The organism is Hymenobacter rigui (genome assembly GCF_003944715.1).
Lineage (GTDB): Bacteria > Bacteroidota > Bacteroidia > Cytophagales > Hymenobacteraceae > Hymenobacter > Hymenobacter rigui.
In genome coordinates this window covers 1-56,839 of sequence record NZ_RWIT01000019.1, presented here as the reverse complement: position 1 = coordinate 56,839, position 56,839 = coordinate 1, and the positions used below count along the sequence as shown (strand labels likewise).

The window sequence follows — 56,839 nt, the reverse complement described above, 5'->3', positions numbered from 1 at the left end:
GGACCTGGACATTGACATCTTTGCCCAGAGCATGAAGGAAGCCCTGACCGGGGAGCCCAGCCGCCTGACGCCCGAGCAGATGCAAAGCGCCATGCAGCAGCTGCAGGAGCAGCTGGGCGGCGGTGATGACCAGGACGACAACCAAGACCCTAACGCCATGAACAACAACAAAGCCGAAGGCGAAGCCTTCCTGCAAGAAAATGCCCAGAAGCCGGGCGTAACCACCCTGCCCAGCGGCCTGCAGTACGAGGTCCTGACGGAAGGCAACGGCCCCAAGCCCGGCCCGTCTTCTTCAGTTACCACCCATTACCACGGCACGCTCATCAACGGCAACGTGTTTGATTCGTCGTACCAGCGCGGCCAGCCCGCTACCTTCGGTGTAAACCAGGTAATTGCGGGCTGGACTGAGGCCCTGCAACTGATGCCCGAAGGCTCGAAATGGCGCCTGTACATTCCCTCCGACCTGGCCTACGGTAAGCGTGGTGCCGGCCGTGACATTGGCCCCGACTCAGCGCTGATTTTCGACGTAGAGCTGCTGAAAGTAAACCGCTAGTACGTTCTGGAGTTCGGAAACCGGGGTGAGCAGGCCAGGCGATAAAAAGCCGTACTTACTCCCCGTTATTTCTCAGCTCTTTTTCTCCTGATATGAAAGCCCCGCTGCCTCCCGTGCGCCTCGTGCCCCTCAATTGGGTCCGAACCACAACCGGCAGCGGGGCTTTTTCGGCTATGGACCACTCTATTCCTCCCGCACCCGATAACAACGCCTCGCCCCTTGACTCCACCGGCGGTTTGCCGGCGGGCCAGTTCCCCGAGCCAGTGTTTCAGCCCCTGCCTCCTGCCCCGCCTGAACAGTTTCAGACCCAGCGCAGCGAGGATGGCCGGGTAGCCCTGACCAATGACGGCCTGGAGCTGCAAGGCGAGCTGTTTGGTTGGCGGGAGCTGGAGGCAGTGGATGTGCGGCCGGTGCGCTGGCTGCTGGGGGTATTGCTGGGGGCATTTGTGCTGTGTGCGTTTTTGCTGGGCTACCTGCAGTTCTGGCTGAGTACGGTTCCGGCCGCGCTGGGCATTGGCCTGGGTATTGCGCTGCTGGCCTGGGGCGCCCGGGGCACCAACCGCTGGCGCCTGCATCGGCCGGGCCAAGAGCCGCGCCACTTTGCCTTTTCAGGCCCGGCCCGCAGCTGGGAGCAGTTGGCGCAGGAGGCTAACTACCGTATCCGGAAGCGCCACGACGAAGCGGCCGCCACGGCGGCCTACTGGCTGGCCTTGGCCGACTGGCAGGCGCAAACCCGCCATCCTGACTATCTGCATCCTTAATTGCTGAAGTGACCCTGCACTTTTCCAGCGGGACTGCGTAAGCGCGGCTAGCGTTGCCATTTCAGCGCAACTGCTACCTTTGGCCCCGCTTGTTAAAAACCGGCTATTCTCTCACTAGTACTCCTCACATGGACGCCAAACACCAGCACACCGCCATATCGTCGGCCGGCTTGCTCATTGCCCTCGGCATCATCTACGGCGACATTGGCACTTCGCCGCTGTACGTAATGAAGGCCATTGTTCCGGAGCAGATTAACCCGATGCTTGTGCTTGGGGGTATCTCCTGCGTGTTCTGGACGCTCACCCTGCAGACAACCATCAAGTATGTCATGCTTACCCTCAACGCCGATAACAACGGCGAGGGTGGCATTTTTTCGCTGTATGCCCTGGTGCGGCGGCGCGGGGCCTGGCTGTCGGCCATTGCCATCATCGGCGGCTCGGCCCTGCTGGCCGATGGGGTGATTACCCCGCCCATTTCGGTATCCTCGGCCATTGAAGGGCTGGAAGCGGTGTACCCAAATATTCCCACGGTGCCCATTGTCATCGGCATTATTGCGGGGCTATTTTTGCTTCAAAGCTTTGGAACACAGATTGTAGGCAAGGCCTTTGGCCCGATTATGTTCGTGTGGTTTTCCATGCTGGCGGTGCTGGGCGTACACGGCATAATGCAACACCCGGGCATTCTGCAGGCGCTCAACCCCTACCACGCCTACGACCTGCTGGTGAACTACCCCGGCGGTTTCTGGCTCCTGGGTGCCGTGTTCCTGTGCACTACCGGGGCCGAAGCCCTGTACTCCGATCTGGGCCATTGCGGCAAAGGCAACATTCGCATTAGCTGGGTGTTCGTGAAATCCTGCCTGGTGCTGAACTATCTGGGCCAGGGCGGCTGGCTGCTGTCCCATCAGGGCGAGATGCTCAACAAGCGTAACCCCTTCTATGAGCTGATGCCGGAATGGTTTCTGCTCATCGGCATTGGTATTGCCACCATTGCGGCCATCATTGCCTCCCAGGCCCTTATTACCGGCTCCTTCACGCTGGTGGCCGAAGCCATTCGCCTGAACATGTGGCCCAAAGTGCGGCTCAACTACCCCACCGATGTGAAGGGACAGCTGTACGTACCCAGCATGAACCGGCTGTTGCTGCTGGGCTGCATTGCCGTGGTGCTGTATTTTCAGAAATCGGAGAATATGGAGGCAGCCTATGGCCTGGCCATTACGCTCACCATGCTCATGACCACCATTCTGCTGATTATGTGGCTGCGCTCCAAGCGGGTACCGATGGTAGCCATTGTGCTCTTTGCGCTGGTGTATGGGGCCATTGAAGGCTCCTTCCTGATAGCCAACCTCATCAAATTCCCCCACGGTGGCTGGGTATCCCTGGCCATTGGCGTTACGCTGATGGGCGTGATGTACGTGTGGCTGCGGGCCTTCTACATCAAGCGCCGCCTCACGGAGTTTGTCAAGATTGACCCGTATATCGATGCGCTGAAAGAACTCAGCAACGACGAGTCAGTGTCGAAATACGCTACGCACCTGGTGTTTATGTCGTCGGCCGAGCGCCAGTCGGAAATCGAGTCGAAGATTATCTACTCCATTTTCCAGAAGCGCCCCAAGCGTGCCGATATCTACTGGTTTGTGCACGTGGATACCACCGATGAGCCGTACACCATGGAGTACAAAGTGACGGAACTGGCACAGGACGACGTGTTTCGCATCACGTTCCGGCTGGGTTTCCGGGTGGAGCAGCGCATCAACCTGTACTTCCGCAAAGTGGTGGAAGACCTCGTGCGCAACAAGGAAGTGGACATCACTTCCCGCTACGAGTCTCTGAGCAAGCAGCACGTCACCGGCGACTTCCGCTTCGTGGTACTGGAGAAATTCCTCTCAGTAGAAAACGAATTTCCGATGGTGGAGAAGCTGGTGATGCAGGCCTATTTCTACATCAAGCAGTTCATTGCTTCCGAAGACAAGTATTTTGGCCTCGATACCAGCTCCGTGAAAGTGGAGAAAGTGCCGCTGGTAATTACCCCCGTTCGTGACGTTGCCCTGAAGCGCGTCAAGTAAACTTCCGCGCCCAATATTTCGCAGTTGAAAGCGTCCCGCTACTCAGGTAGCGGGACGCTTTTTTGTTGCTTCTGGTTCAGCTTTCGAATTATACAGCGTAACTATTCGGCAAGCCGAACATAATTCTACACGTTGTACTTATCCAATATTCAGCTTTCTTTATTCACTGTTCTTTTCCCAACCAAAATCCACTACTCTATGCGTATTCTACCCTTCGCGCCCGCCGCGTTGCTGGCCCTGGCATTGGTCGCCTGCCAGCACGATGCCGCTGACCCGGCACCCACTTCCCAGCCGGACCCCACTACGGCCCTAACCCAGCAACAACTGGATGAGCAGATTTTCAATACGCTGCGCCAGAAAGGCCAGTTTGACTGGAACTCCACCTCCGCCCACACCGTCTGGAGCGCTTTGCAACAGTCCGACCATGTATTATCAGTGGGGTACCGCCCGGCCACGGTGCGCGCCTCGGCCCCGCTGCCCGATGATGCCCGCCTAAGCCCCGAGTGGCAGCAGGCCCGCCAGCAGGTTCTGGCCCTGATTCTGACCGAGGAGCAGAAAGCGCACCCCGACTTGACCGTCGAAAAGCTACAGGTGTTTGAGCAGAATGCCCTGCCGGTGCTAACGGTAACGGTGCGAGAGTTGAGTACCATCAAAGCCCTGCGCGAGTCCGGGCTGGTACGCTATGCTGAGCCTATCGGCTACGAGCCCAACCACCAGTCGGCCAGCAAAGCGGCTTCCATTCTAAGCAGCAGCGGCTGCGGCAGCAACACCGCCACGGCCGGCATCGTGGCCGGCTCCGACTACACGGTGCTCAGCAACGGCAGCAAGTCCTCCTGGAACCAGGCCGATGTGTACCACGGCATCCGAACGGCCTGGAACCAGAGCACCGGGCGCGGCTCCAAAGTGCTGATAATTGACACGGGAGCCTCTGATGGGCAGGACAACCTGGGCTCGGCGTTCAACCAGGGACTGAGCACCGGCCGCACCATTGAGCGACTCGTGACCCTGCCGCGCAATACCATCTTCGGTATCCCGTATGGCGACTACGAAACGCCCAACGACGGTTGCGGCCACGGTACCGGCATGGCCGGCGCCTGCGCCGCTCCGCGCGGCACCGATGGTGCCTCTGTCGGCATTGCTTACAATGCCAACCTGATTACCGTGCGCGCCGCCGAAGATGTATTTCTGGATGCCAGCCGGGAAGTACAGGGCGTAACGGATGCTTACCTGCTGGCCGGCAACCGCTCCGATGTGCGCATCATCAGCATGAGCATGGGCCGCCTCACCTCCTCCTCGCAGATGACCGATGCCATCCGTTACGCCTATGGCAAGGGTAAGCTGATTTTCTGCGCCGCCGGCACGTCCTTTGACTGGTCGGCGGGCTGGGTGGGCGTTATCTATCCGGCTTCGCTGGCCGAGGCCGTAGCCGTTACGGGCGTGAAAGACAACCTCACCACCCGCTGTGACGAATGCCACGTGGGCTCCGACGTGGAATTCACGGTGGTGATGCAGCGCAGCAGCAACAACCTGCGCCCCCTCACCCTGGCTATGTCCGGCGACGCCCCCAGCACTATTGGCGGCTCCTCGGTGGCCACGGCCAGCATGGCCGGCATGGCCGCCGTCGTGTGGTCGAAATACCCCACCGAAACCCGGGCCCAAATCATGAGCCGCCTGGTAGCCGCCAGTTCCAACCGCAGCAGCCGGGACCCTAATTTCGGCTGGGGCCGCGTGAACCTTGCCTCCGCCGTGGGAGCATTGACGAATTAGGCAATTCAGCCGTAGCAGCCATTATTATCCTATAATATTTACTTTTTACAATATCATATAAATTATATATGTTTATGCCGCTAGCCCGCGGTAGCTGAAAAGCGGATATATCAGAGTAAGCACTATTATTTGCGTTTAATACATGAAAGCTGTTTTCACCACACTTTCCGTTGCGGCACTCCTAATGTGCACAACTATGAATTCTGCCAGTGCACAAACTCTATCTACCTCCTCAGAAAACGACTCTATCTGGGGTTTCATAACGGAAACTTTCACCGACATTAAACAATCCGTTGAAGATGCTTTCCGGCTTGATGTGACTCATCATTACGGAGATTGTGTTAATGGAACGCGTGATTGGTGGGACACATATAATGTAGCCGGGTTTGATACCGGTGTCTTAGTTGGCGGCTCTGTATCAATGGGTCATCCGTGCTAATAAACTCTTATCGGTTGAGTAGCACATATGTGCTACTCAACCGATATTTCGGGTCTCTACCTCCTTTATCTTGCCTAAGCTTATACACCCCCTGATATCGTTGCTGTGCGTGGCGCCCAGTCTGCTTCCATGGCAAGCCCGCCCTCCGCTGGTTATAGTTGATAAGCATACCCGGCGGCCGTTGGCGGCTGTATCGGTTCGGGTGGATGAGGCCACGCTTACCACCGATGCCGATGGCAAAGTAACACTTCCCATTACCTACGTATCCGCTACGGCTACGCACGTTGGCTATACACCCTTTTCCTGGTCGGCGGCACAAACGCCCTTTCTGGATACGCTGGCCTTGCAGCCGCAGGAAATTGCCCTGCCTACCGTGCAGATTCGTGCCGTTCAGACGGTTAATTTAACCTCCATCAACCGCAAAACCACCGCTGCCAACCCGTTTTATCCCGGTACCGAAGTTGCCATCAAATTTACCTTACCCGATTCCACAAAAACCTATCGGGTGCGAACGGTGACAATACCTGTCAAGGAGCCGTTTAAGGAAGGTCGGATTCGCTTAAATATTTGCCTGCGGGGAAATTCACCCACGCTGCTCGGCACCCGACTACTACCGGATACGGTTTTCAGTAGCCCGCTTGACCCGGCTGCCGGCAGGCAACCGGTCGTGCGGTTTGATTTGTCGCCCTTTGCCCTGATGTTGCCCAAATCAGAGTTTTTCCTGGTGCTGGACTGCCTGTCAGGTGATGCCGCCAGCCGCGTGATCAGACAACGGCTGGAGTCGAAAAAAGGCCCCAACAAAAAAGGCGTTTCGAAGGGGGTGATGTACTTGGAAGTGGAGGATAAGGAGCAGAACGGTAGCCGGGCCATTTCGGTCTACGATTATCCGCAGCTTCTCACCACACCAACCGAAGGAATATCGGCCACCTGGCGACGCTTTTCACCCACGTTGCCATTCCAGCAACTATCCCCGAGCGTGTCCAGAGGCAACAGAATACGCGCTTACAACATTGCTGCGGCGCTGGAAGTGGAAGTCTGGTAAAGCCCAGGGTCCTTGTCCAGCACCGACCGAGGTACTGCCGCACACCTGCCATAAGCCTATAGAAAGGTACCACCTAAAAATCAGCATGGCCGTTCAACAAGCCCGCTGTGGGTGTTGAACGGCCATGCTGGCTTACTGCAACTCAGTTTTTACTTTCCCTGCACCGGCAGCCACTTGGCCAGCACCGTCTGCTGTTCAGCGGTGGGGTTGGTCTGGCGCTCAATGCGGTAGCGGCGCATCACGGAAGCCTGCAGCGGGAAGCTGATTTCCTTGATCTGCCCGTCCCGGTTCACCAGGAATTTTACTTCTGAACCCACGGCGCGGCCGGCCAGCAGCTTGTTGGGGTCGTCGGTTACGCGGGTGCCATCCATGCTCAGGATTTCGTCGCCCACGCTCAGGCCACCCTGCCAGGCGCTGCCGTCGCGCAGTACGCTGCTCACGGTTTGGCGGCCGCCGGCGGGGCTGATGCTGGCCCCCAATGCTACGTCGGCAGCAGCGGGGCCGGTGGTGTTCAACTTCAGGCCGGCGTAGCCCAGGGCCTGCTCGTAGGGCAGGGTTTCGGTACCGTACACGTAGCGACGGAAGAAATCATCGAAGCGGCGGCCAGCCACTTTGGCCACGGCGTCCTGGTATTCCTGGTCGGTGAAGCCCCGGCCCTGTTTCACGTAATACTGGTCGTAGAGGTAGCGCATCACGTCATCGAGACGCTTCTGGCCCTTTGTTTCGTTGATAACCATCAGGTCCAGCACGGCCCCGATTACCTCGCCCTTGTCGTAGTAGCTGATGCCGGTGTTGTTGGAGTTTTCGTTGGGACGGTAATACTTGATCCAGGCATCAAAGCTCGACTCGGCGGCTGACTGCTGCTTGTTGCCGGGCGTGTTTTCTACCCGCGTGATGCCATTGCTCAGGTCGCCCAGGTATTCATCGGGGCTCACAAAGCCGGCCCGCTGGGTAATCAGGTTTGAAAAATACTCGGTGCCGCCTTCACTCACCCACAGCATGTGCGTGTAGTTTTCCTGGTCGTAATCAAACGGCCCCAGCGCCACCGGACGGATGCGCTTCACGTTCCAGAGGTGGAAATACTCGTGGGCTACCAGCCCCAGAAAGCCTTTCCAGCCAGCCTCCGAGGAATACGCGTTGCGCGACACCGACAGCGTAGTGGAGAACAGGTGCTCCAGGCCGCCGGTACCCCGGTCAATGTTGTGCACGATGAACACGTAGCGGTCCAGCGGGTTCTGGCCGACTACTTTGTGGGCTTCCTCGCACACGCGCTGCATGTCGCGGGTGAGGCGCTGCTCGTCCACTTTGGGGTCGCCGAACATGGCTACGGTGTGGGGCGTGCCGTTGGCCGTGAAGGTGTAGAGCTTCTGATTGCCGATTTCAATAGGCGAGTCGGCCAGCTCGTCGTAGCTGGCGGAGCGGAACGTGAAAGTGCCGCCAGCCGGCTTCAGACTGGTACTCACCTGGCTCCAACCCTGGGCCGGCTTCACCTCCAGCATGCTGGGCAGCATTTTGCCATCGGCGGGGTACATAAATACGCTGGTGCCATTCACATACCCGTGGGCGGCATCAATAAAGCTGGTGCGCACGCTCAGCTCGAAAGCATACACGCGGTAGTGCACCCGGAAGTTTTTGGCTTTGGGGTGGTATATCCGCCAAGTGTTCTTGGTAATCTTCTCGGTGCGCAGTTTCTCCGAGCCGGCCATGGACTCAAAGCCCTCCACGTTCTTGGAAAATTCCCGTACCAGGTACGAGCCGGGGGCCCACACGGGCATTTTCACGTCGGTGTAGGCTTTATTGAAGCCATCCAGCTGCATATCCACCTCAAAATAGTGGGTTTGCGGGGCGGGCATGGAGAGCGTGTAGCGGAGCGCAGGAGCGGCGGTGGCAGCGAAGCTGGTGGTGCTCAGCAGGCCGCCCAGCGCCATCACCGCCAGGTTGCGGGCAGAAATCAGGGGCATTTGCGGGAAGGATGAGAGGATAAACAGGTAACCGGCAGCAGCTGCCAGGCGGCCAAAGAACGGGGAAAACCGCGGAAGGCTGCAACCCTGGCCGCAAAATTGCCAATCGGCCTTCTGGCTTATACCACTCCTCGCTCAATCAGGCTATGCCGTATCAACTTACCATACCCCGCGTCTCAACCCAACCCACGCCTGCCCTGGTCCGTTACGGAAGCAGCTCAACTTTAGCTTCTTTTACTATGCGTATCGTCTGGCTGGTATTTCTGGGATTGGTAGCCGGGTTGCTGGGCTGGGCGCTGTGGCCCCGCCAGCATTCGGCCGCGCCCGATGGGCCAACTCTTGTACCGACCCGGCAGACGGCTTACGTTATCAGCAACGCCACCCCACCCCGCGCCGACAGCATTGTGGCCTTTGCCATGCGTCAGCTGGGCACCAACTACTGCTACGCCGGCAGCACTCCGGAAACGGGCTTCGACTGTTCGGGCTTTGTGAACTACGTGTTTGCCCGCTACAAAGTACCCGTTCCGCACTCCACGGCCCTGCTCATTGATGTCGGCCGACCAGTGCCCCGCACCCAGGCTCGCCCCGGCGACATTGTGGTGTTCACCGGCACGGCCCAAACGGCCACTACGCCCGGCCACGCCGGTATCGTGCTCAGCCAGCCCGGCGAGCCACTGCGGTTTATCCACTCCTCATCCGCCCGAAAAGAATCAGGCGTCAAAATCAGCCAAGTGGAAGGCACCGATTACGAACGGCGCTTTATGCAGGTGCGGCGGGTATTATGAGTGAGAGCTGAGTTATGAGTTTGATCATTCTGTAATTCATAATTCAACTCTCATAACTCAGCTCTTACAATTCAATAAACGCAACGATGCCCGGCTGCCTATGCAGACCTACAAAGTGAGGCTGCTGGGCGACCGGGCATCTAATCCTTCAAATCTTACCAAGCGGTTGGCCTGGGGTACAGGCCCGCCATCTACGTATCAGGTAAGACCTTGCCAGAATGCGGGAATTGCTAAAATAGAAGCGAGTTCCGCGCGAAAGCTCTTGTTACGCGCGTCCGGCGGTGAGGCGGACTACATTCGACAGGCTTGGCAGGATTTGTTTGGGACTACTAGACATTTTGTACCTCCTTTCTTTAGATCCGACATAACCCGGGCCGCGCTTCCCAGCACCTTAGGGTTGCTTGGCGGGGGCTGTAGCACTCGCTACGGTTAGTAAAGTTAAAAGCCCTTGGGATGGTTCAAAATAAAAAGGCCTTTTTTTATAGCATTTACTGCATTCCTCCGCCATCTAACTGAGATTCAATCCATTTAATTCTGATTATTCCCAGCAACAACAACCATATTAAGCCTGGCCCCAAAGTTGCCTTCCCATACTTAAAGGAAAGCTCAGCGGCAAATGGCTATACTTCCCGACTTTTCTTCTATCTTTTTCCCGAAATACCCACATTCACTTCATCACCACCATGAAAAAAATTCTGTTCCTCTGTCTGGGTCTGTTCCTGGGCCTGATTGGGGCTGCCTCGGCTCAGTCTCTCTCCCCGCTGGGCGTGTGGACGAATTCGGAGAAGAAAGCCACGTTTGAAATTTACAAGTGCGGCAATAAGCTGTGCGGCAAAATTGTGACGCTGACTGTCCCGAACGATCCGAAAACCGGTAAACCCAAAACTGACTCCATGAACCCCGACCCCAAGCTGCGTAGCCGGCCTCGCCTGGGCTTGGTATTCATGCAGGGTTTCGAGTATGACAGCGACAATAAGTGGGACGACGGTAAGATTTACGACCCCGAAAGCGGCAAAACTTACTCCTGCTACATGAAAATGGAGAATGCCAACACGATGGAGGTGAAAGGCTACATCGGTTTCTCGCTCATAGGTAAGGCACAGACCTGGACTCGGGTTAAATAGACCTGCACAGGTACGGGCATACAAAAAGGGCTTCCGCATTGGAAGCCCTTTTTGTATGCCCGTACCTGCCCTTATCAGCCTCTTTTGCCAGACTGGCCCATTGTTTGAAAGGTATTCCGAACGGCCTTACCGACGCAGAGGAATTAAACCATTTGCCAAGGCCAGTGTTACTTCTGAAATCACCCGTACTACTTTGCTTAACCTGTTCAAACGGCTTTTTACCGGCACCACCGCCCCTCCGGCCGACTGGCAGCCCTTGCAGCGCAAACCAGCACAGGAGCGGGTGCGGCAGCAGTGGCTTGCCCAACAGGTATATCTGAACTGGATGGCCCCGTTTTTCAAGGCCTATCACTATGAAAAGGCTGGACTACCTGGTTCCCAGTTTCGGGTGCAGCTGGCCCGACAGGAGCATCCACGGGGGGCTGTATTTCTGTATGACCCCACCATCGGCCCGGGCAACTTTCAGCATCTGTTCGACTTCGTGCGTGACCGGGTACTGGCTCTGGGCTACCACATTGGGGCTGCTGACCAGCGCACCGTACAGCACGAAAGCTACCGGGAAACTACTCAGAAGTATTTTTTAAAGCCACAGCCCAACGACTGCACCAGTTCGGGCCGTTGTAACCAACGCTTTGGCAACGTAACCGTGGATTTGGTGAGCATCAATGGGCAACCGGGCTTTCTGCGGCTGGTCAGCAACCCGTTTACTGATGCTATTTTCACACCAGCCGCTACCTTCGATGAGCTGGTGGATGCCATTTTCAATATGTCTGGACCCACCCCGGATACGGCCAAGCTTATCCGGCAATTTGCGAAGCTTTAGCCGGGCCGAGTGATCATCACAAAACAAGAGCCGGCAGCTGTTGCAGCTGCCGGCTCTTGTTTTTCAAGCTATTAAAACCCTATACTTACTCAGCGGAGCGTACAAACCGGGCCTGCGCCAGTACACCATCCTTCCCAAGCAGGCGCACATGATATAGCCCGGGTGCCAGTGCCGCCGTGTGTAACACAGGCGAGGCTGCCGAAAGCACTTCACGCAGCACAACGCGGCCGGTGGCATCAGTTACTTCGGCCTGCGCGTGGGAGCCGCTGAAACCGTCGAGGTGCAACTGGTCGCGGCAGGGATTGGGATAAACGGTGAGAGCCGCACTACCGGCGGGCAGGCGCACAGCCGTTACCAGCGCATTGTCGCGGGTAATGGTACCGCTGCCGTTAAGCAGCCACTGGTCGGGGTCGACGGAGATGCCGCTGATAGTGCGCGACTCCGCTACGGCTGCCGAAACCACCGGCTGGTACTGGGGCAGGCGGATGGTGCGGGTAGTGCCATCGGTGAACGTGAGGCGGTAATCGACTTCGGTATAGAAGAAGGGCGTTACCGTGGGCATGGAGACAGTTTCGGTATTTTGAATGTACACCCGGCCATTCGCCTGGTTCCAGCGCACGGTGAACGTAGGGTAGCCTTCACCCCGGAACCACTGATCAAAGAAGTATTGCAGGGAGCGGCCGGCTTCCGCCTCAAAAATGCGCTGCATATCACGGGTGCGGGCCGTGCGGCCGCCATAGGTGCTCTGGTAAGTGCGCAGCGCCCGGAAGAACTTCACATCATCATTGAGCAGATAGCGCAACATATGCACTACTGCTGCGCCTTTCTTGTAGGTGAGGCGGTAATCAAAAATGCGGCTGGTGCGGCTGGTATCCGGTACAAACACGCTGCCTTGCGGCTGGCTCATGGCCAGGTTATGCGCCGAGTTCATCCAGGAAAGCGCCGCCGCCGGTGTGCTGAACCGGTTCAGTGACAGGTACTCACCGTAAGAGGCGAAGCTTTCATTCAGCCAGATATCCTCCCAGGCCCCGCAGGTAACGTTGTCGCCAAACCACTGGTGGAACAGTTCATGGGCCGTAAGCGTGAAGGTAAAGCCATCCTGCGTGGTCATGGTCTGGTGTTCCATGCCACCGCCAATGGGTGCCATGCTGTGGCCGTATTTCTCGTTGGCAAACGGATACAGCCCCACCAGCTCTGAGTAGTTTTCGATAAAGCCGGGGGTACGGTCAATTTCAGTGCGATAATTATTCAGAGCCAGCTGATTATACACGTAGTTGACGATTGGAATCTGCGGACCACCGGCAGGACGGGCATAGTTCACGTACTCCACATAGGGCCCTACGGCTACTGAAATCAGGTAGTAGTCAATCGGGTTGCGCGACTTCCACTCGTAGCGCACCCGGTTATTGGGTAGCGCGGTAGTATTGCGCAATACCCCGTTGGAGCCCACTTTATTGGTAGCCGCTGTGGAGACCCACACGTCGGAGGAATCGGCCTTGTCGGTAAGCACCTGCTTACAGGGCCACCACTCGTAGGCATTATAGGGCTCCGACAGGCTCCAGGTGGTGCTCACGCCATACGTTGGATCGACGCGGGTATCGAGGGCATTGCCGATGGCGGCCGAATTACCGTTGGGCGCAATGCCCCGGTAATAAATCAGGGCGCTGAACAATGTATTGGCCGCCACCGGCTGGCGCAGGCCCACGGTTACATCTCCTAAGCCCTTACGCTGCAGCCCCAGGGCACGCTGGCCATTTACTACCACGGAATCGATGGTATAGGTGGAATACAGCTCAAAAGCCAGCGAGTCGAGCACCTGAGCGCCGGTGCGCGCCTGGATAGTCGCGGACCCGCTAACGCCCCGGGAGTTATTGGTCAGGTTCAGGTCCAGCTTGTAGTATTTGACGTCGTAGCGAGCCATCTTCTGGCGGTGGCTCAGGCTGGCATAAGCCGGGCGGGCGGCGGAGGCCGCGTGGGTGCGGGCGCAGGCCTCAGCGGCCGTGCCGTCCACATCGGCCGGCCGAGGTTGGTAGGCGGGTATCTGCGCGGCCAGTGAGCCACTCAGCAGTAAGCCGGCAGCCAGTGTTGCGTAAAAACGGATGATCATACAGGAGAAGCTATGAAGTATAGGATGGCTGCGTAAGGTACGCTGCAAACTACAGAAAGAATGGACCAAGCGTCGGCATTGACTTAACTCGTTGTATCTTTCCTTACACCTGCTTTACCTGCCATTTATCGGATGCACTCCTCTACCCTTATCCACCGGCTTCTTCGGGGCATATTGCTGCCGCTACTCTTGTGCCTGTGGCTGCTGCCGCAGGCCCGGGCCACGCACATTGTGGGCGGCGAGCTGGACCTGCAGTACGTGAGTGGGGACATGTACCGCCTGACGCTGAATCTGTACTTCGATGCCGTAAATGGCCAGCCGGGCGCCCTCGACCCCTCGATGGTAGCCAGCATTTTCGAGAAAGGCAGCAACCGCCGCATGGTCAATCTTACGCTGCCCCAGCTAAGCAACACGCTGGTGAGCTATACCAGCCCGGCCTGCTCCACTCCCGACCTGGTGACGCGCCGCATTGTGTACAGCAGCAACATCACGCTTACGGCGCAGCAGTACGCCAATGCCGCCGGCTACTACGTTGCCGTAGAGCGGTGCTGCCGCAACAATGGCATCAGCAACATTGTGAATCCTGGCGGGGCCGCCCAGACGTTTTATCTGGAGTTTCCGCCCGTCACGCGCAACGGGCAGGCTCTGCGCAATTCCACGCCGCGCATCTTTCCGCCCCTCAGCGACTATGCCTGCCGGGGGGAGCTGTTTTATTACAACTTCGGGGGGCAGGATGTAGACGGCGACTCTCTGGTGTATGACCTGGTAACGCCCCTCAATGGCCATTCTACCGCTACGTTTCCAAACCCTGGCTTTGCGGATCCAGCTCCTTATCAACCCATCAACTGGCTGCCGGGCCTCAGCACCATCAACCAGATTCCGGGGGCTCCCACCCTTTCCATTGGCCGCCTCACGGGCCGGCTGGAGGTGCGGCCCACCCAGTTGGGGCTGTTTGTGTTCGGCATCCGATGCACCGAGTATCGCAAGGGGGTTCGGCTGGGCGAGGCACGGCGCGACTTTCAGCTGAAGGTGATTAACTGCCCCACCAATGCCCGGCCTAAGGTGCTGATGCAGCTGCCGGGTTCTACCCAGGCCTACCAGGTCGGGCGCGATACGCTGCGCCTCACGCCCGGCAACAACCGCTGCGTAACGCTCCGCTTCACCGACCCCGACCCCACCTCGGCACTTACCCTGTCGCTGAGCCCGGTGAATTTCAATGCCACCCTGCCCACGCTGAGTGTACTGCAGGGCACCGTGCACGCGCCCGGCCTGCCCGATACTGTAACCTCCCGGCTCTGTTTCCCCAACTGCTTCAATACCAAAGGCAAAGTATATCTGCTGGATGTAATTGTAGCTGACAACGGCTGTAGCCTGCCCAAGCGCGACACCGTGCGGGTAGCTTTTACCTCCGTTCCCGACCCCAACTCAGCCCCGCGGCTACGCTCCACGGCCGTGCTGCCCATCCGGGCCAAAGTAGGCGACCTGATAACTTTTGATTTAGTGGCCACGGACCCCGAAAATGATCCGCTGACGCTGGAAATGACTGGCAAAGGCTTCACGCCCGGCAACCTGGGCGCGACTCTCACGCTGGGGGCCGCCGGCAACCAGCTCAACGGCCGCTTCAGCTGGCGCGTCGACTGCCGGGCGGTGGATAAGCCGTTGTATGAGTTTGAGTTTACGGCGGCGGCCTCGCCCTGCAACGACCGGCAGGCCACCAGCCTGGTAATTCCCGTGCAGATTGAGTACGCCAATAAGCCGCCGTTGCTGACCACGTCCTTCGCTCCACCCATTGCCGCCGACTCCATCACCATTGTGCGGCGGCCGGTTGGGGGCGTGTTTGAAGCCACCCTGACTGGTACCGATGCCGATAATGACGCCCTGGCCCTGACGGCCGCCGGAAACGGCTTTGAGATGTCAGCAGTGGGCATGACGTTTACGCCCCGCAATGGCGCAGGCAGCGCGTCCGCCACATTCCGCTGGGTGGGCGACTGTGAGGCAGTGCGCCGCAACGGGCTTGAAGTGACGTTCACGCTGCAGGAAACCACCTGTCGGCCACAGCCCCGCACGCGTACCGTGCGGTTTGAGGTGGAAGCTCCATCGGAGCAGCCCTTCCTGCCGCCCAACATCATCACCCCGTATCAGGTGGATGGCAAAAACGACTACTTCACCCTTGATAACGCGCAGGCCAATTTGCCGCTTGATTTCTGCGATTCTCGTTTTGCCGATATTCAGATTTTCTCACGCTGGGGCAACCGGGTGTTTACTACCAACAACCGGGCTTTCCGCTGGGATGGTGGGGGGCTGCCCGCCGGTGTATATTTCTACCTGATTGAATTCACCGACGGCAAGAAGTACAAAGGCACCGTGACTATTGCCAACTGAGGTATCCCGATATAGCAGTGAAAAAGAAAGCGTCCTGCCCTGGCACAATGCCGGAACAGGACGCTTTCTTTTTCACTGCTGCTTACTTGCAGAGGGTGCTTAATACAGAAACAGAAACGCCGCAAACAGCGCCAGCCACACCCCGTCAATAAAATGCCAGTACAGCGTAATCATGCGCAGCTGCAGGCGGCGGTACGGGTTGCGGATGAATACTAGGCTTCGCACCGCGTCGCGGGAGGCATGGTGGGTGCGGAGCAGCAGCACCAGCAGAAACAGCATACCACCCAGCACGTGCACCACGTGCACACCCGAAATCAGGTACACGAAGGTACCGCTGGCTTTTCCCGTAAAGTTGAATCCCTGTTGCTTAAGCTCCTGCCATCCTAGGGCCTGCAGTCCCGCAAAGATGCTGCTGAGCAGAAAAGTAGCTCCCAGGCACCGAGCCAGGGCGCGCAGGTTATCCTGCGCATACAGGCGCTGCGCCTGGGCAATGACGTAGCTGCTGATAAGGAGTACAATGGTACTCAGCGAGAAATAGCGCGGCAACGGATAGATACCAGTAGAGGCACCGTTGTGAAAACGGGTATAGGCGTACGCGGCTACCAGCACTACAAACAGCACTGTTATGCCCGCCAGCCCCACGTACAGCATCATCAACAGCAACGGCACGCCTTCCATGCGTTTCAGGGTCGAAGCCGGGCGGTTGGCGCCAACCTTATTGCTGCTTTCAGAATCAGAGTTCATACGGGCAAAAACAAACGTGCGTGCGAAGTAGCAAACCAATTGCAAACCCTTTAGTTCCGGCCACGGCAGCCGTGTTCCGCGAAAGAGCTTCCAACCAAGATACGCAGAAACTCCTGCGTCCGACGTACGACTTTCAGGCGTTACGCACGTCAGACACAGGAGCTTAGTAACCGTTGCGCAAGCCCGAAAAACCGATCAGGACTTACTGAAAAACGAGCCTATTTTACCCAGCACGGCATTGAGGGTAATTTTTGGGGAACGGCCCGTACCGAAAGTAACATACGTTTTACCCGCCACCCGCAGGTCCAGCACCAGGCCCAGCTGTCGGGCCAGGTCATTGAGCTGCTGCAGCGGGTCGGTGCCCGGGGTTTTGGGCCTGGGTGGCGCGTTGGGGTCTTTAGGAGGCCCGCTGGTAAGCTTATCCAGCACCCGCTGGCTGGGCACGTTCACAATCAGGTAGCCGCCGGAACCCGCCACCTGGATATCGTCACCATCGAAACTGATAACCAGCCGCGCTTCGATATCCAGACCACTAGCCAAGGGACGAAGGCGTTGCGGGCGGCAGCATATTGCTGGGCGGGTTCTCGCCGCGGGTACGGATGCGCAACGAGCCGTTCAGCCGCCAAGTGGTGGGCGTGGCAGGGTTCTGCGGATTCGGTACCTGCAGCTCCATCTGCTCGAAATTGAGGGCTAGCTCTACCCTGCCTGAAAGCTTGGAGAGCAGCGAGGCAGCGGTATCAGCCCAGGAAGTTGGTTGGTCCGGCATAGAATGAGTTGGGGGATGTGAGAGAAAAGCAGCTGCTAAATAAGCGCAATTGCTGCGGATGTATGGGCCTGCCGAGAGCAGGCGGACTGCAAATGCTCAGGCATATCCAAACGAGGCCGGCCGGAGCAGGTTACGCGCACCGGTTGGCAAGACCTTTGCCTCTTACCCGGAACCAGCCCGGGTTTCCGTCCTAAATCCAAAATATCCGGCTTGCGTATGCAGGCCCAACGGCTGGATTTCCACCCATTTTACTGCCCTATGCCCCGATTCCTCATTTCCCTGACCGCCTTGCTGTTAGCTGTACCTGCTGCCCAGGCGCAGACTCCTGTCACTTCCGCTGACTGCACCCACCCGTTTGGACTACTCGATAAAATGGAGCGTGTATACCAGCTTCAGGATGCGAACGGCAAAGCCGTGGGCACGATTCGGCAACGAGTAGTAAGCCTGGGAACCGAGCAGAACAAAAAAAAGACGGTAACCACCACTACGGCTCTGGTGAAAAGCGGCACCTACGACACCAAAAACCACTTGCTGAACCAGCAGGATCTTACGTTCCGCTGCCGCCAGGATACCAGCTTTACCGATGGCATGGCTGAATTGAACCCGGAAAGCTTACGCTCCTTCCGCGACCGGCGCTTTGCCTACACCCCGACACCGCTGGCCTGGCCCAATCAGCCCGGCGTAGGCACGGAAATACCTAGCGGCGGCGTTTCCGTGCAGGTCAGCAGTACCGCCGTAGACATTGCCAGAGTGTATACAACCGTGCAAAAGCGCCGTGTTACGGGCATGGAAACCATTACCACTCCGGCGGGTACTTTCCAGTGCTACCGGGTAGAGGCTGAGCGGGAAAGCGCCACCGTGGCCCGCGCCGATATGGTCATGCGTACCACTATGAAAGTGGTAGATTACTACTCGCCCGGAACGGGGATAGTGAAAACTGAAATTTATGACAAGAAGGGCAAGCTGGACCAGGTCCGGGTGCTTTCCGCCATTCATCAGGCATCTGAATCGGCTGCTCAACCGAAGTTTAAGGAGAAGTACAAGGTCAAAAAATCGTAAGTTCAGGACCATAAATCCTTTGTTCTCCTGATTTCTTCCTCCGCCATGCGTATCCTGCCCATTCTGCCGGCCGCTCTGCTTCTACTGGCTTCCTGCCAGCCTCAGTCCAAAATCGAAACTGCCGCCGCGCCGCCTGCTGCTACCGAAGCTCCAGCCCTGACCGTGACCGGCAAAACCTACGGCGCGGCTATTACCGCCGAAGGAGCTCAGCCGCTTTCGGCTTTGAATACGGTACTGGGCAGCCAGGATTCGGCGCAGGTAAAGCTGGTGGGCAAGGCCGACGCCGTGTGCCAAGCCAAGGGCTGCTGGCTGACGATGAAAACCCCCGAAGGCCAGGAAATGCGCGTCCGGTTCAAGGATTACGCCTTTTTCGTGCCTAAGGACATCAGCGGTAAAACCGTGGTCATCAATGGATGGGCCCACCGCGAAACGGTGCCGGTGTCCGATTTGCAGCACTACGCCAAGGATGCCGGCAAATCAGATAAAGAGGTAGCTGCCATTACCCAGCCTCAGCAGCAGCTCAACTTCGAGGCCGACGGGGTGCTGGTAGCGGAGTAGATTTTTTCATTTCTGACAAAGCCCTGGCCCTCTCCGGCCGGGGCTTTCTTTTTTCCACGCAGTAGCTTGCAATAGCCATTCAATGCGCAACCACTGCGTGAAACCGGCCTCAAAAATCCGCTACTTTGTAGCTTGCAGCCCTAATCCGCCGCCCCGCATCATGACTGATATTCAGCAACAGATAACCGCCCTTACCGAGCGCCTGCACCACCTCAACTACCAATACTACCAGCGCGACATCAGCGAGGTATCCGACCAGGAGTTTGACGAGCTGCTGGCGCAACTGGCCCGGCTGGAGCAGCAGTACCCGGACCTGGCCCACCCCAACTCCCCCACCCAGCGCGTGGGCGGCACCATCACCAAGCAGTTTCCCACGGCCGAGCACCGCTACCCCATGCTCAGCCTGGGCAACACCTACTCCGAAGCCGATTTGCGCGAGTTCGACGAGCGGGTGCGCCGGGGCCTAGAGGGGGCCGATGTGGCCTACGTGTGCGAGCTGAAGTTCGACGGCGTGGCCATGAGCCTGGCCTACCAGCAAGGCCAGCTCACGCAAGGCGTTACGCGCGGCGACAGTACCCGCGGCGACGTGGTGACCAGCAACGTGCGCACCATCCGGAACCTGCCGCTGCACCTGCGCCCCGAGGGTGCCCCCCAGCCCCCCGAGTTTGAGGTGCGCGGCGAGATTTTCATGCCCCTGCCCGTGTTTGCCGAGCTGAACCAGGAGCGCGAAGCCAACGGTGAGGCCCTGCTGGCCAACCCGCGCAACGCCGCCTCGGGTGCGCTCAAGCTGCAGGACTCGGCCCAGGTGGCCGCCCGCAAGCTGCGCTTCTACGCCTACTCCTTTCTGATGCCCGGCCGCAACCAGTTCCCCACCCACAGCGCCTCGCTGGAAGCTTTGCGCGCCTGGGGCCTGCCGGTGTCGGATACCTGGCGGCGGTGCGGCACCATCGAGGAAGTGCTGGATTTCGTGCATCAGTGGGACAAGCAGCGGTTTGAGCTGCCGGTGGCTACGGATGGCATCGTAATTAAGGTAGATGACTTCCGCCAGCAGGAGCTGCTGGGCTTCACGGCCAAGAGTCCCCGCTGGGCCATTGCCTACAAGTACCCCGCCGAGGCCGGCCGTACCCGTTTGCAGGCCATTCAGTACCAGGTAGGCCGCACCGGGGCCGTTACGCCGGTGGCCCTGCTCGACCCGGTGCCCCTGGCCGGCACCGTGGTGAAGCGCGCCTCGGTGCACAATGCCAACCAGATTGCCGCCCTCGATTTGCGCCTCGGCGACATGGTGTTCGTGGAAAAAGGCGGCGAGATTATCCCGAAGATTACCGGGGTTGACGTGGCCGCCCGCCCCGCCGACAGCCAACCCATTGTGTACCCCACCGAGTGCCCGGCCTGCGGCACCCCGCTGATCCGGCCCGAGGGCGAGGCCCACTTCCGCTGCCCCAACGACCGGGGTTGCCCGCCCCAGCGCAAAGCCAAGCTGGAGCACTTCGTGTCGCGCAAAGCCCTGAACATCGACGGGCTGGGCGCCGAAACCGTGGGCCGCTTCTTCGACCTGAGCCTGGTGACGGACGCCGCCTCGCTCTACGACCTGCCCGCCAAAGCCGCCGAGCTGGCCCAGCTGGACCGCATGGGCGAAAAATCGGTGCAGCGGCTCATGGCCGGGCTCGAAGCCAGCAAGCAGGTGCCTTTTGACCGGGTGCTGTTCGGGCTGGGCATCCGGTACGTGGGCGAAACCGTGGCCGAGAAGCTCGTGAACCACTACCGCACCGTGGAGGCCCTAGCCGCCGCCACGGCCACTGAGCTGGCCGCCGTGCCCGAAGTGGGCGGCGTCATTGCCGAGTCGGCGGCGGCGTGGTTTCAGGAGCCCGAGAACCAGCAGCTGATCGAGCGTCTGCGGGCAGCCGGGTTGCAACTGGCCCTCACCGGCGAGGCTCCCCAGCCCCAAAGCGACCGGCTGGCCGGCCTGACGTTTGTGCTATCAGGCGTATTTGAGCAGCATAGCCGCGAGGAGCTGCAGCACCTGATTGAGCAGCACGGCGGCAAAATCACGGGCAGCATCAGCAAGAAGCTCAGCTACCTGGTGGCCGGCGACAAAATGGGCCCCGCCAAGCGCGAAAAAGCCACTTCGCTCAACGTGCCCATCATCGGCGAAACCGACCTGCTGGCCATGCTCCCCACCGCCACCGACGAAGCCGAAACTCCGGAGGAAGCCGCCGCTGCGCCAGCGGAGGGCACTTCTGAAACCTCACGGCCGGCTGCTGGGGCAGGTCAGCAAGGCTCTTTGTTTTAACCGTATTCTGCGCGTAAGGCCCTACGTTGAGAGGCGGCCCGTGCCGCGGCTGTTGCAACATTGGCCAAGGCTTGGCGTCTTTTCAGAATAAGGTATTCACCTCCAGAATTTTACCACTATGCGTATTCTCTGTCTCACGGCTCTGCTTGTGTCAATTTCCGCAGCAACGTATGCTCAGTCGTCTCTGCCGGTAACTAATGCGCAGCCTAAAATTCCGACGCCAACAGTAGCGGCCCCGAGTGTCACTAAAATTCCGCCCCAGGAAGCCAAGGCTCTACTCCAGCAGCCCAACACCATACTGCTCGACGTGCGTACTCCGGAGGAATACGCTGCCGGGCATCTTGCCGGGGCCAAAAATCTTGATTTCAAATCTCCGGACTTCGCCTCCCAACTCACTACCCTCGACCCAAACAACGTGTACGTGTTGTACTGCCGCTCCGGCAACCGCAGCAATCAGGCTGGTTTGGTGATGCAGGACAAAGGCTTTAAAAAAGTCTTGAATGCCGGCGCGTACGAGGAGCTTAACAAGCAGGGCGTGAAGAAATAGAGCTGCTTATTCTTGCGGCCCAACTCGCTTCGCTTATTCTGAAAGCACACACCGAGCAAAGACACAAAAAGCCCCTGACGTGAATACGCCAGGGGCTTTTTACACTAAATCAAATTGGCTAGAAACTCTGCACGATGCTGTTGTGCAGGGTGCGGGGGCTCCAGTAGCCGCTGGCAATGATGCGGCGGATGGTGTAGAGCGGGTCCTGCTGGTCGCGCTTCTCGGCCAGGATGAAGGCCGCGTCCATGCCGCGCTTCTTCAGCTCGGGGATGGACTCGGGGCGCCACAGGCCGAAGGGATAGGCGAAGTAGTTGATTTTCTTGCCGGTAATTTCTTCGAGCTTTTTGGTGGGTTCCTCAATCTGCGTTACCCAGTCCTTGCCATCGTACTTCTTCACGTTGTGGTGGTCCCAGGTATGCGAGCCGATGATGTTGCCTTCATCCGAAAGCTGCTTTACCTGCGCCTTGCTCATGTAGTTGGGCCGGCCCAGGCTCACCGTCATGATGAAGTACACGGCTTTATAGCCGTACTTATCGAGGGTGGGCCGGGCTACCGTGAACTGGTCGAGGTCGGTGTCGTCGAAGGTTAGCATGATGGGCTTGCTGGGCAGGGCCGCGCCGGTGGTCAGGTAGGCGTACAGCTGATCGGGCAGGATGGTGTGGTACCCCGAGTCGGCCAGCATCTTGATCTGGGCCTTGAACTGCTCCACGGGCACGATGTAGTCCTTGGCCCCTTTCGAGTCCTTGGCGCGCCAGTCGCGGATCTGGTGGTAGCACAGGATGGGCACCTGCGGGCGGGCCGTAATGGTGGCGGCATCGGCGCGCTGGCTGGCGGGGATGGTGGCCGGGGAGCCGGCGCTGGTACTGGCGGCCGAGGCGTTGCCGGCCGTGGGCGTAGCGGCGGTGCTGGCCGAGTCGGCGGCGTCCTGGGCTTTGTTGGCTACGGCGGCGGCGGTTTCGGAGGCCGTGGCGTTCTTGGCATCGTTGCAGGCGCTGAGGGCGCCCAGGGTGGCCAGCGCGGCGGCCAGCACGGGGTACTTGGGGAAGTTCATGGAGAAGGATAACCCGGCCCGAGAGGCTCCGAACCGTACTTTTAAAGATGAGAGGCCGACCTTGGGCGCAGGGTGCGTATCTTCGCCGCGGGTCTTCCCTCTACAAATCAACCGCTAATTTTCCGCATGGACAACCTTCGTGGTACCGGCGTCGCCCTCGTTACCCCCTTCACTCCCACCCCCGACCGCGCTGTGGACTACCCGGCCCTGCGGCGGCTCATTGATTTCACCCTCGAAGGCGGGGTGGAATACCTCGTCATCAACGGCACCACGGCTGAGTCGCCGACCCTCACCACCGAGGAAAAGGCCGAGATTCTGCGCGTGGCCAAGGAGCACGTGGCCGGCCGCGTGCCCCTGGTGTACGGCATCGGCGGCAACGACACGGCCGCCGTGGAGCGCACCATCCGCAGCACCGACCTCACGGGCATTGCGGCCCTGCTCTCGGCCTCGCCCTACTACAATAAGCCCACCCAGCGCGGCATCATTGCTCACTACCAGCGCGTGGCAGATGCCTCGCCGGTGCCGGTGCTGCTCTACAACGTGCCCGGGCGCACCAGCTCCAACCTCACGGCCGCTACTACCCTGGAGCTGGCTAAGCACCCCAACATCATCGGCATCAAGGAAGCCAGCGGCAACTTGGAACAGTGCATTGCCATTGCCGCCGCCAAGCCCGACGATTTCCTGCTGATTTCCGGCGACGATATGATGACGACCTCGCTCATCAGCTTCGGGGCCGTGGGCATTATCTCGGTGCTGGCCAACGCCTTCCCCCGCCGCTTCTCCGACATGACCCGCGCCGCCCTGGCCGGCGACTTCCCGGCCGCGTCCAAGCTGCTGTTCGGCTTCGTGGAGCTGAACCCGCTGATGTACGAGGAAAGCAACCCCGTCGGCGTGAAAGCCGCCCTAGCCGCCCAGGGCCTGTGCGCCGATGCCGTGCGCCTGCCGCTGGTGGAAGGCTCGGAGGGACTACTGGAGCGGATTGCTGCCTGCGCTGGATAGCCGGATGGAATTCAGCAAGTAGGGAGAGGCGGCCGATGGTCGCCTCTTTTTGTTTTCAGGCCCTCTATTATGGCGCAACGGTTCTGAGTTTTCAGCTGCTTCAGAGTTGTAAGTTGGCTTGTCCCCTGCAAAAACTGAAATATTCACCAGTACGCCCCACTGAAAGCCCCGGACCTTTGTGCTTCGTCAGCTACCTCGGCCTCAGTAGCCATGCTACCCGCCCAACACGTAGCATCCGACGACTTACCCCTACCACAAAGAATCCGCATGCAGAACCCACAGCTGCCGTTACCGGCAAAAAATCCAGCAGGCATTAATGGCACAATGCGCGCCGCCCACATAGGCCTGCGCACGGCCCATTACACTGGCACCCTCAACTGGTACACCGAAAAGCTCGGCTTCCGCATACTCAAGGAATGGACCGTTGGGAACCTGCGGCTGGCCTTTCTGGTACCGGCCAACGACGACACCTTCTTGCTGGAAGTAGTGTGCGAATCAGTCACGGATTCAACGCCGCCGCCGGCCCTGCAGGTTACAGCTGGCTTCCATCACCTCTGCCTGGAGGTAGAGGACCTGAACGCCACGTTATCGGCCCTGCGGGAAAGAGGGGTGCAAATTGTGCGGGAGCCCTTTGAGGTACCAGCCATTGGCAAGCGTTGCGGCTTTGTCACCGACTTGCACGGCAACATCCTGGAGTTCGCCGAAAACCTGAACCGCTAGCTGAAACTCACCATCAACTGCATCTGCCCACCAATTGCCACGCAGCCCACGCGCTGCAATCCGTGAAATCCGCAAAATCCGCGTTCTACCAACCACTGGCCAGTACGTCGGCCACGTGCAGGGTTTTGAGGGGCTTTTTTTCGCGGCGGATGTAGGCGTCGAGGTGCATGAGGCAACTGGTGTCGGTGCTGATGAGGTAGTCGGCACCGGTAGCTAGGGCGTGTTCTACTTTTTGCTCAGCCATAGCCACCGATATGGCCTCGAACTTCACGGCGAAGGTACCGCCGAAGCCGCAGCAGGTTTCAGTTTCGGCCATTTCCAGCCGCTCCAGACCCGGCACAGCATCCAGCAGCTGGCGCGGAGCTTCGCGGATGCCACACTCCCGCAGGGCCGAGCAGGAGTCGTGGTAGGTGTATTTACCGCTGAGCCGGGCCTGCGGAATCGACTTCACCCCCAGCACGTCCACCAGAAACTCGGTCAGCTCAAATGCCCGGCGCTGCACCCCGTGGTAGCGGCCCGAGTCGGGCGTGCCCTCAAACAAATCGGCGTAGGTGTTGCGCACCATCCCGATGCAGGAAGCCGATGGGCTCACGATGTAGTGTTCCTGCTCGGTGGGGAAATCGGCCAGGAACTTGCGGGCCACCTCACAGCTCTGCTCCTTGTAGCCGGCGTTGTAGGCGGGCTGGCCGCAGCACGTCTGGTTGGCGTTGTAGTGCACTTGGCAGCCCACCGCCTCCAGCACCTTCACCATGTTCAGGGCCGTATGCGGGAAAAGCTGGTCAACGAAGCAGGGAATGAACAGGTCGACTTGAGGGGTTGGCATGGTGTGGTGCAGGTAATTAGGTGAGCTTGTCATCCTGAGAATTCCGCGCATCAAGCGGCGACGAAGGACCTTACCACGTTAGAGTTACTTCTGAACGACTCGTTCTAACGTGGTAAGGTCCTTCGGCTACCGCCTCAGGATGACAGTTGGTTTCGGGTGGTAAAGTACAGCTAATGCCCCGCAAATATGCGCTGATTCCACGCCAATGCCTCAGCCAGGGCCTCTTGGTTTAGCTGTGGCGCGGCATCAACTTCGGCGGCGAAGTCCAGGAGCCGTTCGGTGGGCATGTTGCCGGTCAGCTCATCGGCCGCCATGGGGCAGCCACCGTAGCCGCCCAGCGCACCATCGAAGTAGCGGCAGCCGGCCTCGTAGGCGGCCTGCACCTTCTCGCGCCAGGTGGTGGGTGTGGTATGCAGGTGCGCCCCGAAGCGGATGTGCGGGTAAGCAGCCGTCAGCTCCCGAAAGGCGGGGGCAATGGTGGCCGGGGTGCTGGCCCCGATGGTATCCGACAGGGCCACGATGCCCACGCCCAGCGCGTCGAGCTTCTGGGTGAACTCGCCCAATACGGCGGGGCTCCAGGCGTCGCCGTAAGGGTTGCCGAAGCCCATGCTCAGGTACACCACCTGCTCCTGCCCGGTGCGGGCGCACAGCTCCTGCATGCGGGCTACATCGTCGAGGGCCTGGGCAATGCTCTTGTTGGTGTTGCGCTGCTGGAAGGTTTCGGATACCGACAGCGGGAAGCCGATAAACCGGATCTGCGGATGCTGGGCGGCCGTTTCGGCCCCGCGCAGGTTGGCCACAATGGCCAGCAACCGCGTGCCCGACTGGCTTAAATCGAGCCCCTCCAGCACCTCGGCCGTATCGGCCAGCTGCGGAATGGCCTTCGGCGACACAAAGGAGCCGAAGTCGAGCGTATCAAACCCCACCCGCAGCAGGGCGTTGAGGTAGCTGATTTTATCGGCCGTGGGAATGAAGGTGGGCCAGCCCTGCATGGCGTCGCGCGGGCATTCGGTGAGGTAGAGCATGGGTGGGAAGTTTGCAGTCAAAGGTAGAAAGTCAAAGGGCAACGTACCGGCCCTGTCATTGCGAGGACGAAGGACGAAGCAATCCGTCCTTATCAGAGGCCCAATCCTTGACCTACTCCCAAAACCCATACGGCTGTATTTGTTAAGGCAAATGGCTGCTCCGCATGGTTTTCAGACTCCACCACCGGATAAAGGCTTTTCGGATTACAAGGCTTATCACCCTGAAAAAGGAAGGATTGCTTCGTCGTGCCTCCTCGCAATGACGGAAGCCGAACTACTCCGCCGCGGCTGGGGTTTATCCTATTACCTAGTTCGACCTCTCTCCCTGTATTCATGCTGCACCGACTCCGGGCTTTGCCCGCCGTTCTGTTTGTCCTATTTCTTACCGCCTGCAGCCAGAGCCAGACCCTGCAGGGCATCTTCCAAAGCCGCACCCCGCACGAAGCCTACGCCCACAAGCTGAAAGAGGCCGGTCTGGCCGAAACCGCCCTGGGCCGCGACTGGCTGCGGGCTGCCGACCAGGCCCTGCGCGATTCGCTGGTGGTGAAGCTGCCGTTCCAGGAATCGGGCTTTTTTCCAGCCGACCGCGCCGTGGCCACCGGCCTACGCTACCAGGTGCGGCAGGGCGAGGCCATCCACATCAGCCTCACGCTGGCCCCCGGCACCCGCGCCCCCAAGGTGTTCGTGGACGCCTTCGAGCTAAGCCCCGACCGCCGCACCCCGCGCCTTCTGGCCTCGGCCGATACCGCCGACCTGAGCTTCCGCTACGTGGCTGAGGCCGACCGCCAGCACCTGCTGCGGGTGCAGCCCGAGCTGCTGCGCGGCGGCCGCTACACCCTGCGCATCCGCCGCGAGCCGAGCCTGGGCTTTCCGGTGCTGGGCAAGAGCGACGTGGCCGTAGGCTCGTTCTGGGGCGTTGACCGGGACGGCGGGGCCCGCCGCCACGAAGGCATCGATATCTTCGCCCAGCGCGGAACGCCAGCCGTAGCCGCCGCCAACGGCTACATCACGCGGGTGCAGGAAACGCCGCGCGGGGGCCGGGTGGTATGGCTGGCCGATACCGACCACGGCCAGCACCTCTACTACGCTCACCTCGATAAGCAGCTGGTACAAGCCGGTCAGCAGGTGCGGCCCGGCGATACGCTGGGCTTGGTGGGCAACACCGGCAACGCCAAAACCACCCCGCCCCACCTGCACTTCGGCGTGTACCGCAACGGCGCTGTGGACCCCTTCCCCTTCGTGCGCCGAGCCGATGCCCTGACGCCCGCCCCGAAAGTGCTGCCGGCCCGACTGGGTCAGTGGGTACGGGCCCGCGAAGCGAAGCTGAACCTGCGTCGCACGCCGGCCACCACGGCTGCCGTGGCCGCCGCGGCTACCCGCACCACGCCACTGCTGGTGCTAGGGGCCTCGGCCGAGTGGCTGCGCGTGCAGCTGCCAGCCGGCCGCACCGGTTTCGTGCCCGCCAAAGCCGTGCTGGCGGCCGCCCCGCTGCGCCGCGAGAACCTGGCGGCCGTGGCCGAGCTCCGCTCCTTTCCGCTGCCCGAAGCACCTGCCATTGCTTCCCTCCCGGCCCAGACGGCCGTGGCGGTACTAGGTGAGTTCGGTGGCTACCAGTTGGTGCGCCAAGCCGATGGGCGCACGGGTTGGGTGGCCGTGCGGCCGGTGTAGGGTGCTTAACTAACAGAAAAGAACGTCATGCTGAGCGCAGCCGAATCATCTCTACCGCAATGGTAACCCCAGCGCTTAGTAATGCACGACAATGCAGCAGTAGAGATGCTTCAGCGGCGCTCAGTATGACGTCCTACTTCCCTTTAGGCCTCACCATCAAGTAGTACCATCTCAACAATTTTCTTTCCGGCAGCCCTGCTTCTTCACCTGTACTTCATACATCAGCCCGTACGTTTGATGCGGTGATTGGAGTAAAGAACGCGGGACTGCTTTTTTTAAAGCTGTTCCGCGTTTTTCTTACCCCGGCACGGTGGTTGCCACGTACATGGTTCAGGATTCTCTTTTCCACTTTCAGGTATCCCCTCTGATGCGCACTCCCCTCTTTGCCGCCGCGTTTTCTTTGTTGCTGACCGGCACTGCCACTACCTCTTTCGCCCAGGCTCCGGCCCAAACCGCTACCACGGCCGCTCCGGCTACCTGGAACACTACTCTCGACGCGGCTTTGCAGCAAGCCAAAGCTACCGGCCGCCCCGTGCTGGCCGTTTTTTCGGGCTCCGACTGGTGCAAACCCTGCATCATGCTGAAACAAGAAGTGTTCGACAAGCCCGAGTTTACCAGCTACGCCCAGAGCAAGCTGGTACTGGCCCGCTTCGACTTCCCGCGCAGCAAGAAAAACAAGCTGCCGGCCGAGCAAACCAAACAAAACGAGCAGGCCGCGGCCAAGCTGAACAAGGAAGGCTCGTTTCCGCTGGTGGTGCTCCTCTCGCCCGAGGGCAAGGTGCTGGCCAAAACCGGTTACCGCCCCGGCGGAGCCACAGCCTACACTACCTACCTGAACACGCTGCTGGCCCAGAAATAAGCTAAATTGCTTCGCCTTCCGGTGCTTCCCATCTGCGGAGGCACCGGTTTTTTTCGCTCTTAGCTTAATACCATGCTGCGTCTGCTGCTGCTGTTTACTCTGTTATTACCTATTGCTGCCTCGGCCAGGCCGGGGCACCCGCGCAACTTCTCAAAAGAAGCCCACCTAATGGGCTCCCACTTCACCTACACGGTGGTGGCCGATAACGACACGCTGGGCTGGAACGCCCTCAACGCCGCCATTGCCGAAACCCGCCGCATCGACCGGCTCATGTCGTTCTGGGATTCTACCTCCCAGATTACCCAGATCAACCGTGCCGCCGGCCTGCGCCCGGTGGTGGTTGATCAGGAAGTGTTCGACCTGATTCAGCGTACCCTGCGCATCTCGGAACTGAGCGGCGGGGCTTTCGACATCACCTTTGCCTCAGCCGATAAGATTTACAAGTTCGACCGGCAGGAGCATCCGCTGCCCGCGCCGGAGGTAATGAAGGCCGCCGTGGCCCGCATCAACTACCGCAACGTCCTGCTCGACCCCGCCAAACATACCGTGATGCTCAAGGAAAAGGGCATGCGCATGAACCTGGCCGGGGTGCTGCAGGGCTACGGCATCCGGCGGGCCCGGCAGGTGCTGGATAAGCTGGGTATTAAAGGCGGCCTGCTCAACGGCTCAGGCGACATCCTGTGCTGGGGCCGGCAGGCCGACGGCTCGCTGTGGCGCGTGGCCATCGGCGACCCGGACCACCCCGGCAGCATTTCCTCCTGGGTGCAAGTGACCGACGTGGCCGTGGTAACGGCCGGCAACTACGAGCAGTACTTTACTGCGGCCGGTAAGGTGTACGGGCACATCATCAACCCCGCCACCGGCCTGCCCGCCACCGGCCTGCGCTCCGTCACTATCATCTGCCCCGATGTGGAGTTGGCCGACTGTTTAGACGAGGTCGTCTTTGTAAAAGGGCCCGTCGACGGTTTGGCCTTCATCAACACCCTGAAAGGGGTAGATTGTACGCTCATCACCGACGACAACCGCACGCTGGTGTCCAAAAACATGCAGGTACGGTATCTGCGCAACAATGCCCCGTTGCCCGCCGTACCCGCTTCGCGGCCGTAGCAGCCCCATCTATACTTTCGCTCTTTTCTCCCCTCAACCGTGAACCGAACTCCTATTTTTTCGCGCCTGCACCGCCCTTTGCTGGGCCTGGCCGGGCTGGTGGCTGCCGCAGCCAGCCTCTCGGGCTGCGTCTCGGTGGCTGCCTACCAGAAAGTATATCTCAACGATGAGGACATGAAGCTCGCCAACAAGCGAGTGGAAGTGTATGAAACCAACTTCGAAAGCTACCGCGAAGGTGCCGGTGGTGCCAACGGCGGCAAAGTTGGTGGTGGTTGCGGCTGCAATTAGCTGCTCAGAAAGCTTTATAGAACGTCATGCTCCATCTGGCGTCCGCTTGCCGAAGCATCTCTACCGCTTCGTTGCAATGCTATTTGATTAGTCAGAGGTAAAGATGCTTCGGCTTCGCTCAGCATGACGACCTGCCCCCCTTTCTACAATACTCTCCTCGTTTTGATATGAACTTCTCCCTGATTTTCCGTGGTGGCCGGATGCTGCCCGTGGCGGCGGGGCTGCTGCTGCCGGGGCTGGCCCTGGCGCAGGGCGGCCTTACGCCTAACCGCATTGATGGCTCCGGCGTACCCGCTACGCCTACCACTACCAACGTCAGCACGGCCTCGCCCGGCGAGACGGAGGTGAACATTCTCGGCAGCTACTACCAGCAGGACGGCTCCCACGGAGCCGTGCAGGGCGGCCAAGGCACCGAGTACCTCACCGACGTCACGCCCACCATCATCCTCAATATCCCGCTTGATACCGTCAGCCGCCTGACGGCCAACATTGGGGCCGACTTCTACGCATCCGCCTCTACTGACCGGATTGACGGCGTGGATGGGTTGTATTTATCCACGCCTTCCTCGCACGATGCCCGCTACCACGTGGACCTGGGCTACTCGCGCGAGAACAAGGCCAAGCACCGCATCGTGGGGGTGGGTGGCGGCGTGTCGAAGGAGTACGACTACTTCTCGGTGAACGTGGCCGCCTCATGGGCCAAAGCCTCGCAGGATGGCAACCGGGAGCTGAGCGTGGCCGGGCAGGTGTACATCGACCAGGCCAAGCTGATTTACCCCACCGAGCTGCGCACCGGCCAGATGCTGGTGCCCACCGATAAGCGCCAGAGCTACAACCTGAACCTGGTGTACTCGCAGGTGATCAGCCAGCGGCTGCAGCTGGCCGTGAGCACTGAGCTGGTGTATCAGAACGGACTGCTGAGCACACCCTTCCACCGGGTGTATTTCCAGGGCTCCAGCATGCCCAAAGTGGAGCAGCTGCCCCAGCGCCGCTTCAAATATCCGGTAGGCCTGCGCGCCAGCTATTACGCCACCGATTTTGTGCAGCTGCGGGGCTTCTACCGCTTCTACAACGATAACTTCGGCATTACGGCCCATACCCTGGAACTGGAAGCCCCGCTGAAGGTGACGCCCTTTTTCGTGCTGTACCCCTTCTACCGTTACCATACCCAGACGGCGGCCAAATACTTCGCCCCCTACGCCCAGCACAGCCTCACCGACGAGTTCTATACCTCCGACTACGACCTGTCAAAGTTCTCAGCCAACAAGTACGGGCTGGGGCTGCGCTACTCGCCGGTATACGGCATTTCGCGCTTCAAAACACCGTTCAGCAACGGAGCCGGCGGCCGCAAGGTGGCCAAGTTCAAGTCGCTGGACGTGCGCTATGCCTACTACCAGCGCAACGTGAACTTCCACGCCAACGTGGTGAGCTTTGATCTGGCCTTCACCATGCCGTAGCAGTAGCCCTTTGCAATGTCCTTGTAATATCAAGCCAAAGCCCCGCCCGATACAGTATCGGGCGGGGCTTTTGGTGAATTAGTGGCCTAGTGCTTATTCGGCAATGACCACGGCGCGGCCCAGCTTTTTGGAGTATGCCAGGCGCCGCTCCCGGCCATTGGCTGAGGGATAGTCGAAGCCCACGGCGCGGCTATCTTCCTTTACCGAAGTCCAGGACTGCGCGTCCACGTTTTCGGGCTGGGTGGCCGTGCGCGGCACGGCGGGCTGTACAAACCGGTCGTCGCGGAAAAAGCTGTTCATGGCCTGCAGAATGGCAATTTCCTTATCGCGCACGGTGGCAGCCTGCGGATCGTCCAGTTCCCGCTCGTTGATCAGGGCGGTGGCGGGCATCACCTCTTTGCGCAACGTATCCCCCGTGGGGCTGATAATCATGAAATATGCCTGAGAAGTGGCAATTTTCGGCCCGCGCAGCTGCAGTACAAAATTATCCTTCGACTTAGTCGTCGAGAAGTTATGCGAAACGTTTACGGTGCGCAGCACTGTCCGCTCCGACACCCGACCCCGGTTCGCTTCAGGCGTAGGGGTAAATACTCGGTCATTATTTTTAGAAGTCCCCACCTCACGCTCCGTATTGATACAGGAGCTTAGCTGGAGCATGGATAGTGCCCCAACGGCAGAGAGTACAAGCTTTTTCATGAAAGGGGAGTAAACCATCGTCAAATTAGTTCGGCAAAATACAAAAACTACCAAGAGCCGAAAGTTCAGTATCTGCCTGGAGAACCAGAATAAAGGAAGAATGTGGCCGCAGGAAAGCGAGGGGGCTGCCGACCAACAACAACGGCGGTGCGTTTGGGCCTTTTTACGGGATTAACGCCCCCTTAGGATACACCCAAGGTACTTTTTTCGGTAGTTTTTAAAACAATCCCAGCTCTAGGCCTATCAACCAGCGGGGAAGCTCCGCATACGCCGCGGTGGCCGGACCCCGAAACGTATCGGAGAGGCGGTAGCGGCCCAATAGCGCATATCTACCGGCCCCTGCCCGGGCTCCCACCCCGTATGACCAGCGGCGCACGTAGTCCAGGCCGCGCTCCACGGTAACAGTGCGCGCGCTGCCATTGGTACCGGGCTGGTCCTCGGTATGATGCGAGGTAGCCATAGTCCAGCCACCCCAGCCACTCACGTCCACGTAATGCCCGATGACGTTGCCGCGTCGCCCAAATCCAAGCCGGAGGAATGGTTCCAGTTGCACCTGTGAAAGCACAATCGACTCCTTGTGGTGCAGGGCAGTCGTAGGCAGCTGTTTTCGGCTGTTCTGCTCCAGAGCGTACGCCAAGCGGGCATAGCGCATATCAAACCCGGTGGATAGCCCTTTAGTCAGCCGGAACTTGTAACGGATACCGGCAAATGGCTCTGCGGAGGCAAAATACCGCAAATCGGCACCCGGGCCGGCCGGCCGGCCTACTACAGGGGCATACCCGATGAACACATGCTGGTAGAATTTCCGGTTGGGGCCGTAGTTCACCTCCATCGAATCAGTGGCGGGGTCGGCGCGGAACAACACCCGCTGCGCCTGTGCCCCCTGAATGGCTAGTCCGGCTAGCACAACTCCTGCTGCAAATATGCCCGTTTTCATTGTGCTGAATAGGTTTCAGTATAGCCCCGGTAATGAACCCGCACTTTTTTACCGGCGTCCAGCCGACGCAGCGGTAACCGCAGAACCGCCCGCTGGGACACTTCCAGCACTTCATAGCGCAGGGGGTAGCCGGCAATATCCAGCACCTGCCAATACAGATAATTGGGTGGCACGGGGGCCACTACCTCATCAGGCTGGGCGGGTTGCGGAGCGCGGGCCTGCTCCTGCCCCACCGGCGCTACCCGGGGTACCTCGGTGGGCGTGGTGGCCTGCACGGAATCGGCAAAAAGCGGCAACGTACGAGCCGGCACGTATGCCGCCTCCGCCCGGATAATCACCTGCACCGCCGAATCCTGCCGGACAAAATCGAAAGTTGGTACCACAGGGGGTACCGGTCCGGCTTCCAGGAAGTGGCGGGCCTGGGGCAACCCGTACCCATGCGCATAATCGAAGTAGGGATATAGCCGGCCGGATTCCTGAATCTGGCGAAAAAGCTCCATTACCGTCAAATTGCGCTGCTGCTGCCAGGCACAGGCAGCAAAACCAGCTACCAACGGACTGGCAAAGGAAGTGCCCTCGGTGCGCGTGTAGCCGCCGGGCACTGCCACAATGGCCACGCCAAACGCGGCTACATTGGGCTTCAGCCGCTTACCTGGGGCCGGGCCGTAGCTGCTGAAATCAACATGCAGATAGGTGTCGGGGTCGAGGCCGCCCACGGCCAGCACCGAGTCACCATCGGCTGGCGTACCCACGGTGTGCCATTTGGGGTCGTCGCCGTCGTTGCCGGCCGCATTCACCACCAATATGCCCTTGCGCACCGCCAGTTCGGCGGCCCGCGCTACTAGGCTGGTCCGTCCATTCATCTGCTCCGGGAAATAGCGCCGGTCGGTGTAGCCCAGCGAGGAGTTGATGATATCGGCGCCGTTACGGTCGGCCCACTCAGCAGCGGCCAGCCACGCTTCCTCCTCCCCGTATTTTTCCCGGTACATCTGCTCGGTGCGGGCCAGCAGAAACTGCGCCCCGGGTGCCAGCCCCAGGTAAGAGCTGTCGGGCAATTGGCCGGCAATGCACGACAGCACCTCCGTCCCGTGGTTGCCGCCCTGGTACACGTACGGCGTACGGCGCAGAAAATCATAGGTAGCTACAATAGCCTGCCGACGCCGCAGGTGCGCAAAGGCCGGGTGGCGGTCAGCGCCATTGAAGCCCACGTCGAAAATGGCAATGCGCAGCCCTTTACCGGTGAGCCGGATCCGCCGGAAGTCAGCAGCGCCCAAAGAGGCCGTTTGCCGCCGGGCCAACGACCGGTCGGCGGCAGTAAGGGGCCGGGCGGCCGCGGGCCGGCCGGCCGGCTGCACGGGCGTCATCGGCCACGCACGCACGCTGGCTATGCCGGGCAGCTGCCGTAACCGGGCCGCCTGAGCGGGCGTGGCCCGACAGGCTACCGCATTAAACCAGCGGCTCACCAGCGTAACGGTATCGGCCGTGCCCTGCACCAGCGCCACCAGATCCGGGCGCACCGGAAAATCGGTACTATCGGCTGCCGGCAGATGTTGCCGCTGCCGGCGGGCCTGTGCGGCGGCGCTGAAATACACCGCCGGCTGCAGCGTTTGCCCGGCTTTGTTATGAAAAGTAACCCAGTACCGGCTTGCGGCGGGTGCGTGCTGCGCCAAGGCAGGCAGCACCGGCAGCATGAGCAACACCCAAAGAATGAGGCGGAGAAACAAGTGAAAACTGGAAATATTGAAGCGTGGAATTACGGCTCCAAGGTACAGCAAAGCCCGTAGTGAATCGGCCGTAAATTTATCAGAGTAATAGTCTGCCGTAAATAGCCCTCATGTAACTACCCTGGCAGCAGGTGCGTTGTACGCGTACTGTTGCACTGAAGTACGTACATTTTTCACCTTGATTTCAGCCATGAAATATTTCCTGCCTACGCCGGTTCTGCATGCTGCCTGCGGCTTTGCAGTCCTATTCGGGACAGCTAATTGTATTTCACAGAAAAAATACACGGCTCTGCAAGGCCAGTACACGGACGCCACCCGCGCACGTGAGCAGCTGCAGGCCGAAAAAAATGCACTGGAACAGGAAAAATCCCGAAGCGAAGAAGCCTTGCGCACCAGTTTACTTTCTAAAAATCAACAGGTAAACCAGCTGAACTCGAGTTTGAGCGGAGCCCAGCAGGAAAATTCCCAGCTCTCCGCCGATTTACGCAGCAAGGAACAGCGCATTGCTGAAATGCAACGAATTCTGGAGCAGAAGGACGCAGCTGTAAAAGCTTTGCGCCAGAAAGTAGGCGACGCCCTGCTGGGTTTTAATTCTCAGGATTTGCAAGTGACTGTCCGCAACGGCAAAGTGTATGTGTCGCTTTCCGAGCAGCTTTTGTTTAAATCGGGTTCTACGAAAGTTGACCCCAAAGGCCAGGAGGCATTGGCCAAATTGGCCACCGCCCTCAAAGGCAACCAGGATGTAAATGTGCTGGTGGAAGGCCACACAGATAATGTGCCCATTGCTAAAGGCACAGCCGGCATGCGCGACAACTGGGACCTGAGCGTACTGCGCGCCACCGAAATTACCCGCATTCTTACGCAGGCAGGCTTGCCGGCTTCACAGGTTACGCCCTCAGGCCGGGCACAATATGTGCCGGTGGCCATAAACGATACGCCCGCCAACAAGGCACTGAACCGACGAACTGAAATTATCCTGACCCCTAAACTGGATGAACTTTTCCAGATTCTAGAGCAGAACTAACCGACACAATCTGTAATAAACAGCGCGGCTTTTCCCTGGGATAAACCGCGCTGTTTTTTTCTACTGTTGCCGACTTATGTCGTACTATTTCAACGACTACCAACTATAATTACTACTTTATCAGAATCTAGGGAAACCCGTGCTACGCATCTGCGTATGCGGAAACATTATTTTAAATACACTGTTCAACAAGCACCTTAAATCAGGAATAATCTAAAGTAAATAATGCTTTACAAGCATAAGAATACTTAGCGGTAAGTATATCACTCATTATTTGCTACACCCAAAAAAATACTCAACTTTGCACTCTACTTTTCTCTCCAAATAAATTTCTCGCCCTATGGCAACTGCTGATCTAAACAAACTGCAACAAATTCTGGCCAACGCGGAGGATAACGACGCGGTTCTGAATCAAATTCGTAAGCAGGTAGCAAAAGTAAACGAGCTGATGACGGAGCTCAATACCATGCTCGCTCCCGATTATAAAGTTGCCAAAAAGGAGCGCAAGCCCCGCACCGTAAGTGCTACCGGCAAACGCCCTGGCCGCCCCAAGAAAAACGCCAGCGCCGAATAGTTTCGGCCTTTATATATGCCCGAACACAGGAAACGCCCGGCTGCTGTCAACAGTCGGGCGTTTCCTGTGTTCGGGCATTCTCCTATTGCGCCGTCAACTCAAACCGGGCCACCTGCTGCCATAGCTGGCCATTGTGCCGGTACATGGCCAACTCCCGGAGCGTTACTTGGGCCGCGTACGCCCGCGTAGCGAACTGGGCACGTAAGGCGGGTACCTGATCCGAAGGTAAGTCGCGGGTGGCAAGCGTAACGTGCGGGACAAAAGGCCGGGTGGGGGCCGGTACTTCCGGCAGATGGCGACTACACTGCGCATACAGGTCGGCATGCAAGGCGTGCAGCCCGGCGGCCTGGATTACCGGCACATACAGCGTACGGCTCTCGAACCAGGCGAAATTCTGCAGCACAGCGGTACAGCAGAGTTGCCGGGCCGCGAAATCCTGCAACAACAGTTCCAGCGCCTGCCCAACGGCAGCCGGCTGCCGGAACGGCGGTATCAGCGTAATGTGAGGAGGTAAGCGAAGGGCATTCCGGCTACCGGTTAGCTTATGTACTTCTTGTTTCAGCGCCCACACCTGCTGGTTGGCAGGCTCCGGCAGCAGCAGCACAACCAGAAAAAGCTCCATTCTACGGCACAGTATCAGGATGGATGATATACAAAACGCCCCGGACAACAGTTGCTTTTACGCAGGTGCTGCTCCCGGGGCGCTGGTATGCTACAGAAAGTAGGCGCTATAGGCCGTATTTGCTGATGAGGTAGATGAGGGCCGCCATACTGGCCCCACCCAGCTCCAACTCCCGGCGGTTCACTTTATCGAAGGTATCGGCGGCGGTATGGTGAATATCGAAGTAGCGCTGCGAGTCGCAGTGGTAGCCGATTAGGGCTTTCACCTGCTCTTTCAGCGGCTCGATATCCGTGCCAGAATGGCCGGCCACGAACTCACCGCTGCCGTAGGGCCGAAACAGGGGCTGCCAAGCCTGTACCTTGCGTACCGTGGCGGGCTCCGCCTCAATGGAGAAGCCTCGGGGCGTGAAGCCTCCCCCATCCGACTCCATGGCCGCCAGGTGTTTTTCGCCGGCGGCTTTGGCCAGCTCAGCGTATTTAGTACCGCCCCGTACGCCGTTTTCTTCATTCATAAACAATACTGCCCGCACTGTGCGCTCGGGGCGCAGGCCGGTGGCCTTCAGCAGCCGCAGCACTTCCATGCTCTGGGTGCAGCCGGTGCCATCGTCGTGGGCACCCTGGCCCAGGTCCCAGGAGTCGAGGTGGCCGCCGACGCTGATGATTTCCTCCGGGTATTTGGAGCCTTTGATTTCGCCAACGACGTTGTAGCTCTTGGTTTCGGGCAGTTGCTGGCAGCTCATTTCCAGCTCTACTGTCAGGCTAGGGTCGGCTTTCAGCAGCTGGCTCAGCTCGTCGGCTCCGTTGGTGCTGAGGGCGGCGGCGGGCACTTTCGTCACGTTGTCCTCATAGCGCATGGTGCCGGTATGCGGAAAGTCATCGTGGGCGAGGGAAAGGCTGCGCACCAGCGCCCCCACCGCTCCCCGCTTGGCGGCTTCGGCGGCACCGCTGCGGCGCTGGTCACCGGCCTCACCGTAAGCCCGGCCGGTTTCCACGTACAGCGGATTCATAGGGCGGTTGAAGAACACAATTTTGCCCTTTACTTTATCGGCGGGCAGGGCGGCCAGTTCCTTGAGGCTTTGCACCTCAATCACCTGCGCTTTCAGCTTGCCGTTGGTGCCTACCGAGCCACCCAGCGCGCACACGTTCAGGTTCAGCCCTTTGCCTTTCGAGCCTTTCACCTGAGCCTTTTCCTTGGCTCCGCGTACCCAGTGCGGCACCATTACTTCCTGCAGGTACACCCGGTCGAGGCCTATTTTCTCCATTACCACTTTGCCCCATTGCACGGCCTGCTCGGCCTGGGCTGAGCCACTGAGGCGGCCGCCAATCTGGCCGGTGAGGTAGCGCAGGTTTTCGTAGCTCTGCCCGTGGGCTAAAGCTTCGTCATACAGCTTTCGGATGGCAATGGAATCGGCAGTGGTTTGGGCCGTGGCGGCCAGCGGCGCGGCGGCGAACAGCATGGCGGCCAGCCCCAATGTGAGGCGCAGGGAGAAATGACGCATAGAAAAGAAGGGAGTGAACAGGCGCAAAAGTGACCAATAGAAGTCAAAACCGCACCGGAGTTGCAGGAAACCGCAGCGAAAAGCGAAGTCGCGCTTACCGGCTGGTGGCCCCGTAGCGCCGGGCGGTGGCGGTAGCCGCCTGGGTAGAGTCGCGCGGCAGAGTTACTTCCAGCAGGTAATCATACTCATTATCAACCACTACAGGCACCGGGCGAGGAGCCCCGAAGGCTTCTACAGTTTCCAGAATGGTATTGGAGTGACCCACCACCAGCACCGTGCGCCCCCGGTACTCGCGCCGGATCAGGGCCACTAGGTCGGGTAGCTTTTTGGCATCGTAGGGCTGAATGGTCAGCTTGCGCGTATCGGCCAAGGGCTGGGCGGTACTGCGGGTGCGCAATGTTGCGGTGCTGAAAATGCCACTAAGCATGGAGTTGCGCCGGAGTGTGTCGCGCAGCGCCAGGGCCCGCTGCTGGCCGGCAGCGGTAAGCGGCGGGTCGGGCAGGCCGGGAGTCAGTTCCTTCTCGGCGTGGCGCACGATGTAGATGTGCGTGTCTAGGCCCCGGGCGAAATGCGCCTGCAATGCTTTGTTGCTGCAGTTGCTGCCCATCAGCAACCCTAGCAGGGCGAGTAGCCAGAACGCAGGTTTTCCGGGAAATTTCATGGCACAGAAGTAACGGAGTAGTGAATGCCCAAAACAAGGCAGAATCCCGGCGGCCTGCAACTACACTCCCAACCGAAGGCTCCTGCACCTGTGAGACAAGGCACACTCGGCACAAAACTTATTGCACTGATTTTCACGCTGGATTATAAATCTAACTTTAAAATGCCATAATTTTGCACAGACAGACTATCCGGCAAATGCAGTGGGTACTTATCGGAGAGTCTCTCCCTACTGCTTCTATTCCTGCTTTACACCTGTTTATGTTGAAAAAACTTACTTTCCTTACTGCCGCTATCCTCAGCAGTGCTGTGGGCGCAAGGGCCCAAACCGTCAACAACGTGACGGAAGTGGTGACCAGCTTTGGTGGTTTCTGGCAGAGCTCCGTAACGGCCAAAAGCCCGACCAAGCCCAACAACTCGCACGATTTGCTGGCCTTTTCGCTGAATGGGGTCCGGTATTCCACCGGGGTTGATGATGCCCTGCTCCGCACGCAAAACCTGGTGTTTACGGCCAGTGAGTTCAAAGCGCTGCCCGTACTGGCGCTCAGTGGCAACGTGGGCGGCAACACCAAAGTAGGCCTGGGGGAGCTGTATGATAACGTGGCAAACGGTGCCAGCTCGCCACCCCCGGCCAACGACATTCCGTTCTATCTGCGCGACGGGCGCAATGGCCTCAACCTGGGAACCGGGGCCGCCAACGTACCCAGCGGCACCCTCGATTTTACAATTTCTGATGTAGTGGCTAGCTCCCTGGGTGATGGCACGCCGGATATTCTGGTGACGCAGATTGCCGACCCGGCCGGCTCTCAGGACCAGTACCAGTTTCTGGATGCCAACAATCAGGTAATTGGTAATACGGTGACGGTGACGTTCACGAACATTAGCCCGGTAGGCAGCTGGACGGCTGACTTTTACGAGGCGTCACAGCGGCCGATGTCCCTGACGGCCGGTTTTAGGCAGACGGACCGGGATTTGCGGCTGTGGGCGGCTGATTTGAGCGCCTTCGGAATTACCAGCAGCAACGTGGCCAACATCCGGAAATTCCGGGTGCTGCTGAGCGGCAACAGTGACCTGGCCTTTGTGGCGTACAACACCCGGACGGCTACTTTCTTCAACCCGCCGCTGCCCGTGACGCTGACTTCCTTCACGGGCCGGGCCACGGCCACCGGCACGGAGCTGACCTGGAATACGGCGCAGGAGGTTAACTCCGCTGCTTTTGAGGTGGAAGCCAGCCAGGACGGGCAGACGTTCCGACAGATAGGCCAAGTGGCAGCGGCCGGGTCATCCACCCTGCCCCGACACTACTCCTACCGGCATGCCACCACCTATGCCGGCACCCGCTACTACCGCCTGCGGCAGGTGGACCAGGACGGGACCAGTTCGTATACCTCCGTTCTGACACTCCGGGCGGGCGCTGACCAGAGCCGGAACATCAGCGTAACAACTGCCCCGAACCCGTTCCGGGAAAAGCTGCAGTTGGTGCTTAGCAGCCTGGGCACAGCTCCCACGCAAGCCAGCGTACAGCTTACCAACCTGACGGGCCGGGTGGTGTACACGCACGATTTCAGCCAGGAGCTGGGTCAGTCGGCGGTGCTGGAGCTGACCGATTTGTCGGCTCTGCCCGCTGGTCTGTACCTGGCCAACGTGGTAGTGAATGGGCAACTGACCGTATTGAAAGTGATAAAAGAATAACCAGCCGGTCCATTTCCGGTTAGCAACCAGAAAGGCCTTCCCTGTCCGGGAAGGCCTTTCTGGTTGAATTGCAGTTATCTTGACGGTAGTATGGCCCCAACTTCCCCCGTAATTGAAGTCCGAAATCTTACCCGCAGCTACGGGGCACAGCCTGTGGTGCAGGACGTTTCCTTTGCGCTGCAAGCCGGGGAAACGCTGGTATTGCTGGGCCCCAGCGGGTGCGGCAAAACTACGCTGCTCCGCATGCTGAACCGCCTGGTGGAACCCGATACCGGCACCGTACATGTGAACGGGCAGGATGTACGCCAGCTCCCGCCGGAACAGCTGCGGCGAAGAATTGGCTATGTGATTCAGCAGGTGGGCCTACTGCCCCACTATACCGTAGCCGAAAACGTAGCCATTGTGCCGCGCTTACTGAAAGCGGATGAAGCTCAGATTACCCGCCGCACTGAGGAGTTGCTCACCCGCCTGCACCTGCCGCCCGCGCGCTTTGCGGGGCAGTATCCGCACCAGTTGTCGGGGGGGCAGCAGCAGCGCGTGGGACTGGCCCGCGCCCTGGCCGCCGACCCACCCATTATCCTGCTCGATGAGCCCTTCGGGGCTCTTGACCCAATTACGCGCAGCAGCATCCGCCGGGAGTTCCGGGAGCTGCCCGAGCTGCGGCAGAAAACTATGGTGCTGGTTACACACGATGTACAGGAGGCTTTCGAGCTGGCCGATAGAATTCTGCTGCTCAACCACGGGCAGCCGCAGCAGCTGGGCACCCCGCGGGAGTTGCTGTTTCACCCAGCCAACAGCTTTGTGCGGGAGTTCTTTGCCGCCGACTACCTCAGCCTGCAGCTACGCGTTTTACGCCTACATGACGTACTGTCACACCAGGCATCAGGCATAGAAAAACATTCTTTAAATAGCTTAAAATCAGATAGTAATATTATACCACATACAGTATCAATTCAGGATGCATTGCAGTATTTCAGCTCTATTTCAGCTTCATCCGGCACGCCCTCAACCCCATCAATAATATGGGTACAGGGGCTGGACTCAGCTAACCCGGATAGGCTGGTTCCGCTCACCTACCCGGCTCTGATGGGAGCCTTTGCCCAGACCGTTCAGCAGCTCCAGACCGTATGAAGATCCTGACCGAACTGCTGGCTTTCTGGCAGCTGCAGGCCGATAAGATCGGGCAGCAAACCCTGCAGCACATTGGGCTCACGGCCGCTTCCCTGGTACTGGGTATACTGGTGGGCGTGCCGCTGGGCCTGCTCCTGACGAGGCGGCCACGGCTGGCACCGTGGGTACTGGGCCTAGCCGGCGTGCTGCAAACGATTCCCAGCATTGCTCTGCTCGGCTTCCTGATTCCGGCTATGGGCATCGGGCCGGTACCGGCAATTCTGGCGCTGTTCCTGTACTCATTGCTGCCCATTGTGCGCAATACGCTGGAAGGAGTGCGCGGTGTGGATGCGGCCGTGGTGGATGCGGCCCGGGGCCTGGGCCTTACCGATACCCAGATTCTGCTGCAGGTAGAGCTTCCACTGGCTTTTCCGGTACTGCTGGCCGGCATCCGGACGGCGGCCGTTATCAACGTGGGCGTGGCAACGCTGGCGGCCTACATTGCGGCGGGCGGGCTTGGCGAGTTTATTTTTGGAGGTATTGCCCTGAATAATCCCGCCATGATTCTGGCCGGCGCTATTCCAGCGGCGTTGCTGGCTTTGGGGTTTGATGCGGTGCTGGCCGGGGCGCAGCGCCTGTCGGGCCGGCGGCTGGTGTGGGCGGGCCGGGCTCTGCTGGTGGGCCTGCCCCTAGTGGCAGGCCTGTACCTGCTGCCCCGGGCTGCAACTAAGCTGCTGGCCGGGTTCAGCCCGGAGTTTGTGGGCCGCTCTGATGGGCTGCCGGGTCTGCAGAAACTGTATGGCCTGCGCCCCGTCTCCGTGGTACTGGCTCCGGCGCTGGTGTACGAGGCCGCCCGCCATGGCAACGTGGATATTATTGACGGGTACTCTACTGATGGCCGCATCCGGGCCTATAATTTACTGACCCTGCGCGACGACCGACACGCATTTCCGCCCTATCAGGCGGTACCGGTGGTACGACGGCAGGTGTTGCAGCAGCACCCGGAGCTGGCCGCGGCCCTCAACCGGCTGGCCGGGCAGCTCTCGGATTCGGTGATGACGGACCTGAACTACCGCGTCGATTACCTGCATGAGTCGCCTCGCGCGGTGGCCCACCGGTTTTTGCGGGAGCGGGGCCTTTGGCAGGAAGCGCAGCCGGTTCGGGGCGCTACTATCCGGCTGGGCTCCAAAATTTTCGCCGAGCAGTATATCCTCACGGAGCTATACTCCGCCCTGATTCGGGGGTACACCAACCTGGGTGTGGAAGCCAAGACCGGGCTGGGCGGCACGACCATCTGCGCGGAAGCCCTGCGCACCGGGGCCATTGATATGTACCCGGAGTATACCGGCACCGGCCTGCTGGTGGTTATCCAGCCGTCAAATGCAACCCTTGATTCGCTGGGCTCCGACCCGGCCACGGTGCTCCGGTACGTACGGAAACAGTACCAGCAACGCTACCAGCTGGAGTGGCTGGCGCCGCTAGGCTTCAACAATACCTATGCCCTGCTCATGCGCCGCCAGCAGGCCCGGCAGCTCGGTATCAGCTCTATTTCGGAGCTGAGTCGGTTTCTGCAGTAGCAAAGCGGGCGCGCATCAGGCAGCAGATGCGGGAATCAAACGGCGGTACAGCTGCACCAGTCGGGCCTGCGAAACGCCGAGCCAGTACAGCAACGCCAGCAGCGTAAATGTGGCCTGCAACCGGTACACGCCAACTGCCAGATACTTGCGGGCGGAGGTAGTCACGGACTGCGGCAGCACCCGGAACCGGCCGTAACGCCGCAGCCGGTGCACAATCTCTTGGTCCTCCATCAGTTGCAGATCCGGCCGAAACCCACCCGCCTGCTCAAACACCGTGCGCTGTACAAACAGGCTTTGGTCGCCGAAGCGGAGGGCATTCACATCAAAGCGGGTAAACCAGGCACTCAGCCGCAGAAACCAGTGCGGCTGGTTGAACCGCAGCCGGAAACACCCACTGCCCACCCCCGCCGCCACGGCTGCCCGGATCAGCGCCGGAAAGCCCCGGGGCGGATACGTATCGGCGTGCAGGAAATAGAGGATACGTCCGGTAGCCGCTGCCGCCCCGGCGTTGAGCTGCCCGGCCCGGCCGCGCTGCGGGCACAGCACCACCCGCGCACCGCCCGCTTGGGCCACGACAGCTGTACCATCGGGGCTGCCGGCATCAGCTACCAGAATTTCCACCCCGGTATCGGACTCTGCCTGCAGGTACGCCAGCAGCGCGGGCAAGCCCTCCGCCTCATTGTAAGTGGGCAGGATGATGCTGATAGAAAGCGGCGAAGCAAATAACACGCACAGAGTTCAGTTGGGGCACAAAGTAAGCGCAGTTGCCCGATACCCGTTGAAACTGCATAGGCTTCATTCGTCCTTCACGGCAAGGCTGCGTATGTTGCAGCATCACCACGCCATTTCCCTCCCGTTATGCACGTTCTCATTGTTGAAGACGAAAAAAGCCTGCACCAGGAAGTTCGCCAGTTTCTGCTTCAATCCCAGTACCTCGTCGACTCAGCCTATACCTACGCCGAAGCTTCTGAGAAAATATTCGTGAACAGCTACGACTTCGTGCTGCTGGACCTGGGCCTGCCCGGCGGCGACGGGCTGGACTTACTGCGCGAAGCCCGCCGCAACGACCGGCAGGAGGCATCCTTTATCATCCTCACGGCCCGGGGCGCCATTGATGACCGGGTGAAAGGCCTCGACCTGGGGGCCGATGACTATCTGCCCAAGCCCTTCTCCCTGATGGAGCTGCAGAGCCGCATGCAGGCTATTACGCGCCGCAAATTCGGGCTGAAGCGCCAGGAGCTGAACTTTGGCAACGGGTTTCAGCTGGATGCCACCGGCCGCACCATCCGCTACAACGACCAGGATGTTTCGCTGACCAAAAAGGAGTTTGACCTGCTGCATTACCTGCTGCTGCACAAAAACCGGGTGCTTACGCGTCTGCAACTGGGGGAACACCTCTGGGGCAATGTGCTGGAAGACGACTCCGACTCCAACTACATTGACGTGCACATCAAGAACATCCGGAAGAAGCTGGGCCAGTTCGCCCCCACCGATTTTCTGGAAACGGTGCGTGGCATTGGGTACCGCGTGGCGGATAGCAATTGAAAATTGTGAATTCACAATTAAAAAATAACCTGTTAGGCTGCACTTTGCCTTGTAGCACATTTTCAGAAGCCGCCGTCGGCAGGGTAATTTTTAATTCATAATTCTTAATTTTTAATTCAATGTCATGCGCTTAGAAGCTAAGCTGGCCCTGTTCAATGCGCTATCCAAGCTGCTGCTGGTGCTGCTGGGTGCCGTGGTGATTCCGCCCATTGTGAGCCGGGTGGCCGTAGCGCACACCGACCAGCGTCTGCACGAAAAGCGGGAAGAAGTGCTGCAGCTGATTCAGCGCGACGGTATTTCGGCGTTTGTGCAGGGCGAGGAATACGCCGACTACAACATTCTCAAGCAGGAATACATTACCCTCACTCCCCTGCCGCCCACCCCCGATGGCAGCCATGCCCCGCATCCGCCCCGCATTTTCGACGAGCCCCGGCAGGTTGATAATCAGATTGAGGATTTCCGGATTATGAGCCAGCAGTTTGCCACCAACGGCCGCAACTACCGGCTGGAAATTGGCTCCTCCCTGGCCACGGTGGAGCTGCTCACGGACACGCTGCGCCGCATGGCCCTGTGGGTGCTGGTAATTGGGGCGTTGCTCACCATTGCCACCGATGCCGCGTTTGCGCATTACCTGCTGCGGCCGTTGCAGCACCTCATTACCAGCAAGCTGCAGGGCGTGCATCACCCCTCAGGCTTTTCGTATGAGCCCCTGGAAACCACTACCACCGACTTTCGCCGGCTCGATGACAGCCTGAACGAAACCATGCGCCGGGTACAAACGGCCTTTGAGAAAGAGCGGGAGTTTATGTCCAACGTGTCGCACGAGCTGCTGACGCCGGTGAGCATTCTGCAGTCGAGGTTTGAGAATATGCTCCAGGACCCGGAGCTGGGCCACGCGCACTCCCTGAAAATCGTGGAGTCGCAGAAAACCCTGTACCGCCTGCGCAACACGGTAAAAACCCTGCTGCTGATTGCCAACATCGAAAATGAGCAGTACCTGCGCGACGAAGCGGTATCACTGGCGGCGGTACTGGCCGATGTAACCAATGAGCTGGATGACCGGCTGGCCCAGCGCGACATTAAGCTGCTGGAAGACCTGCAACCCGATTTCGTGGTGCGCCAGGCCAACCGTACGCTGCTGTTTACGCTGCTGTTCAACCTGATCAGCAATGCCATCAAATACAACCGGTGGGGCGGCAGCATTACGGTGCAGGGCCGCCCCGAGGCCGACGGCTACCGGCTGTCGGTGACGGATACCGGGCCGGGCATTGCGCCCCAGCACCTGCCCCACCTCTTCGACCGGTTTCGGCGGTTTCAGGCGGGCGCTTCGGCTCCGGAAGGTTATGGGCTGGGGCTGCCCATTGCCAAAACTATTGCCGGATTTCACAACGCTCCACTCACCGTACAATCAACCGAAGGCAAAGGAACTACCTTTTCCTTGTTGTTTTCGTGAGGTTTTTCGGGATAGTACCAGGGCAGCCATGTATCCGGATATAGGGAGCTGCGTACACAGCCAGTATATAGTTCACCCATCCCCTCAGCATCATGAAAAAGCTTCTGATTTTAGCAGCCCTGGCCGTTACGGCCTCCTCAGTACAGGCCCAGGCAGTCCAGCAGAAAACGACAGCCACCACCACAAAATCAACCCCGACCGGCACTACCCGCACCACCGTAAAAACTCATGATGTGGCCACGCCCAGCGGCAACTACCACGCCACCGACAAATCCCACACGGTAACCACGTCGGCACCGGCTACTACGCGCAAAACGGCCGTGGCTAAGCGCAGTGCGGCGCACCGCACTCATACTACCACCACGCAGCGCTAGGTTCACGTAGCCTTCATTCGGGGCAGGGTAGTTTTGGGCACTTGCCTGTTTTTCCCACCCCATCATGAAGAAACTTCTGCTACTGGTTGTGGTTTTACTGGGGTTGTTGTGGCTGATTAGCCTGCTACTGCCCCCGGCGCTTCCTACCGCGCCGCACCTGGCCGCCGTGCCGGTGGTTCGCAAGCCGGGCCATGTGCCCCTTGCCCACCCGAAGCGGGTAACTTCGCCCGCCGGTACCATCAGCAAATAAGTCCTCGGAGCAAGCAACTACGTTGCAGCTCCGAGGACTTCCTGTTTCAGATCAAAAATGGTCTATCCCAACCCCTCAGCCGACTCGCCGGCAGCCGGTTCAGCGCTGCCCAGGCTGGGGGCAGGTACCTGCTGTCCGGCAGGTGTGGGACTGAGTTGCCAGCTGGCATTCATCTCGCGCAGACCGTATAATGCCGTCAGATCGAACTGGCAGGGCACAATGGATATGTAGTTGTTGGCCAGTGCGTATTCGTCGGTATCCTGGCCGTGGTCTTCGTTCACAAAAGAGCCAATCAGCCAGTAGTACGGGCGGTTGTGCGGATCATGGCGCAGGTCGAACTCCTCCTGCCACTTGGCGCGCGCCTGCCGGCACAGGCGGGCGCCGGCAATGGGCTCCGCCGATTTTTTGGGGATATTGACGTTCAGGGCAGTTCCCTGCGGAATACCGTGCTCCAGCGCCTGCCGAGTGAGGTGCTCAATCCATTCCTCGGTGTGCGAGAAGTCGGCATTATGGCCATAATCGCACAGGGAGAAGCCGATGGCCGGCAATCCTTCCACCGCCGCCTCAATAGCCGCCGACATAGTGCCGGAGTACAGCACGTTCACGGCTGAGTTGGAGCCGTGGTTGATACCGGACACCACCAGATCGGGCCGTCGGTCCTTGAGCACGTGGTGCTTAGCCAGTTTCACGCAGTCGGCGGGCGTACCGCTGCACTCGTAGGCCTCCACGCCCTCAAAGATGCGGCTAGCATCTAGGCGCAGCGGATGGCCGATGGTTATGGCGTGACCCATGCCCGACTGCGGCGAATTGGGGGCTACCACCACTACCTCGCCAATACGGCGCATCACGCGCACCAGGGTGGCAATACCGGGTGCCGTAATGCCGTCGTCGTTGGAAATCAGAATCAGGGGCTTGCGAAGTTCAGCAGACACGGGCAGCAGGAAAATGAAAGAGTAATGGAAAAAAACAGGGCGAAGGTAAGCCGGCAGGTCTGGAATCAGCCACTGCCCTGCCTCACGTATCCAAACGCCAACAGCCGGGCCCGGGTTTTCAACATCTGGTAGGCGGCCTGCGTATAGCCGGGCTATGCTGTTTCGTGAATTGCCCGCTGCCGTCTCCGTGATGGCCCTGCTCCTGTCCGGCCTTACGGGCTGCGACTCGCCCACCACTACCCGAACCGCCACCGACCCCGGTACCCCGCCCTTCACGGCCGCCAATGGGGAGTCGCCGGCCACGCCTGGCTCGGTGGCCGTGGCCAAAGGCGCGGCTGCTCCCACCGAAACCGGTGCCCCTCTCCCCGACTCACTGCACCTCATCAGCCCCGGACGAGCCGGCCGACTACGACTGGGCATGACAGAGAAGCGCCTGAAAAACGTAGTTTCCGCCGACCTGCTCACCCCCACTACCTATCAGGACCGGGACGGCCGCCGCCTGCCTGCCTACGAGCTGCGCGATGCGCAGCACCCCGAAGCTCCGGCCACCATCCTGCACCTCATCGGCGACTCGGCCGGCGGGTTTCGGGTGCGCCGCATCCGGATTTATTCGTCGCAGTACCGTACGGCCGAGGGTATTGGCGTGGGTTCACCATTCGGAGCAGCCCGTCAGAACCTGGGCCTCACGCGCATTCGCAACACCCCAGCAGGGCTGGCGGCGGTGTCGGGCGAGGTGCAGCTGGCCTGGGTTATCGACCCCAACTCCCTACCCAACAAGCCCCCGGAGCAGATCCAATCCAGCGAGATTCCGCCGGCAGCGCGCATTACCGGGGTACTGCTGTATAAGTAAGCTGTTGCGCGGCTTTGATTGTACTCCGCCGCAAAAAGTGTACTTTGGCAGACTCAGCTGTATTCCGATACATGCGTATTGTTGCACCAAACCGTTTCCGGCCCCTCCCCCTGCCCGCCTATGGCTCTGTTTGCAAACCGCTACCGCACCCATGATCTGGGGCTTCTGTTGCTCCGCGTGGGCATTGGCGTAATGTTTACCCTGCATGGCTACCCTAAACTGACTGGCGGTATGGAAGCCTGGACCCAGGTGGGCGGCACAATGAAACTGATTGGCTTGGACTTCGCACCAGCTTTCTGGGGCTTTCTGGCAGCGGCGGCCGAAGCGGTAGGCGGCCAGTTAGTGGCCATCGGGCTATTCTTCCGGGTAGCCTGCGTGTTTCTGCTGGGCACCATGCTGATGGCTACCATTATGCATCTGAGTAGCGGCGACGACTTCAACGCCTACTCTCACGCGCTGGAATCAGCCATTTTGTTTCTGAGCTTGGCCTTTATTGGTCCCGGGCGCTACAGCGTGGACCAACTACTGTTCCCGGCTCCGCGGCGCTTGTACTAACTACCTCTTTTAGATTCTACTACTTATTTGCAGCTCCTGATATGCTCGGTGGGTGGATTTGTTGCCTTCCTCGTTACTCGCTTAGTATGGATCCTCAATTTCCCCAAAAAGCCTAAAAATTAACCACATAGCCTCTCTCACGCTGTTCATATGTGAGAAGTGGGTACTACGCCTTTATTCCGACATTGTAAAAGTCATTCTGCATCCTATGCGGAATGACTTTTCTTTTCGTGCGCCACCTTTGAGGGCAAATTGCGTCCTTATGGCCCTACTAACCCGCGTATATGCTCCCAGTTTTCCTCTCCGCCCTGCTGCTGACCACCGCCACCGCTTCCGCTTCCCCCGACTGGCGCACGCCCTTTGAGAAAGGCAACGGCAATACTACCACCACCCACGCCGAGTGCATCAGCTACTACCAGCAGCTGGATGCGGCCTACCCCGAAATTCAGCTCCGGGAAGTGGGCCAGACCGATAGTGGCCGGCCACTGCACGAGGTAGTAGTATCCCTGGACGGGGATTTTGAGCCGACCTCGCTGCGGGCCAAGGGCAGGCGTATTGTGTTCATTCAGAACGGTATTCATCCCGGCGAGCCGGAGGGTATTGACGCCAGTATGATGCTGGCCCGCGACTACGTGCAGAAAAAAGACCTGCGCCGGCAGCTCAGCGACGTGGTGCTGGTGTTCATTCCGATATACAATGTGGATGGCTCGCTTAACCGCAACTCCACCACCCGCACCAACCAGAACGGGCCGGAAAGCTATGGCTTCCGGGGCAACGCCCGCAACCTCGACCTGAACCGGGACTACATCAAGCAGGACTCGCGCAATGCCCGCACGTTTGCTCAGCTGTTCCAGCGCTGGCAGCCCGATGTGTACGTGGACACCCACACCTCCAACGGAGCCGACTACCAGTACACTATGACGCTCATTGCTACTCAAAAGAACAAGCTGCACCCGGCCCTGAGCGAGTATATGCAGCAGCGGCTGCTCCCGGCCCTCTACGGTGGCATGGACAAGAAAAAGTGGTACCTCACGCCCTACGTTGATTTTGAAGGCCGCACGCCCGACGCCCGGGGCCTGGTGGGCTTCCTGGAAACCCCGCGCTATTCTACCGGCTACACCACCCTGTTCAATACCATTGGGTTTGTCACGGAAACCCACATGCTCAAAACCTACACGCCCCGGGTCCGCGCCACGTATGATTTTCTGGAGTTGCTTATCCGCCAGGTGCACCAGGATGGCCCCGCTATTGCGCAGGCGCGCACGGCGGCGGCGGCCCAAACCCAGGCGCAGCAACAGTTTGCATTGGGCTGGAAGCTGGACACCACCCAGGCCGAGCAGTTAACCTTCCGGGGCTATGCCGGCAAGCTGAAACCCAGTGAGGTGAGCGGCCTGCCCCGCCTGTACTACGACCGGCAGGCCCCCTACACCAAGTCCATTCCGTATTACAACACCTTCCGGGCCACTACCACGGTTCAGCGGCCCCGTGCCTACGTGCTGCCCCAGGCCTGGGGCGAGGTAGTGGAACGCCTGCGCCTTTCCGGCGTACAGATGCGGCAGCTGTCGGCTGATACGGTTATCAACGGCGAAACCTATTACATCCAGGATTACAAAACCGGTCCGCGCCCCTACGAGGGTCACTACCTGCACACGCAGGTGCAGGTACGAACCGTGCAACAGCCCCGCTCCTTCCTGCGCGGCGACTACATCATTACCCTGAATCAGCCGGCGGCCCGCTACCTCATTGAAACGCTGGAGCCGCAGGCTACCGACTCCTTCTTTGCCTGGGGCTTCTTCGACAGCATCCTGCAGCAGAAGGAATATTTCTCCGATTATGTTTTTGAAGATGTAGCCGCCGACCTGTTGCGTCGCCGGCCCGAGCTGCGTGCTCAGCTGGAAGAAAAGAAAAAGCAGGACCCCGCCTTCGCCGCCAGCGCCGCCGCCCAGCTAGACTGGGTCTACCGCCAATCTGACCACTACGAAACCAGCCACCTGCGCTACCCCGTACTGCGGGTGTTATAAAATTGATCTGACTACCCGAAAAGCCCTTCATTCCCCGGCCCGGAATGAAGGGCTTTTCAGGTTTGCGGCCTACTGCTTGCCGGCGTTCAGAGAGTTGGCATAGTTGACGATGTAGGCCAGCTCGCGGGCGTCGGTGAAGCTGAGCTTATTGTCTTTGGCGTACTGCTCGATACGGCGCGAAGTATCCCGAAAATAGGCCAGCAGGTCCTTTTTAGGATTGCGAAGCGCAACTACGCTGCCGCCGGGCAGACCCAGAAAAAAGGAGTCTTTTACATCGGTGTAATAGCCCACAGTGCGGCCGGGCATGCCGTAGCCGTAGCCACCGTACCCGTAGGGCCCCGCGCTGGAGGTTACGGGGCGTTGCACCAGCCCCTCACGCCGCAGCAGAATAATAGGCCCGCTGCTTAGCTGCTCAAAAAAGCCCGGCGCCCGGAAGTCACTGTAGTCATTGCCACGGTTCCAGCGGTAGGTGCGGAATACGCGCACCAGGGCCGTATCGGGCCGCTCCCGACGGCGGGGTACGGGCAGGGTATACAGCGGGTTACCGTAGTAGTAGCCCTGCCGCATGGCGTAGAAGTCGTCGTAGTAAAACCGCTCCCGACTCTGGTCGTACCGCTCACCCTGCACCGCGAAGCTCTGCACGTTCACGGCGGGCAGGGTGCGCACGGTATTATCGGGCAGGCTCATGGTAAGGGTTTCCTCGGTGCGGTGCAGCATTACGGGGCCGGTAAGCGTATCACCGGTGCTCAGCAGCACGGTGGCCCGGTTGAACTGCTGGGTGAAACCCTCTCCTCCACGCTGAGCGAAGCTGGAGAAAGAGCAGACAAACAAGAGGACGAACAACGGAAGCGTTGGCCGGTATAGCGGGTGGCAGGTCATGGCAGAACCAGGAAGGACAGAACACCAACCAGCCGTTGGGTTGGCGCAGGCAAAGTAGTCAAAAAGCCGGCTTGCTGGTCGGGCAGCATCCGGCTGCTGAACCTTCCTTTTTCCACTGCTTACGCGTTACTATGCCGTTTGCTGCTGCCCACTCGCTCTACAAGGGCCTTCACTATCATTTAGTCCGGTTTCAAAGGCGGTCCGATGAGCAGCGTATCATGTTCGGCGGCCATTTTTTTTCGGGCTTCCGGGCTTTGGTCCGGCAATTTGCTCACCGCCCGGAAATACTCCTCCATGGTGCCGGCCGGCTGGTGCATCACAATAAGACGGGCTACTCCTTCGCTCGTCTTCACAAAAGCATGCGCCATTTCACGCGGCACAAATAAGGAGTCGCCGGCCCGCAGCCGCATAGTGTCCTCACCCGCCTGAAACTTAAACTCCCCTTCCAGCACGTAAAACCATTCATCCAACTGCTTGTGAACGTGCAGTGGCGGACCTACTTTCTCAGGGCGAACCGTGTCAAATATGACGCAGGCACCACCGTTATCCTTCCCGGAAACCTTGACGGTGAAGGTGGCTTCGAGAAACTGAAAGGGCTGGCCTGTGCGGTCCTGCCCGGCCCGCACCAGCACGCTTTTTTTGGGCAAACGGGTCCCTGCTCCAATTGAAGGCAGGCTATAGGCCAGCGCTGGCGCGGCCAAAGTCAACTGCAGAAAAGAACGACGTTGCATACCAGTTGATCCTAGAGTGAACCTTAAATTAGACTTCACTAGCCTGATAGTCAATCTATTCACCCGATCATGTGGTATACTACTCCGGTACGTATTCAGCTGCGCTATTGCAAAGGAGCAACAAACAGAATGCCCGTGGCCAGCTATGACCACGGGCACTACTTGCTTGCTGTATTCTGCTGTTTTATCAGTCGTTTGGCCTTCTATGGCTGCAGCTCAAACGTCACCGTCACGTTGCGCGTGCCTAAGGCAGCAGCCAGGCCCGCTGGGTTATCAACTCGGCCCAGGCGGGTGTAGCTGTATGAGGTATGAAACGACTCGTAGAACAGCACCAGCGTGCGGGAGCCGTACAGCAGCAGGTCACCATTTTGAATCGTACCGAGGTTCGTGGCATTGGTGGGCAGCGCCTGCGCCAGGTCGTAGTACTTCTCGTTGCCGTTCAACTCGGTCATCGACACGGTCAGCGGTAGTTGGGCCTTGAAAGCCGTAGCGGTTGGATTGCTCAACAGAGTAGCCGTAAAGGTTTCGGCTCCCACCTTGATGCGGAGTTGATGGCTCATAGTGTCGGAAGTAGTCGGTACAACGTCGGCCGCCGATTTGCAAGCCCCCGCTACGCCGAAAAGCACTGACAGCTTGAATAGCCATCCGCTCACAGTCAGATACGATGCTGTGCTTAACATAGAAACCGAGTATTTCAGTGCTGTAAATCTACTTACCGCTTCTGCTGAAAACATTACAGCATTCAATGGAATGGCTATACCGTTCAAAGAACTAGGAAGGCTGGCGCATCGCCTCCAGTATTTTGTCGGGGGTGATGGGTAAGCTGCGCAAGCGTCGGCCGGTAGCGTGGAAAATGGCATTAGCCACGGCAGCCGAGGTACCCACAATAGAGACTTCGCCGATGCCTTTCACACCCATGGCGTTGATGTAGGGGTCTTTTTCATCAATGAACTCCACGGTTATGTCAGGGATGTCGGCGTTGACGGGAATGTGGTAGTCGGCGAGGCTGGCGTTGGTGTAGCGGGCAAACTGCGCGTCACGGTGCGTGCCTTCCATCAGCGCCGCCCCGATGCCCATGATGGCCCCACCCATAATCTGGGAACGGGCCGTTTTGGGGTTCAGAATGCGGCCGCCAGCAATAACGCTTACCCAGCGCTTTACCCGCACGGTGCCCAGTTCGGGGTCCACGTGCACCTCGCAGAAGTGCGCCCCGAACGAATGCATACTGTGCTGGCCCGCGTCATCTTTGCCCGCGTCATCGGATTTGGCATTCAGGGCCGCCTGAGCCGATTCGTAGCCCGCCCCGTAGCGGCCGGTGGCCATACCTTCTACATCGTCCAGGCCCGCACGCTTCATCAGGGCCGCGAAGTCCTCACCCTTGCCGGGCGACGCCTTGAGCTGCAGGCGGCCCTTTACCATTTCCACGTCGGCGGACTTCGCCCGGTAGAGCGGCGACTTGGCGTCCATCACGGCCATCTTGATAAGTTTCTGCCACACGTCCTGCGCAGCCAGGTACAGCGACGACGAGACGGTGCCGGCGGCCATGGAGCCGCCCGAGATGATGGTGGTGGGCAGCACGGTGTCGCCCAGCTCGAAGCGCACTTTATCGGGCGTAAGGCCCAGTGCGTCGGCTACTACCTGCGTCATGACGGTGTAGGTGCCGGTGCCCAGGTCGGTGGCGGCGGCCTGCGCCACCGCGTGGCCGTCGGCGTAGAGGCGCACGCGCGCGTTGCCCTGCCCGCTGTGCACGGGGTAGCTGGCCGTGGCCATGCCGTAGCCTACCAGCAGCTTGCCGTCGCGGGTCTGGCCGTTTTGGGGGTTGCGCTTGCTCCAGCCGAACAGCTCGGCTCCGCGCTGGTAGCATTGCTTCAGGCTCTTGCTGCTCCAGGGCTTACCGGTGCTCGGGTCTTTGTCGGCGTGGTTGAGCAGCCGAATCTGCAGCGGGTCCACGCCCACGCGGTAGGCCAAATCGTCCATGGCGCTTTCCAGGGCAAACGAGCCGGGCGCTTCGCCGGGCGCGCGCATGTAGGTGCTGGTCATTACGTTGGCCCGCGCCAGCTGCGAGGTAGCCTCAAACGCCGGGCACTGGTAGAGCATACCAATGATTTTGGCGTTGGTTTCGGCATAATCGTCCCAGGGTGAGGTCGTCGAGGTCTTTTCGTGCAGCAAAGCCAGCAGCTTGCCTTCCTTGGTTGCACCCAGGCGCAGAGTCTGCTCCTGGTCTTCGCGGTGGCCCATGCCGGTAAACATCTGCGGGCGGGTGAGGGCCAGCTTCACCGGCCGGCCCACGGCTTTGGCGGCCAGCACCGTAAGGGTGGTGTGGGGCCAGGTGCTGCCCTTGCAGCCGAAGCCGCCGCCGAGAAACTTGGTTACTACCCGCACCTGGTCGGCGGGCAGGCCCAGCATCACGCTCAGCGACTTCTGCATCCAGGCCATGCCCTGGGCCGTATCGTACACGGTCAGCCGGTCCGGGGCTTCCCAGTGCGCCGTGGTGGCACCCGGCTCCATGGGGTTGTGGTGGTTCAAGGCGTGGGTGTAGGTGGCCGACAGCTGAATGGGGGCGCTGGCAAACGCCGCTGCGGCCTTGCCGCGGCCCTCCCCCGAGTCCTTGCCCTGGCTGGGGTCAAATTTCTGCGCTTTGGGGTCCTGGTACGAAGCGGTAGGGGCTTCAGGCGCCACCTGCACGCGCAGCAGCGCGGCGGCGTGCTGGGCGTGCTCCAGGGTGTCGGCCACCACCACGGCCACGGGCTGGGCGGCGTAGTAGATCTGGTCGGAGGTCAGCGGCAGAAAGCCCATCTGCACACCCATACCGATGATTTTTTTGCCCTCCGGGGTGTTGGGCGACACCGCGGGCTGGGGCAGGTTCTGATGGGTAAGGATAGCCAGCACGCCCGGCACCCGCTGGGCGGCACTGGCATCGAAGCCGGTGATGCGCCCCTTGGCCACGTCGCTGGTTTTGAAGACGGCGTGTGCCAGGCCGGGCAGTTGGTTGTACTCGGCCGAATACTTGGCCTGACCCGTCACTTTGGCCCGGCCGTCGACGCGGCTGAGCGGTTGGCCCACCACACCCGCCTGCGGGTTGGTTTCGAAGAATGCCGGTTCTTTATCCATAAGAAAGAGGCGCCTGGTTAGGCAAGGGGGGGATACTGAGTAAATTGAGCAAGGCCAATGGGTCACAACGCTGGCTTGTGTGCCGCACCAAATCGTTATGCGCCGGCTACTTTCAGCAGAGCTTGCACCAGCGTATTTTGGGCCAGCTCCACCTTGAAGCGGTTATGCTCCCGGGGCTGGGCCCCGCGTAAGGCAGCGGCAGCGGCGGCCCGGAAGGTAGCCTCCGTGGCGGGCTGGCCCACCAGGGCTTTTTCGG

General features: G+C 59.6%; 53 protein-coding genes (1 of these 53 cut by a window edge). 32 read left to right on the top strand and 21 right to left on the bottom strand.

Annotation, left to right across the window (positions count from 1 at the left end; translation table 11 throughout):
* The 5 genes from EI291_RS20670 to EI291_RS20650 form a co-directional block, all read left to right on the top strand.
* Positions 1–553, top strand: the 3' portion of a protein-coding gene (locus EI291_RS20670; RefSeq protein WP_125424185.1) for an FKBP-type peptidyl-prolyl cis-trans isomerase. 80 nt of this gene lie to the left of the window's left edge; only the last 553 of its 633 coding nucleotides appear in the window; its start codon lies beyond the left edge, outside the window; the stop codon is at positions 551–553.
* A 92-nt stretch (positions 554–645) separates the two neighbouring features.
* Entirely contained in the window at positions 646–1,314 is a 669-nt protein-coding gene (locus EI291_RS20665; RefSeq protein ID WP_125424184.1) for a hypothetical protein, read from the top strand.
* Positions 1,315–1,442: 128 nt separating this feature from the next.
* Positions 1,443–3,377 carry a KUP/HAK/KT family potassium transporter gene (locus tag EI291_RS20660; protein WP_125424183.1) on the top strand — a complete coding sequence of 645 codons (1,935 nt, stop codon included), beginning with the start codon at positions 1,443–1,445 and terminating at the stop codon, positions 3,375–3,377.
* A 198-nt stretch (positions 3,378–3,575) separates the two neighbouring features.
* Positions 3,576–5,144, top strand: a complete 1,569-nt coding sequence (locus EI291_RS20655) for a S8 family serine peptidase (protein WP_125424182.1) — start codon at positions 3,576–3,578, stop codon at positions 5,142–5,144.
* Between the two features lie 782 nt (positions 5,145–5,926).
* Positions 5,927–6,625, top strand: coding sequence for a hypothetical protein (locus tag EI291_RS20650; RefSeq protein ID WP_125424181.1), 699 nt, complete (start codon positions 5,927–5,929; stop codon positions 6,623–6,625).
* Between the two features lie 149 nt (positions 6,626–6,774).
* Here EI291_RS20650 and EI291_RS20645 read toward each other — a convergent pair whose 3' ends face one another.
* Positions 6,775–8,586, bottom strand: a complete 1,812-nt coding sequence (locus EI291_RS20645; RefSeq protein ID WP_125424180.1) for a M61 family metallopeptidase — start codon at positions 8,584–8,586, stop codon at positions 6,775–6,777.
* A 239-nt stretch (positions 8,587–8,825) separates the two neighbouring features.
* Between EI291_RS20645 and EI291_RS20640 the strand changes: the two genes are divergently transcribed.
* The 3 genes from EI291_RS20640 (at position 8,826) to EI291_RS20630 (ending at position 11,318) form a co-directional block, all read left to right on the top strand.
* Positions 8,826–9,371: a C40 family peptidase gene (locus EI291_RS20640; protein ID WP_170172748.1), complete on the top strand. Its 546-nt coding sequence runs from the start codon at positions 8,826–8,828 to the stop codon at positions 9,369–9,371.
* A gap of 683 nt (positions 9,372–10,054) precedes the next feature.
* A complete protein-coding gene (locus EI291_RS20635; RefSeq protein ID WP_125424178.1) occupies positions 10,055–10,495 on the top strand; it encodes a DUF2147 domain-containing protein in 441 nt (146 codons plus the stop codon).
* Between the two features lie 193 nt (positions 10,496–10,688).
* Positions 10,689–11,318, top strand: a complete 630-nt coding sequence (locus EI291_RS20630) for a hypothetical protein (protein WP_125424177.1) — start codon at positions 10,689–10,691, stop codon at positions 11,316–11,318.
* A gap of 85 nt (positions 11,319–11,403) precedes the next feature.
* Here the strand turns inward: EI291_RS20630 and EI291_RS20625 are convergent, their stop codons facing one another.
* Complete coding sequence (locus EI291_RS20625; RefSeq protein ID WP_125424176.1) at positions 11,404–13,425, bottom strand: M1 family aminopeptidase; 2,022 nt, start codon at positions 13,423–13,425, stop codon at positions 11,404–11,406.
* Between the two features lie 132 nt (positions 13,426–13,557).
* On the opposite strand from EI291_RS20625, the gene EI291_RS20620 reads away from it, so the two are divergent.
* Positions 13,558–15,807 carry a gliding motility-associated C-terminal domain-containing protein gene (locus EI291_RS20620; protein WP_125424175.1) on the top strand — a complete coding sequence of 750 codons (2,250 nt, stop codon included), beginning with the start codon at positions 13,558–13,560 and terminating at the stop codon, positions 15,805–15,807.
* 99 nt (positions 15,808–15,906) lie between these two features.
* Here the strand turns inward: EI291_RS20620 and EI291_RS20615 are convergent, their stop codons facing one another.
* From EI291_RS20615 to EI291_RS20605, 3 genes are all read right to left on the bottom strand, one after another.
* Positions 15,907–16,551, bottom strand: coding sequence for a cytochrome c oxidase subunit 3 (locus EI291_RS20615; protein ID WP_125424174.1), 645 nt, complete (start codon positions 16,549–16,551; stop codon positions 15,907–15,909).
* Positions 16,552–16,746: 195 nt separating this feature from the next.
* Complete coding sequence (locus EI291_RS20610; RefSeq protein ID WP_125424173.1) at positions 16,747–17,091, bottom strand: hypothetical protein; 345 nt, start codon at positions 17,089–17,091, stop codon at positions 16,747–16,749.
* Positions 17,084–17,317, bottom strand: a complete 234-nt coding sequence (locus EI291_RS20605; RefSeq protein ID WP_125424172.1) for a hypothetical protein — start codon at positions 17,315–17,317, stop codon at positions 17,084–17,086. The genes EI291_RS20610 and EI291_RS20605 overlap by 8 nt, the downstream gene beginning before the upstream one ends.
* A gap of 258 nt (positions 17,318–17,575) precedes the next feature.
* Here EI291_RS20605 and EI291_RS20600 point away from each other — a divergent pair, with 258 nt between their 5' ends.
* The 4 genes from EI291_RS20600 to EI291_RS20585 all read left to right on the top strand — a co-directional run bounded on the left by EI291_RS20600 (position 17,576) and on the right by EI291_RS20585 (position 21,771).
* Positions 17,576–18,376 carry a TapB family protein gene (locus tag EI291_RS20600; RefSeq protein ID WP_125424171.1) on the top strand — a complete coding sequence of 267 codons (801 nt, stop codon included), beginning with the start codon at positions 17,576–17,578 and terminating at the stop codon, positions 18,374–18,376.
* Between the two features lie 45 nt (positions 18,377–18,421).
* On the top strand, positions 18,422–18,934 hold the full coding sequence (locus tag EI291_RS20595; RefSeq protein WP_125424170.1) for a DUF4920 domain-containing protein: 513 nt from the start codon (positions 18,422–18,424) through the stop codon (positions 18,932–18,934).
* Between the two features lie 160 nt (positions 18,935–19,094).
* Complete coding sequence (gene ligA / locus EI291_RS20590; protein ID WP_170172747.1) at positions 19,095–21,224, top strand: NAD-dependent DNA ligase LigA; 2,130 nt, start codon at positions 19,095–19,097, stop codon at positions 21,222–21,224.
* Between the two features lie 118 nt (positions 21,225–21,342).
* Positions 21,343–21,771 (top strand): rhodanese-like domain-containing protein, encoded by a 429-nt coding sequence (locus tag EI291_RS20585; RefSeq protein WP_125424169.1) that lies wholly within the window; start codon positions 21,343–21,345, stop codon positions 21,769–21,771.
* Positions 21,772–21,889: 118 nt separating this feature from the next.
* Here the strand turns inward: EI291_RS20585 and EI291_RS20580 are convergent, their stop codons facing one another.
* Positions 21,890–22,822: a polysaccharide deacetylase family protein gene (locus EI291_RS20580; protein WP_125424168.1), complete on the bottom strand. Its 933-nt coding sequence runs from the start codon at positions 22,820–22,822 to the stop codon at positions 21,890–21,892.
* A gap of 126 nt (positions 22,823–22,948) precedes the next feature.
* Between EI291_RS20580 and dapA the strand changes: the two genes are divergently transcribed.
* Positions 22,949–23,821, top strand: a complete 873-nt coding sequence (gene dapA, locus EI291_RS20575) for a 4-hydroxy-tetrahydrodipicolinate synthase (RefSeq protein ID WP_125424167.1) — start codon at positions 22,949–22,951, stop codon at positions 23,819–23,821.
* A gap of 267 nt (positions 23,822–24,088) precedes the next feature.
* Complete coding sequence (locus EI291_RS20570) at positions 24,089–24,541, top strand: VOC family protein (RefSeq protein WP_170172746.1); 453 nt, start codon at positions 24,089–24,091, stop codon at positions 24,539–24,541.
* 85 nt (positions 24,542–24,626) lie between these two features.
* On the opposite strand, the gene EI291_RS20565 is transcribed toward EI291_RS20570, so the two are convergent.
* Together EI291_RS20565 and EI291_RS20560 are read right to left on the bottom strand one after the other, a co-directional pair.
* Positions 24,627–25,364 (bottom strand): (Fe-S)-binding protein, encoded by a 738-nt coding sequence (locus EI291_RS20565; protein WP_125424165.1) that lies wholly within the window; start codon positions 25,362–25,364, stop codon positions 24,627–24,629.
* Positions 25,365–25,534: 170 nt separating this feature from the next.
* Positions 25,535–26,389: a hydroxymethylglutaryl-CoA lyase gene (locus tag EI291_RS20560; protein ID WP_125424164.1), complete on the bottom strand. Its 855-nt coding sequence runs from the start codon at positions 26,387–26,389 to the stop codon at positions 25,535–25,537.
* Positions 26,390–26,722: 333 nt separating this feature from the next.
* Here EI291_RS20560 and EI291_RS20555 point away from each other — a divergent pair, with 333 nt between their 5' ends.
* From EI291_RS20555 to EI291_RS20535, 5 genes are all read left to right on the top strand, one after another.
* Positions 26,723–28,057 (top strand): M23 family metallopeptidase, encoded by a 1,335-nt coding sequence (locus tag EI291_RS20555; protein ID WP_125424163.1) that lies wholly within the window; start codon positions 26,723–26,725, stop codon positions 28,055–28,057.
* A gap of 367 nt (positions 28,058–28,424) precedes the next feature.
* Positions 28,425–28,916, top strand: coding sequence for a thioredoxin family protein (locus tag EI291_RS20550; protein ID WP_125424162.1), 492 nt, complete (start codon positions 28,425–28,427; stop codon positions 28,914–28,916).
* A gap of 72 nt (positions 28,917–28,988) precedes the next feature.
* Positions 28,989–30,023 (top strand): FAD:protein FMN transferase, encoded by a 1,035-nt coding sequence (locus tag EI291_RS20545; RefSeq protein ID WP_125424161.1) that lies wholly within the window; start codon positions 28,989–28,991, stop codon positions 30,021–30,023.
* 96 nt (positions 30,024–30,119) lie between these two features.
* Positions 30,120–30,311, top strand: coding sequence for a DUF4266 domain-containing protein (locus tag EI291_RS20540; protein ID WP_317127675.1), 192 nt, complete (start codon positions 30,120–30,122; stop codon positions 30,309–30,311).
* A 167-nt stretch (positions 30,312–30,478) separates the two neighbouring features.
* Positions 30,479–31,768, top strand: coding sequence for a DUF3570 domain-containing protein (locus EI291_RS20535; protein ID WP_125424160.1), 1,290 nt, complete (start codon positions 30,479–30,481; stop codon positions 31,766–31,768).
* 93 nt (positions 31,769–31,861) lie between these two features.
* On the opposite strand, the gene EI291_RS20530 is transcribed toward EI291_RS20535, so the two are convergent.
* The 3 genes from EI291_RS20530 to EI291_RS20520 form a co-directional block, all read right to left on the bottom strand.
* A complete protein-coding gene (locus EI291_RS20530; RefSeq protein ID WP_125424159.1) occupies positions 31,862–32,464 on the bottom strand; it encodes a hypothetical protein in 603 nt (200 codons plus the stop codon).
* 217 nt (positions 32,465–32,681) lie between these two features.
* Positions 32,682–33,371 (bottom strand): hypothetical protein, encoded by a 690-nt coding sequence (locus tag EI291_RS20525; RefSeq protein WP_125424158.1) that lies wholly within the window; start codon positions 33,369–33,371, stop codon positions 32,682–32,684.
* Between the two features lie 26 nt (positions 33,372–33,397).
* On the bottom strand, positions 33,398–35,125 hold the full coding sequence (locus EI291_RS20520; RefSeq protein ID WP_125424157.1) for a S8 family serine peptidase: 1,728 nt from the start codon (positions 35,123–35,125) through the stop codon (positions 33,398–33,400).
* 190 nt (positions 35,126–35,315) lie between these two features.
* Here EI291_RS20520 and EI291_RS20515 point away from each other — a divergent pair, with 190 nt between their 5' ends.
* Together EI291_RS20515 and EI291_RS20510 are read left to right on the top strand one after the other, a co-directional pair.
* A complete protein-coding gene (locus tag EI291_RS20515; protein ID WP_125424156.1) occupies positions 35,316–36,149 on the top strand; it encodes an OmpA family protein in 834 nt (277 codons plus the stop codon).
* A 340-nt stretch (positions 36,150–36,489) separates the two neighbouring features.
* Complete coding sequence (locus EI291_RS20510; RefSeq protein WP_125424155.1) at positions 36,490–36,723, top strand: hypothetical protein; 234 nt, start codon at positions 36,490–36,492, stop codon at positions 36,721–36,723.
* 82 nt (positions 36,724–36,805) lie between these two features.
* Here the strand turns inward: EI291_RS20510 and EI291_RS20505 are convergent, their stop codons facing one another.
* The 3 genes from EI291_RS20505 to EI291_RS20495 form a co-directional block, all read right to left on the bottom strand.
* Positions 36,806–37,345, bottom strand: a complete 540-nt coding sequence (locus EI291_RS20505; RefSeq protein ID WP_125424154.1) for a 2'-5' RNA ligase family protein — start codon at positions 37,343–37,345, stop codon at positions 36,806–36,808.
* 106 nt (positions 37,346–37,451) lie between these two features.
* Positions 37,452–38,843, bottom strand: coding sequence for a M28 family peptidase (locus EI291_RS20500; protein ID WP_205701642.1), 1,392 nt, complete (start codon positions 38,841–38,843; stop codon positions 37,452–37,454).
* A 94-nt stretch (positions 38,844–38,937) separates the two neighbouring features.
* Positions 38,938–39,504: a SixA phosphatase family protein gene (locus EI291_RS20495; RefSeq protein WP_125424153.1), complete on the bottom strand. Its 567-nt coding sequence runs from the start codon at positions 39,502–39,504 to the stop codon at positions 38,938–38,940.
* 260 nt (positions 39,505–39,764) lie between these two features.
* On the opposite strand from EI291_RS20495, the gene EI291_RS20490 reads away from it, so the two are divergent.
* The 3 genes from EI291_RS20490 to EI291_RS20480 all read left to right on the top strand — a co-directional run bounded on the left by EI291_RS20490 (position 39,765) and on the right by EI291_RS20480 (position 43,882).
* Positions 39,765–41,195, top strand: a complete 1,431-nt coding sequence (locus EI291_RS20490) for a T9SS type A sorting domain-containing protein (protein WP_170172745.1) — start codon at positions 39,765–39,767, stop codon at positions 41,193–41,195.
* 90 nt (positions 41,196–41,285) lie between these two features.
* Complete coding sequence (locus EI291_RS20485; protein WP_125424151.1) at positions 41,286–42,326, top strand: ABC transporter ATP-binding protein; 1,041 nt, start codon at positions 41,286–41,288, stop codon at positions 42,324–42,326.
* On the top strand, positions 42,323–43,882 hold the full coding sequence (locus EI291_RS20480; RefSeq protein WP_125424150.1) for an ABC transporter permease/substrate-binding protein: 1,560 nt from the start codon (positions 42,323–42,325) through the stop codon (positions 43,880–43,882). Before EI291_RS20485 ends, EI291_RS20480 begins: the two co-directional genes overlap by 4 nt.
* A 15-nt stretch (positions 43,883–43,897) precedes the next feature.
* Here EI291_RS20480 and EI291_RS20475 read toward each other — a convergent pair whose 3' ends face one another.
* Entirely contained in the window at positions 43,898–44,611 is a 714-nt protein-coding gene (locus EI291_RS20475) for a TIGR04283 family arsenosugar biosynthesis glycosyltransferase (protein WP_170172744.1), read from the bottom strand.
* A 129-nt stretch (positions 44,612–44,740) separates the two neighbouring features.
* On the opposite strand from EI291_RS20475, the gene EI291_RS20470 reads away from it, so the two are divergent.
* The 4 genes from EI291_RS20470 to EI291_RS20455 all read left to right on the top strand — a co-directional run bounded on the left by EI291_RS20470 (position 44,741) and on the right by EI291_RS20455 (position 47,504).
* Positions 44,741–45,427 (top strand): response regulator transcription factor, encoded by a 687-nt coding sequence (locus tag EI291_RS20470; RefSeq protein ID WP_125424148.1) that lies wholly within the window; start codon positions 44,741–44,743, stop codon positions 45,425–45,427.
* 124 nt (positions 45,428–45,551) lie between these two features.
* Positions 45,552–46,880: a sensor histidine kinase gene (locus tag EI291_RS20465; RefSeq protein WP_125424147.1), complete on the top strand. Its 1,329-nt coding sequence runs from the start codon at positions 45,552–45,554 to the stop codon at positions 46,878–46,880.
* 92 nt (positions 46,881–46,972) lie between these two features.
* Positions 46,973–47,254: a hypothetical protein gene (locus tag EI291_RS20460; protein WP_125424146.1), complete on the top strand. Its 282-nt coding sequence runs from the start codon at positions 46,973–46,975 to the stop codon at positions 47,252–47,254.
* A gap of 64 nt (positions 47,255–47,318) precedes the next feature.
* Positions 47,319–47,504 (top strand): hypothetical protein, encoded by a 186-nt coding sequence (locus EI291_RS20455; RefSeq protein ID WP_125424145.1) that lies wholly within the window; start codon positions 47,319–47,321, stop codon positions 47,502–47,504.
* Between the two features lie 62 nt (positions 47,505–47,566).
* Here the strand turns inward: EI291_RS20455 and surE are convergent, their stop codons facing one another.
* Positions 47,567–48,436, bottom strand: a complete 870-nt coding sequence (gene surE / locus EI291_RS20450; protein WP_125424144.1) for a 5'/3'-nucleotidase SurE — start codon at positions 48,434–48,436, stop codon at positions 47,567–47,569.
* Between the two features lie 154 nt (positions 48,437–48,590).
* On the opposite strand from surE, the gene EI291_RS20445 reads away from it, so the two are divergent.
* From EI291_RS20445 to EI291_RS20435, 3 genes are all read left to right on the top strand, one after another.
* Positions 48,591–49,286: a hypothetical protein gene (locus EI291_RS20445; RefSeq protein WP_125424143.1), complete on the top strand. Its 696-nt coding sequence runs from the start codon at positions 48,591–48,593 to the stop codon at positions 49,284–49,286.
* 120 nt (positions 49,287–49,406) lie between these two features.
* Positions 49,407–49,841: a DoxX family protein gene (locus EI291_RS20440; RefSeq protein ID WP_125424142.1), complete on the top strand. Its 435-nt coding sequence runs from the start codon at positions 49,407–49,409 to the stop codon at positions 49,839–49,841.
* A 284-nt stretch (positions 49,842–50,125) separates the two neighbouring features.
* Complete coding sequence (locus EI291_RS20435) at positions 50,126–51,862, top strand: M14 family metallopeptidase (RefSeq protein WP_125424141.1); 1,737 nt, start codon at positions 50,126–50,128, stop codon at positions 51,860–51,862.
* Positions 51,863–51,931: 69 nt separating this feature from the next.
* On the opposite strand, the gene EI291_RS20430 is transcribed toward EI291_RS20435, so the two are convergent.
* From EI291_RS20430 to EI291_RS20410, 5 genes are all read right to left on the bottom strand, one after another.
* Positions 51,932–52,693 (bottom strand): hypothetical protein, encoded by a 762-nt coding sequence (locus EI291_RS20430; RefSeq protein ID WP_125424140.1) that lies wholly within the window; start codon positions 52,691–52,693, stop codon positions 51,932–51,934.
* 227 nt (positions 52,694–52,920) lie between these two features.
* The gene (locus EI291_RS20425) at positions 52,921–53,448 is read right to left on the bottom strand and encodes a cupin domain-containing protein (protein ID WP_170172743.1); all 528 of its coding nucleotides are present in this window, start codon (positions 53,446–53,448) and stop codon (positions 52,921–52,923) included.
* Between the two features lie 227 nt (positions 53,449–53,675).
* On the bottom strand, positions 53,676–54,032 hold the full coding sequence (locus tag EI291_RS20420; RefSeq protein ID WP_240635621.1) for a cyclophilin-like fold protein: 357 nt from the start codon (positions 54,030–54,032) through the stop codon (positions 53,676–53,678).
* 211 nt (positions 54,033–54,243) lie between these two features.
* Positions 54,244–56,583, bottom strand: coding sequence for a xanthine dehydrogenase family protein molybdopterin-binding subunit (locus EI291_RS20415; RefSeq protein WP_125424138.1), 2,340 nt, complete (start codon positions 56,581–56,583; stop codon positions 54,244–54,246).
* 95 nt (positions 56,584–56,678) lie between these two features.
* Positions 56,679–56,825, bottom strand: a complete 147-nt coding sequence (locus EI291_RS20410; RefSeq protein ID WP_240635622.1) for a hypothetical protein — start codon at positions 56,823–56,825, stop codon at positions 56,679–56,681.
* Between the last annotated feature and the right edge of the window lie 14 nt (positions 56,826–56,839).

Excerpts from the sequence above, each read along its gene's own strand:
- EI291_RS20480 (WP_125424150.1), top strand. The coding sequence starts at position 42,323 with ATGAAGATCCTGACCGAACTGCTGGCTTTCTGGCAGCTGCAGGCCGAT.
- EI291_RS20445 (WP_125424143.1), top strand. The coding sequence starts at position 48,591 with ATGCTGTTTCGTGAATTGCCCGCTGCCGTCTCCGTGATGGCCCTGCTC.
- EI291_RS20435 (WP_125424141.1), top strand. The coding sequence starts at position 50,126 with ATGCTCCCAGTTTTCCTCTCCGCCCTGCTGCTGACCACCGCCACCGCT.
- EI291_RS20645 (WP_125424180.1), bottom strand. The coding sequence starts at position 8,586 with ATGCCCCTGATTTCTGCCCGCAACCTGGCGGTGATGGCGCTGGGCGGC.
- EI291_RS20440 (WP_125424142.1), top strand. The coding sequence starts at position 49,407 with ATGGCTCTGTTTGCAAACCGCTACCGCACCCATGATCTGGGGCTTCTG.
- EI291_RS20605 (WP_125424172.1), bottom strand. The coding sequence starts at position 17,317 with ATGCCGGACCAACCAACTTCCTGGGCTGATACCGCTGCCTCGCTGCTC.
- EI291_RS20470 (WP_125424148.1), top strand. The coding sequence starts at position 44,741 with ATGCACGTTCTCATTGTTGAAGACGAAAAAAGCCTGCACCAGGAAGTT.
- EI291_RS20665 (WP_125424184.1), top strand. The coding sequence starts at position 646 with ATGAAAGCCCCGCTGCCTCCCGTGCGCCTCGTGCCCCTCAATTGGGTC.
- EI291_RS20550 (WP_125424162.1), top strand. The coding sequence starts at position 28,425 with ATGCGCACTCCCCTCTTTGCCGCCGCGTTTTCTTTGTTGCTGACCGGC.
- EI291_RS20420 (WP_240635621.1), bottom strand. The coding sequence starts at position 54,032 with ATGAGCCATCAACTCCGCATCAAGGTGGGAGCCGAAACCTTTACGGCT.
- EI291_RS20495 (WP_125424153.1), bottom strand. The coding sequence starts at position 39,504 with ATGAAATTTCCCGGAAAACCTGCGTTCTGGCTACTCGCCCTGCTAGGG.
- EI291_RS20585 (WP_125424169.1), top strand. The coding sequence starts at position 21,343 with ATGCGTATTCTCTGTCTCACGGCTCTGCTTGTGTCAATTTCCGCAGCA.
- EI291_RS20460 (WP_125424146.1), top strand. The coding sequence starts at position 46,973 with ATGAAAAAGCTTCTGATTTTAGCAGCCCTGGCCGTTACGGCCTCCTCA.
- EI291_RS20415 (WP_125424138.1), bottom strand. The coding sequence starts at position 56,583 with ATGGATAAAGAACCGGCATTCTTCGAAACCAACCCGCAGGCGGGTGTG.
- EI291_RS20595 (WP_125424170.1), top strand. The coding sequence starts at position 18,422 with ATGCGTATCCTGCCCATTCTGCCGGCCGCTCTGCTTCTACTGGCTTCC.
- EI291_RS20555 (WP_125424163.1), top strand. The coding sequence starts at position 26,723 with ATGCTGCACCGACTCCGGGCTTTGCCCGCCGTTCTGTTTGTCCTATTT.
- EI291_RS20625 (WP_125424176.1), bottom strand. The coding sequence starts at position 13,425 with ATGATCATCCGTTTTTACGCAACACTGGCTGCCGGCTTACTGCTGAGT.
- EI291_RS20655 (WP_125424182.1), top strand. The coding sequence starts at position 3,576 with ATGCGTATTCTACCCTTCGCGCCCGCCGCGTTGCTGGCCCTGGCATTG.
- EI291_RS20600 (WP_125424171.1), top strand. The coding sequence starts at position 17,576 with ATGCCCCGATTCCTCATTTCCCTGACCGCCTTGCTGTTAGCTGTACCT.
- EI291_RS20490 (WP_170172745.1), top strand. The coding sequence starts at position 39,765 with ATGTTGAAAAAACTTACTTTCCTTACTGCCGCTATCCTCAGCAGTGCT.
- EI291_RS20465 (WP_125424147.1), top strand. The coding sequence starts at position 45,552 with ATGCGCTTAGAAGCTAAGCTGGCCCTGTTCAATGCGCTATCCAAGCTG.
- EI291_RS20620 (WP_125424175.1), top strand. The coding sequence starts at position 13,558 with ATGCACTCCTCTACCCTTATCCACCGGCTTCTTCGGGGCATATTGCTG.
- EI291_RS20570 (WP_170172746.1), top strand. The coding sequence starts at position 24,089 with ATGCAGAACCCACAGCTGCCGTTACCGGCAAAAAATCCAGCAGGCATT.
- dapA (WP_125424167.1), top strand. The coding sequence starts at position 22,949 with ATGGACAACCTTCGTGGTACCGGCGTCGCCCTCGTTACCCCCTTCACT.
- EI291_RS20615 (WP_125424174.1), bottom strand. The coding sequence starts at position 16,551 with ATGAACTCTGATTCTGAAAGCAGCAATAAGGTTGGCGCCAACCGCCCG.
- EI291_RS20635 (WP_125424178.1), top strand. The coding sequence starts at position 10,055 with ATGAAAAAAATTCTGTTCCTCTGTCTGGGTCTGTTCCTGGGCCTGATT.
- EI291_RS20510 (WP_125424155.1), top strand. The coding sequence starts at position 36,490 with ATGGCAACTGCTGATCTAAACAAACTGCAACAAATTCTGGCCAACGCG.
- EI291_RS20500 (WP_205701642.1), bottom strand. The coding sequence starts at position 38,843 with ATGCGTCATTTCTCCCTGCGCCTCACATTGGGGCTGGCCGCCATGCTG.
- ligA (WP_170172747.1), top strand. The coding sequence starts at position 19,095 with ATGACTGATATTCAGCAACAGATAACCGCCCTTACCGAGCGCCTGCAC.
- EI291_RS20505 (WP_125424154.1), bottom strand. The coding sequence starts at position 37,345 with ATGGAGCTTTTTCTGGTTGTGCTGCTGCTGCCGGAGCCTGCCAACCAG.
- EI291_RS20560 (WP_125424164.1), bottom strand. The coding sequence starts at position 26,389 with ATGCTCTACCTCACCGAATGCCCGCGCGACGCCATGCAGGGCTGGCCC.
- EI291_RS20565 (WP_125424165.1), bottom strand. The coding sequence starts at position 25,364 with ATGCCAACCCCTCAAGTCGACCTGTTCATTCCCTGCTTCGTTGACCAG.
- EI291_RS20515 (WP_125424156.1), top strand. The coding sequence starts at position 35,316 with ATGAAATATTTCCTGCCTACGCCGGTTCTGCATGCTGCCTGCGGCTTT.
- EI291_RS20580 (WP_125424168.1), bottom strand. The coding sequence starts at position 22,822 with ATGAACTTCCCCAAGTACCCCGTGCTGGCCGCCGCGCTGGCCACCCTG.
- EI291_RS20545 (WP_125424161.1), top strand. The coding sequence starts at position 28,989 with ATGCTGCGTCTGCTGCTGCTGTTTACTCTGTTATTACCTATTGCTGCC.
- EI291_RS20455 (WP_125424145.1), top strand. The coding sequence starts at position 47,319 with ATGAAGAAACTTCTGCTACTGGTTGTGGTTTTACTGGGGTTGTTGTGG.
- EI291_RS20660 (WP_125424183.1), top strand. The coding sequence starts at position 1,443 with ATGGACGCCAAACACCAGCACACCGCCATATCGTCGGCCGGCTTGCTC.
- EI291_RS20640 (WP_170172748.1), top strand. The coding sequence starts at position 8,826 with ATGCGTATCGTCTGGCTGGTATTTCTGGGATTGGTAGCCGGGTTGCTG.
- EI291_RS20485 (WP_125424151.1), top strand. The coding sequence starts at position 41,286 with ATGGCCCCAACTTCCCCCGTAATTGAAGTCCGAAATCTTACCCGCAGC.
- EI291_RS20535 (WP_125424160.1), top strand. The coding sequence starts at position 30,479 with ATGAACTTCTCCCTGATTTTCCGTGGTGGCCGGATGCTGCCCGTGGCG.
- EI291_RS20530 (WP_125424159.1), bottom strand. The coding sequence starts at position 32,464 with ATGAAAAAGCTTGTACTCTCTGCCGTTGGGGCACTATCCATGCTCCAG.